Consider the following 55,415-nt stretch of genomic DNA (forward strand, 5'->3'; position numbering starts at 1 on the left):
GCGCAGCGCCATTAATAGTGAAGTGACGTCACTTTTAAACAACTGGGCACAGGAATATGGTATTTTCCTGAAGCGAATTTCGTCCGAACGATTTATGGCAGTTCTAAATGAAAGCATTTTAGCAGAGCTGGAAGCGTCGAAATTCTCTATTTTAGATGAGGTCCGTGAGAAAACAGGAGCGCATAGTGCGACGCTGACCTTGAGTATCGGGATCGGTGCATCCGTACCTTCTTTAAAAGAACTTGGGGCACTTGCTCAGTCGAGTCTTGATCTTGCCCTCGGACGAGGCGGGGATCAAGTAGCCATTAAGCAGCCGAATGGAAAAGTGAAATTCTACGGCGGGAAAACGAATCCAATGGAGAAACGGACACGTGTACGCGCACGAGTCATTTCTCATGCTTTAAAAGAAATTGTATCTGAAAGCGGCAATGTCATGATCATGGGGCATAAGTTCCCAGACATGGACTCTATCGGTGCATCCATTGGGATTTTAAAGGTCGCCCAGGCCAATGGGAAAGAAGGTTATATTGTCATTGATGCCAACCAAATTGGTGACAGTGTTCAACGCTTGATTAGTGAAATTAAGAATTATGAAGATCTATGGTCACGTTTTATCACCCCAGAGGAAGCCATGGAGCTTGCAAAGGATGACACGCTGCTTGTGGTCGTGGATACACATAAACCGTCTCTCGTCATGGAAGAACGACTACTCAATAAAATTGAACATGTCGTGGTCATTGACCATCATAGACGCGGCGAGGAGTTTATCCGTGATCCATTACTTGTCTATATGGAGCCGTATGCTTCATCCACAGCAGAGCTTGTGACAGAGCTTTTAGAGTATCAGCCGAAGAAATTGCGCATTAACATGATCGAAGCGACTGCGCTTCTCGCAGGGATCATCGTTGATACAAAGAGTTTCTCGCTGAGAACGGGATCAAGAACGTTTGATGCAGCCTCTTACCTTCGTGCGAAGGGGGCAGATCCTGTCCTTGTGCAAAAGTTCCTAAAAGAGACCGTGGATCATTACATCAAACGGGCAAAGCTCATTCAGCATACAGATTTGTATCAAAATCAGGTGGCGATTGCTTCATTACCGTCCGACAGCTCGGAGTATTATGATCAAATTACGATTGCCCAGACGGCTGATTCCCTGTTGTCAATGAGTGAGGTAGAAGCGTCATTTGCTGTCGCTAGGCGAGATGACAATACGGTGTGCATTAGTGCGAGATCATTAGGGGATATCAACGTTCAAATTATCATGGAAGCGTTAGATGGCGGCGGTCATTTGACTAACGCTGCAACCCAAATGTATGGTATAACCATTGAAGAAGCGGTAGAGCAGTTAAAAGCTGCCATTGATGAATATTTCGAAGGAGGGGTTCAAAGATGAAAGTCATCTTTCTAAAAGACGTAAAAGGCAAAGGGAAAAAAGGCGAAGTCAAGAATGTCGCTGACGGATACGCTCACAACTTTCTCATTAAACAAGGGTTAGCGGTTGAAGCAAACCCAACGAACCTAAGTGCATTGGAAGGGCAGAAGAACAAAGAGAAAAAGAATGCCGTCCAAGAGCTTGAACAAGCGAAACAACTAAAGGAAACACTTGAGGCGCTAACAGTGGAACTAACAGCAAAATCAGGTGAAGGCGGTCGTCTGTTTGGATCAATTACAAGCAAACAAATCGCTGATAAATTGCAAAAAGATCATCAAATCAAAGTCGATAAGCGCAAAATCGAGCTGAATGACGCCATCCGTGCATTAGGTTACACAAATGTACCGGTGAAGCTTCATCCAGAGGTACAAGCAACGTTAAAGGTACACGTGACAGAACAAGCATAAACAGAAAAGAACCCGTCTCACGAGGAACTGACCCCCGTTTTTGAGACAGGGATCAAAACACCTTTATAAAACAGCCAGTTGCCGAAACTCTTTTGGTGACTGGTTGTTTAATTTCAATTGAATTCGGATATTGTTATAATAATCAATATCTTAAAAAACTAGCAAACTGGACATGGAAAGTACCATGTCCAGCGTAAAACACATGATGTTTTTCAAAAAAAATGTGAAAACCCCACTTTTACTTGAAGTAAAGGTAGGGTTTGTCTACGGTCTGACCTCATGCAAATGCATGAGGTTTATTTTTTTGAAACCATTAAACGATCTCCCGTTCGGATGAGATGAGTGGTCAGCTCATTGATCTGTTTCAATTGCTCCACAGTCATCTCATGTGCCCTTGCAATCGACCAAAGGGTATCTCCCTGTTTAATGAGGTATGTATTGTTCTCTTGTCCGTTTACATGTAAAGCCGGCTCTTGGAAACGATCCATCGCAATGATTGTGAGCGGATCTACCGCATCTTCTTTGCTGACTGACCATTGACCCCTGTGCACCTCAAAATGCAAATGAGTGCCTCTAGACGCTCCTGTGTTACCGATAATGCCGATCGGCTGTCCTGCTTCTACATGGTCACCCTCTTTAACAAAACGCTCGTGTAAATGTGCATAGACGGTTTCATATCCATTTGGATGCTGGATAAACACAACCTCGCCATATGTAGCAGATACATACGAACGCGAGACCACCCCTTCACTTGCAGCAAAGATGGATTCTCCTTCTGGTGCAGCTATATCTAATCCCTTGTGCGAGCCATCTCTTGTCCCAAATAAATCTGTGACTTCTCCTTTTATTGGCTCCACCCATTCGCTTGTTTCCTGTGCATGAACAACAGGCGAAAAGATCATCAAAAAACAGCTGGCACATATGAAGCAATACCTTTTCATCAGTGACTCCCTTTCTTTGCGATTCTTTTTATGACAGCTTAGTATACAGCAAGGAAGCTATTTTCTATACATCAAAAAAGAACGCAATTTCTCGCGTCCTTTAACGGTCTTTTATGACAACTGGATTCGGCAAAGCCGGCACCTCTATCGGTTCTTCTAATTCATATGGACCAACTTGATCTGTTCCCGCCTGTTGAATGGTGACCTCTGTAAAACCAAAATCTTTCGCTGAGAGCAGCAGACCTTCAATGAGTAAAATATGATCATTTGAGTCCGATAATTTCGCTGATGCTCCAAACGTAATGGTCACATGTTTTCCTTTAGACGTCACTTCTTTAATCGGTTCATCTTTAATTAATGGATCAAGTCCTGCATCGCTTGTACGCTTCATCGCTTCTACCGCATCTTCATACGATGAATAATGCGTTTTTGAAGGCACCAAAAAGGTCCCGCTCTTATTCTCTAAAACATAATAAGCATGCTTTGTTTGTTTTTCAATTGATATTGTTCCAACGCTTCCATTTGCCCCTAATTGAAGGTGAGATCCTTTAGCTGTCTTGACTTGCACCTGCTTATATTTGCTCCATTTTAGCGTTTCTTTTACCATATCTTTAAACCGATTGGCTTCTTTTAACGTATCAAGGGACAAATCACTTTTTAATTGAAAAATAAGTGTATCTCCTTTTTCATGAAGCTCCACCATATCCATATAAGACTGAAGAGGTTTTGTCATTTCAGGCAGCCGCACCTGTTCATATGTGTTCACCATATTCTGCAAATGATCATACTCATCCTCTTTTTGAATGCTAATTGGTACCACTTGAGAGGTCGATTCATCTATGTATGCCATGGTCATATACTTTTGCTGCTGCTTAAGAGAAACAACATGTGAGGGCCCATCAGTCTGTTTGACCGCTTCTAATGTGGCGTTCACCTGACTTTTGTCAGCACTTGAATCCATTTTCATTTGCTGATGGTGATCTTGAGCAGCTGGCTGAAATAAATGAGGAGAAATTAAAAACGCCATAAATAAAACCACAACGGTTGCGACCGCTGGACCGATCCATTTGGCACTTTTCTTTTTCTGCCCACTTGCCATCAGCATCTGCTGATATATTTGCTTAGATGAACGGTTGTCCTCCACCTTTGGAAGCTGACTTAGTAACACCTTGATTCGTTCTTCGCTCCAATCGGACCTGTTCGTTTTCATTCACTAGCTCCTCCTTCAAAAGCTCCATATGTTTTCGGAGCACTTTCAGGCCTCGGTGCTGCGTTGTTTTGACTTTGCTTTCCGAGAACTTTAGCGCCTTTGCCGTCTCCATGATTGAGTAGCCCTGGATAAATCTTAAAATGATGACAGCTCGTTGATCAATCGTGCACTGATCAAGTGCGGCATAGATTTCTTTTACATTTTCATCCTGCACAGCCAGTTCGTCTGGGAGCAAGTCTGGATCCTTTACATCCTGCTTATCCCAATCAAACGTGCCGAGTACCCGTTGTCTAATGGTTTGCTGTTTGCGAAACCAATCAATTGCCACATGCCTCGCAATTGAAAACAGCCATGTTTTCTCGCTGCTTCTTCCTTCAAAAGTTTTATATGAGTGAAGTACCCGGATGTAAACCTCCTGAACGAGATCCTCTGCCTGATTTTTATCTTTAACCATATAAAATAAAAACTGGTACAAATCTTGATGGTACGAATCATATATTTTTTGAAAGGTTTCATGCATAGGAAACCCCTCCGTTCACTTATTTTTGTCGAGTGACTCTTACAAAACGTTACATTACAACTTTATGACAAATATATTACAAGTTCGACAATTTGGGAAGGGCTTTTTGTTTAACTTCTCCTTAAAAATATGAAAATAAAAAAACACTTCTTTTTCTTTCGAAAAGAAGTGCCAGATTGTTGACAAAGGGCTAAAATGATCTTTATTTTAGCCCTTTGTCTTCTTTTCAGCGTGATAGAAAACCTTTGCAGTATAGGAAGGACGAGTACTGGCGCGGAGCGAATTTGACATTCGTGAGCACCAGCACGCAGGACTGACAACGAATGCGAGGGTTTGTCTACACGCTGACACTTCTTTTTCTTTCAAAAAGAAGTGTTTCTCATGTAACAAGATTCTTCGTCAGGATTAGACGAGTTCCTGCTTTTTTCTCGGAATATAAAAGGTAAAATGTGTACCAGTACCCGCTTTGCTATGTGCATGAATGGAGCCTTGATGTGCTTCTACGATGTTCTTCACAATTGCAAGACCAAGTCCAGTTCCAGAACGCCCTCTTGTTCTGGCCTTATCCGCTTTATAGAAACGTTCGAAAATAAATGGCAGATCCTCTTCTGGGATTCCGCTTCCTGAATCTTTCACATCCATTTTCAAACCGCTTTCCACTGATTGAACCGAGAAGTGAACCTCTCCGCCCTCAGGTGTATGACGAATGGCGTTATCAATGAGATTCGTAAACACCTGCTCCATCTTATCCGGATCGAGTACAAAGTGCGGTTCATCCACTTGAATATCATATGTGAGATCAACTTGCTTTTCTTTTGCTATACCAAGAAACTTGCGGTAAATCTTCTCGGTCAGCTCTTCTGTATCCGTTGATTCGAGATTCAGTGTAATATGACCAGCTTCCATTCTCGCTAGGTCTAGAAGGTCATTCACAAGACGTCCCATTCGAAGCGATTCGTCGTAAATAATTTGCGCAATCTCTTTCTTTTCCTCTTCTGAGCCTGCGATATCATCTACAATCGCCTCACTATACCCTTGCAGCATAGCAATTGGAGTACGAAGTTCATGACTGACATTGGCAATAAAGTCTTTTCTCAGCTTATCAAGTCTTCGTTCCTCTGTCATATCACGAAGGACTGCAACTGCTCCTCTAACGTCCTGCTGATTATAAAGCGGAGACATAAGAAGAACCCAAGTACGCCCTTGCAGTGTGACTTCGATCATTTGCTCTTTTTCCGTGCTGACGGCTGTATGAAACAGTTCTCGTGCTTCTGGAGGCAGTTCATCTCCATCTTTGATCTTCATATTTTGCTCGTAATACCATGCCTGCAAGAATCGTTCTGCAGGAGGATTCGTCATGAGGATCGTTCCATCAATATTGATGGTGATGACCCCATCGGCCATACTGCTTAATATGTTGGATAAATGTTCTTTTTCTTGATTTAAGGCTGTGATATGAAATGTAAGCTGCTTGCCCATTTGATTAAAGGCGATGGCCAGTTCTCCAATTTCGTCTTGCGTTAATATCGGAATCTTTGTATCAAATTTCCCTTTCGCCAGATCCTGCGCTCCCTCTTTCATCTTTCTAAGAGGATAGGTGACACGCGTTGATAAGAAGAACGCGAATATAGTGGTTAAAACAATGGCAATACCGGCTGCTAGGAAGATATAACGCGTCGTATGCTTTGTTGTTTGCTCTACGGCGAGTAATGATTGAGAAAGAAAGACCATGCCTTTTTTGCCGTTTGCCTCAAATGGAACACCGACGACAATTCGTTCATCTTTATGATTGCCTGCATTTGGTTCAGCACGTTTACTAATTTTTTTACGATCTTTTAGTGCTTGATTCAGATCACTGTCCGCTTCAATTTGTTTCTTTGTAATCGCAGGTAGCTTCCCGTCTTTTTCAGACGAATACCACTCTAGTCCGTCCTCTTGGATAATCGCAATACTCGTCAATTTGTCAGCAAGCTCTGATGTAATCGACCTTGCGAGCGATTGATCGTCATGGCTTTCTAAAATGACTGCCACTTTATTTGCCATTTGCGTTAAATCTGACTTTGCTTCTTCTACATGGTAATTTTCAATGAACTCTAAAAGAAGCACGGTTAAAATAGATAAAACGATTAGGACAAGGAAGAGAATGGTTAACCATAGCTTTCCAACGACACTTTTCCACAGTTTCATTCAGCGCCGACCTCAAATTTGTACCCGACACCCCATACTGTCACGATTTTTTTCGCAGCTTCTGGTGACACTTTATTCAGTTTTTCGCGAAGTCGTTTGACGTGGGTATCGACTGTTCTCAAGTCTCCAAAGAATTCATACTGCCATACTTCTTTTAACAGCTTCTCTCTGTCATAAACCTTATCAGGTGTTTTCGCAAGGAAATATAAAAGCTCATATTCCTTCGGCGTGAGACTGACCTCTTTGCCATCGGCTGTTACTCTATGCGCATCGTGGTCAATTGAAAGATGAGAAAACACAAGTACATCTTTTGTTGTTGTCCCAGTATTGAGATAAGACGTTTGAGAAGATCTTCTGAGCAATGCCTTCACACGTAAAACAACTTCACGTGGGCTAAAAGGCTTCACGATGTAGTCATCCGTTCCTGCTTCAAACCCTTGCACGCGGTTGGCTTCTTCTCCTTTTGCCGTCAGCATAATGATTGGAGTCGCTTTTTTGTCTCGAATTTGATTACACACTTCAATCCCATCTGTGCCAGGCATCATTAAATCGAGCAAAATGAGGTCATAATCTGATTGGAGTCCTTTTTGAATGGCCTCATCTCCATTTTCCGCTTCATCGATTTCATAATTTTCACGTTCTAAATACATTTTTAAAAGGCGGCGAATTCTTGCCTCATCATCTACGACTAATATTTTCGTTTGAGTTGTGTGTTCCATTAGACAATCCTCCTGCTTTCTCCGTTGTTACATTCATTTTAACAAAAAGCCGAATCGATTCATAAAAAGTTGGCCTTTTTCATGTGATTACGCGTATGAATGAAGCCCTGCAATCACGAGATTGACAAAGATGAGATTAAACATAATGATGGCGAATCCGATGACAGCTAACCAAGCGGACTTTTCGCCATGCCAGCCCCTTGATAAGCGAAGATGAAGGTAGGCTGCATAAAAGAGAAACGTGATCAATGCCCATACTTCCTTCGGGTCCCAGCCCCAGAACCGAGTCCATGCAATTTGCGCCCAGATCATTGCAAAAATGAGCCCGCCTAACGCAAATACAGGGAAACCAATGGAAACGGCTCTATATCCAATTTCATCGACTAAATCTAGGTTCACCTGTTTCACGAGCGGTTGAAGCAGAGCACTCAGTCGTTTGCGAATGATCAAGCGAATCAGTCCATACAAGATCAGCCCCATGCCGAATGACCATAACACCGTATTGACCTTTCTACCTGAAAAAACAGGCGGCAAATCAACAAACGGTTCCAAACGATCTTGCGTCACAAGCTCTCCTTTATGAGGTCCAACTAGAGCTGGCAGCTCATAGACCATCACACTTTCCTCTTTATTTTTATCGACCCAATTAAATTTTGCTTCGTATCCTGTCATTCTAAAGATAGACGTGACAGCGATAAATGCCAGTGTCACAACAATCATAAACATGACGAGCTCTAAACCAAATGTCTTCTTCCCTGGCTTTGTTTGATCGACATGTTTTAATAAAAAGATGACGCCTGCCACAAAGCTAATCGCTAAAATAGCTTGCCCTAGTGCTGCTGTTGTCACGTGAATATAAAGCCAATTACTTTGTAATGAAGGAATTAGCGGTGATATATCAGATGGGAACATGCTTGCATAGGCAATAATCAATAAAGCAATTGGAAGTGTAAATAAACCAAGTACAGACACTTGATACACAAAATATAAAATAATGAATGCGAGCACAAGCATCATGCCAAAAGCCGTTGTGAATTCAAACAAATTGCTGACTGGTGCATGACCAGACGCCACCCACCTTGAAATAAAGTAGCCAAATTGACTTAAAAAGCCAATGATGGTGAGCGTAATGCCGATAAGTGCCGCCTTATTCCTACGCGGTCCATCAACTTTCTTTTTTCCTTTAATGGCACCGCCAAAAAAAGGAACTGCCGCTAAATACAATAGAAAAGCTGCAAATAACAGGTTTTCACTGACTGCTGCCATCTAATCCTTCCCCCTTGCTTTTGCTGATACTTGTTGTATCAGGCAGTTCTTTTTGATCAACTGGCTGTTTGATGCCACTGTCACTTAGGATCACGCCAAGATCAGACTTTAAGCCAAACCAGTTTTTGTTTGTATGTCCTGCCACGAATACTTTTCCATCCCTTGCAGACAGCCAAATTCTTCTATGCTGCCAATACATCCCCTGCACGACACCAATCATGAAGATGATTCCGCCTACGATGAGCACCCCAAGAGTTAAATCTTTTCTCACCGTCAATCCCGTGACGTTTTTCGTTTCCACTCGATCAAACTTCATTTTATATAGGTTATTATCAGAGCCCTCTACTGTCTCTTGAATCGCCACAAAGCTTTTTTCACCTTTAGGCTTTTCAGGAGAAACCATTTCAAACACGAAAGCAGGATTATTCGGATTCCTTGTCTTCGTACTCGGCGTTCCATCATCGTCAAAATAAAAATCAGGGAGATAGCTCATCACTTTAACTTTGTAACCGCTACCAAGATCATATTCTGACTTAGGCTCCAGCAGATTAATCTTCACTGTTCCGAAAGATTTTTCTGTATCTTTACGAATCAGCTGAAAGACCATTTGATCGAGTTCATTTTGTTTAAAATCCACTTGATATAATGAGAAATGATCAAACTTGAGCGGTTCGTTCACTTTGATATTGTGTTCTGATACCTGCTTCAGCTTGGGCTTTTCACCAAACACAACTTCCCCTTCACGTTTGTATAAAGTGGCATCGGTTTTATAACTTTTCACTACTTGACCGTCGCCAGCTCTTTCAATCGCATTCTCAAACACTTCTTTTTCATTTCCAGTTTCATAGCGGTCAATTGAAAACGCATTATTTTTCAAAAAATATTGACCATCTGTGCCTGGAATTGGGGCAGTTTCACCCTCTCTCACCCACAGCGTTTCATCCACATACATGCCTGGGACAAACCGGAGCATTGATCCAATGAGAAAGATGATTAATCCAATGTGATTGACGTAAGGGCCCCAGCGTGAGAAGCGGCCTTTTTCCGCTAAAATATGTCCGTTTTCTTCTCGTACCCGGTAACGCTTTTGCTTCATTGCTTTCTTGATGCCTTCATATGTATGCTCATCTAACATTTTGTCTGTCTCACTGAACAGACGCTGTCTTCTCATAAAGCCTTCTTTTTTGATAATCCCTTGATTTTTAAGTGCTCGATAAAGAGGGATAACCCGGTCGAGACTGCAAATGACAAGGGAGATTCCGATGGATGCAACTAAAGCTAAAAACCACCAAGAATTATAAAGATCATGGAATCCAAGTGTGTAGTACAGCTTACCAAACGATCCATATTGCTCTTCATAATAGGTGGAAGCAGATGCACCTGGTGGAATAAATCGCTCCTGCGGAAAAATTGTTCCTAATGAGGAAGCAAGTAGTGTAATGACAATCAGCCACACACCCACCTTAACGGAAGAAAAAAAGTTCCATACTTTATCAACAATCGTTTTGTTGTATGTTTGCGAGCGTCTCGCACTGCCGTCATATCTCATATCAAGCAGCTTTGAAGAGTTTTTCTCTTTAGCTGCAATGGGATTTCCGCAGGATTCACATAAAACAGTACCGATTGGATTAATATGTCCACACTCGCATTTTACCTCTTTCATTCTAAGACCCCTTTGGTTTAATCAAATTCATATATTCATAGACATTACGTTCTGTCATGGTTCCCTTTATGACTTTGATTACCTTGCCTTCAGGATTAATTAAAAATGTGGTTGGCAGCGGCGTTATATCATATGCCTCTGTCACTTGACGATCTTTGTCCATGGCAACAGGAAAATTCACGCCATAGGACTCCATAAAATTCTTCACGGCAATATTGGACTCTGCAACATTGACTGCAACAATTTCCACACCGCGATCCTTGAACACTTCATATTGATTTGCCATGTAAGGGAATTCTTGTTTACATGGACCACACCAGGTCCCCCAAAAATTAAGAAAGACGCCTTTGCCTTTTAAGTCCTTTAGTTCAATCCGTTCCCCATCTACAGATTGAAGGACAAAGTTTGGCGCAATAGATCCTTCTTTGACCCGCTCCTGTTTGGCAAATACAGAGTTATACATGGTATAACATAGTGCAGCAAGCATCACGAGGAGAATGCCCGTCCGTATGAAAAACCGTCTTTTTTTCATCTGAAGTACCCCTTCCCCATAGACATTCAGGTAAATTATAGCATTCTCCTTCTTTTGATGCTTCTTCATTTTTTGAAGTTTATGTGAAAATTAAAAAGCGCTTTTTCCGTGATCCGCAATCGCTCTCAGACGTTTCACTTCATGTGGAGACAATTCTCTGCGGTCTCCTGGTCTCATACCTTCAATATGAAGGAACGCATAGTGCTCTCTTTTTAGCTTTAACACATCATGACCGATCGCTTCAAACATGCGGCGCACTTGTCTGTTTCTGCCTTCATGAATGGTTAATTGAACAATACAAGTTTGCTTTCGTTTATCAATCGAAAGCATTTTGGTACGGGCAGGTGCCGTTTTTTTATGATCTAACATAATCCCTTTTTCTAGCTTTCTAAGCAATTCCTTTGATGGGATTCCTTTTAGCTTCGCTGCATATGTTTTATCAATTTCGTATTTTGGATGCATGAGCTTATGGGCAAATTCCCCGTCATTTGTAATTAAAATCAAACCGCTCGTATCATAATCTAAACGGCCGATTGGATAAAGACGCTGCGGAACATCATCAAAGAAATCTGTGACCACCTTACGTCCTTTATCATCTTCGGCAGCTGAAATGACGCCGCGCGGTTTATAAAGCATAAAGTAAACCGGTTCTTCTCTTTCAAGCTTTAATCCGTTGACTTCAATTTTATCTGAAGAGCCCACTTTTACTCCGAGCTCAGTCACTGTTTGACCATTAACGGTAACTCGTCCTTCTTTAATTAATTCTTCTGCCTTTCGCCTTGAAGCGACGCCGGCATGTGCAATTACTTTCTGTAAACGTTCCATTTTGTCTTTCACCTCATGTACTATCTTACTTGCTTGAATTAAAACAAACAAGCATTCGTGGAAAAATAAGCGATTCGTCTGTTTAATTTCAGCTAAATAGCCATTTCCCATCCATTGAAAGACAAAAAAGCGCCTCTTTAGGCGCCGCTAAATAACAAACTGACGATGATGACAGATGCAATGATGCCAATGAGGTCCGCTAACAGACCTACTTTCAGCGCATCTCCCATTTTTTTAATACCGACTGCCCCAAAATAGACCGTTAAAATGTAGAGAGTGGTGTCAGTTGACCCTTGCATGACAGCTGCGAGTTGTCCGATAAAAGAATCTGGTCCATATGTCGCAATGAGGTCTGATGTCATCCCGAGTGCAGCTGTGCCAGATATCGGACGAATAAACGCAAGTGGCACTACTTCTGCCGGGAAGCCGATTGCTGTAAACACGGGTTTTAACAGTCCCATGACAAAGTCAAGTGCACCAGACGCGCGGAATATCGTAATGGCCACGAGCATGCCGACTAAATAAGGAATGATTGAAAAGGCAATTTGAATACCCTCTTTCCCGCCCTCGACAAATGTTTCATAGGTCGGTACCTTCTTAATGGTTCCCGCAATTAAAATGCCTGCGATGATCAATGGGATCAAAGCAAGTGAAAGCCAGTTAATAAATGACACGAGATCACCCCCGCCTGCTTCTGCGATAGTGGAAATAGCGATCAATGAGAATGGCACCAATGCCTGAAATGAGTGTCGCCAAAATGGTTGGGCCCACAATGTCTGTTGGCTGATCTGCACCATAGGTCATTCTAATTGCAATGACAGTTGTTGGCACGAGTGTGATAGAGGATGTGTTGACCGCTAAAAATGTAATCATGGACCGGCTTGCTTCATTTTTCCCGCCGTTTAATGCTTTCATCTGCTCCATTGCCTTAATCCCAAGGGGTGTCGCGGCATTCCCGAGACCAAAGAAATTCGCCATGAGATTGGACAAAATATATCCCATCGCAGGATGATTAGGCGGAATATCCGGAAATAGCTTTGAAATAAAGGGACGGCACAATTTACTAAAGAAATTTAACAAACCTGCCTCTTCTGCAATCTTCATCAGCCCAAGCCAAAAAACAAGGACACTAATCAGACCAATTGAAATGGTCACCGCTTCCTTTGATCCTTTAAATACAGCTTCGTTTACTTCCTCCATCGTTCCGTTGAACATCGCATACACAAGACCGATGACAGTGAGGAATACCCAAATTAGATTGACCATGAAGATCCGCCTATCGATGTCTGAAAGACAGACTTAAACATTTCTTGGAAGCTTTTTTGTGGCATTCGATTTCGTTTATTTTCATAAAAGATCGGTACTTGCTCGATCACCTGACCATCTAATAAAAACGTCATTTTTCCTACAACATCTGGGATGGCTTCGGCGTTTTTTGCCCACTTCTTTTGAGGAGTAAGCATTTCGGTTTCAATTTCTACTAGCTTTTTCTCATCTTCATTTAAAAAATAGTCCACATCACGTTTGATAAATGCCTTTTTTTCGTAAAAGGTTCCTTTTAATGAAGCGAGTCTTCCTTTTTCAGCAAGTACGTACGTTTTATAGTGATCAAATGCATATTCAAACATAGAGATATGATCCTTCCAATCATCTGGCGCATTAATGGTCACAGCGATCAGCGCCGCATCACCTTTTGCAGCTGTAGAAACAAGTGTACGTTTTGCAAGTTTTGTATATCCCGTTTTCCCTCCAGTTGAATATTGATATAAACCAGTGAGGAGCTTGTTTTTATTTTTCCAATAGCCTTCCATCGTTTTTGCTTTATAGAAAGTCGTGCCCGCAATTTTTTGATATTGTTTATGCTCCATGGCGTACTTTGTTAAAATGGCCATGTCATAGGCTGATGAATAATGGTTCTTATGATCATCGAGTCCATGCGGATTTTGAAAATTCGTATTCTCCATTCCTAGTTCAGACGCTTTTTGATTCATCATAAAAATAAATCCTTCTAAGCTGCCGCCCACATGCTCTGCAATGGCAACAGCTGCATCATTTCCAGAACGCAGCATAAGCCCGTATGTCAAATCTTCTAGGCTTACCTTCTGCCCTTCTTTTAAATAAATCGATGAGCCCTCTGCTTGAATCGCGCGCTTTGATACTTTGACGTTGTCTTTCATTTTCCCTGATTCAATGGCTAATACCGCCGTCATAATTTTCGTAATACTGGCGATTCTTCTTTTTTCATGCTCGTCCTTTCCAAATAGGACTCTGCCTGACTGTCCATCTATTAAAATGGCGCTTCTTGCACTCACCGATAATGACATATCTGCTTTGGCATGTGAGGAAAAAGGCAGTAAGAGTGTAAATAGAAGAAGGACTGCTGTTCCAATTTTTAAATAGGGCATGTTCATTCACGTCCTTGTCCGTTTTGTACAAGTGTATGCGCGGCTGAAAAAGTTATGATGCCTCGTCCATAAAAAAAAGCGTCTCTATATGTAGAGACACTTTTCCTCTTGCTATACCATTTTCATTTGCTGATGAGATGTCGTATATTCTAGCTCTTCTCTCATCACTAAAAAATCTTTTTCTAATGAAGAAAATAATCGTTTGATCTCAGCGGATACTTCATGGTGGAAAACAATGCTACTCTTTCCTGTATAAGCGGAACGGCTGTCCTCATACCATGTATCCTTTTTCGGCGTGAAAAACTCTTCAATACATTGATGATAAATACGGTGAAGCGTCTGCTGTGCGGCTTGCTGCGGAAATGTCTGCTGCTGGCTGATTTTCCTGCAAACTGCCGCTGCATCCTCGCTGTACACTGCAAGCTTCCGTAATGTATTCAATATGTCACAATAATAGGCTTCCGCTTCAGGGTTTAATCGTTTCATACTTGATAAGGTAGCTTCGTTCAGAAAACCATTCATTTCAGTTGCAACCTTTGATAAAAAGACGCCTGCTTGATCAACTTGAGCCTTTACATTCATATGTGCCATTTGTTTTGTGTTTACCTTCCCCTCATGGCTTTATGACCATTTTATCTGACATCAATAGATGTTAGACCTAAAATCTTTTTTATATTTTATCATACATTTTTCATTCTTTTGAACTATTTTATCTCTTCAAATGTTTGATTGAAGTTTTCAAAAAAGAGATCAGCCTCTTCTTGTACACCATCTGCTTCCACATTCTCTGGAAGCGGCGGTAGTTCATCCAATGCCTTTAAGCCAAACTGCTCTAAAAATGTAGGTGTTGTCCCATAAAGAATTGCTCGCCCAGGGCCATCGGCACGTCCAACTTCACAGAGCAGCGCTTTGGCTACTAAACTATGAAGCACTCGCTCTGATTTGACTCCTCTAATTTCTTCTACCTCACTTCGTGTGATAGGCTGTTTATAAGAAACGATTGCGAGTACTTCAAGCGCTGCCTGAGACAAACCTTTGGATGGGGTCTCGACTAATTTTTTCAAATAAATGCTGTATTCCTTTTTTGTCAGCAGCATATAAGAATCTGCATATTCAATGAGCTCAATTCCTCGTTCTTGTTTTTGATATTCTTCCTTGACGGCAGACATCATGTCAAGTAACGCTACCTCTTCTACTTCAAGAACAGACATAAGCTGTTTTTTTGTTAAGCCTTCGTCACCTGCTGCATACAGCAGCGCTTCTATGATGGCTTTCCAATTCACGATATCAAGCGTCATGAATCGTTTCACTCCCTATTATATAAATGTCTTCAAAGTTTCCTTCCTGCTCTAACATGATTTGATGACTTTTCATCAATTCAAGAACAGCAAGAAACGTCACGACAAGATGCTCCTTTTGATCATGTTGAAATAGAGTCATGAAATTGGTCCGCTTTTTCGTTTTTCTTAAATGGTTCATAATCTCATTCATTTTGTCTTCAATCGGGATTTCTTGTCTTGTAATCCTAGATGGTGCTGGTTTCGTTATTTTTTTTCGGTTCAATACCTTTTGGAACGCACCTAACATATCATACACCGTGACATGTAAGTTTGTGTCCTTCGCTTCCGATTCTTTTGCAAATTCGCTTAAATCACTCGGAGGTTTTGTAAAGGCATTTTGCCTTTCTTCCTCGCGTTCCTTTAGTTCTTGTGCGGCATCTTTATACTTTCGGTATTCAATCAGTTTGCCAATCAGTTCTTCTCGAGGGTCCTCTTCCTCTTCAAGCAGATCTTCATCAAATAGCTCTTCCTCTTGTTTTGGAAGGAGCATTCTGCTTTTAATACTCAGGAGGGTTGCAGCCATCACCAAATATTCACTTGCCACATCAAGTTCAAGCTCCCTCATGGTATGGACATATAATAAATACTGCTCCGTAATTTTAGCAACGGGAATATCATAAATATCAATTTCCAACCGGTTGATTAAATGTAAAAGTAAGTCCAAAGGACCTTCAAACGAATCTATTTTCACCTGATATTCCAGCATTTTTTCTCACCATTTCTACTGTCTTCTGTCTTCTAAGTACCGTTTCACCGGCTAACCTTTAGTATAAGACAGGATAAAGCTCTCGTCCAATATAATTTCGACCATGATGTCCTAGGCAAAATAAGAAAAACAGTGGTTTCGCCCATACCACTCAGGGCATTTATACATAGAATACCATTGTAAACAGAAATGATGAAAAAGGAGGCCGTATCATTATGGGAGATGGCTATAACTTTGGCGGAGGTTTCGCGCTTATTGTCGTGCTTTTCATCTTGCTGATCATCGTTGGCGCGGCTTGGGTTTATTAAAGAAACAGAGCGTCCTTTCACGAAGGGCGCTCTTTCTTCTTTTCTTTTCAATATGTTAGACTGAGAGTGGAAAAGGAGATGACCACTGTGTATCCTGAAGCGTACGTGGCTTTTTTACATGAATTTCATACGACAAGAGATTATTTTGAGTGTCATGAAATTCTTGAGGAATATTGGAAAGAAGACCCGCCTGAGCAGCGCAAAGAATATTGGGTTGGCTTCATTCAGCTTGCCGTTGCTTTGTATCATCAAAGACGGGGAAATGGAAAAGGTGCAAAACGGCTCATGTCAAATAGCCTTCACTTACTAGAAGCAAACCGGTCCGTATTATCGAATCTCGGTCTGGATGATGAGGCGTTTCTCAAACTTCTGAGAATGCTAAAGAAGAAAATGGCTGAAGACATGCCATACGAAAGTGTGATGCTCCCGATTAAAGATGAAGCACTCTTGTCTCTCTGCCAAGAAATGGCTCAAAAAGAAGGACTGACCTTTGGCCAGGAGAGTAACTTATCCCACACATTTTTGATCGAAAAACATAGACTGCGTGACCGGACAGATGTATTGCTTGAACGAAAAAAGCAAATCGAACGTAAAAAAAGCAGAGGACTGTAGCCTCTGCTTTTACATGTGTGATATTTAGTTTGTTTCGCTGTGACACTTATGAAAGAAGCCTTGCGTTAATTCATTTGGAATGAGTGTTTTGGTTTTGAATACCTCTTCCACGGCTAAAACCATTTCCTTGCCGATTCCTTGATCTCGATGGGATGGATTCACACTAATATGCTCGATTTGTACTTGGTTGTCTGTTTTCAACACACCAATGGCACCTACGATATCCTCGCCATCTTTCCAAAGGAACAGCTGCCGACTTTCATCCATTTCATAAGACTTCATCGTCTGCTGAAGCTGTTTGACGTCTTTCTCACCCGGCATGAAGGAGAGTAGCCCCATGGCAATTTTTTCAAAAGACCTCTTATAACGAATTAACATATATACCCCTCAATATTCAAATTATCCTTATGTCCAGCAAATGTCTCACGAATCATTTGCTCATCACACATTATAAACATTTTTATATCGTTTTTAAACTCTTTTTCACTAAATTAACGAAAGGTACGATTGAGATTCGCCATTTCAATGGCAGCTGCAGCCGATTCGCTGCCTTTATTTCCAGCTTTTGTGCCGGCTCTTTCAATAGCTTGTTCAATGGATTCTGTTGTTAGTACACCGAAGATAATCGGTACCCCTGTTGACATAGCACTTTGAGCAATTCCTTTAGCAGCTTCATTACAAACATAATCGTAGTGAGTTGTTGCGCCTCGGATTACTGTTCCTAGTGTAATGACAGCATCATATTTCTCTGTTTCAGCTAGTTTTTTTGCCATATACGGAATTTCAAAAGCACCCGGTACCCACACGACATCAATATCGTCACCGTTTGCTCCGTGTCTGAGCAATGTATCTTCTGCTCCGTCAAGCAATTTACTTGTAATAAAGTCATTAAATCTCGCGACGACAATTGCAAATTTTAGTCCTTCTGCTACTACATGCCCTTGTATTGTATTCATATGTTGATCATCCTTTTTTTGTGATTTTTATTTTGTTTCGATCGTTGCTGTGTCTTTATGATGTAAATAGGTCTGCAATGCTTCTATTGTCAGCATCTTTAGCCCGTGCTGTTTTTGGATATCTTTTAATTCTGGAACACGCGCCATTGAGCCATCTACATTCATAATTTCACATATGACACCCGCCGGCTGTGAACCTGCCAGTTTCGCAAGATCTACCGCCGCCTCTGTATGACCTGGTCTTTCCAGTACGCCGCCTTCTTTTGCAATGAGCGGAAATACATGACCTGGGCGGGCAAATTCTTCTGGTGTCGCGTCTTTATTTAACATGGCAAGCATGGTCGTAGAGCGCTCAAAAGCACTAATACCAGTCGTCGTTGTCACATGATCGATGCTCACTGTAAAAGCTGTATGGTGTGCATCTGTATTTTGTTCTACCATTGGATGCAGGTTTAGGTGTTTGGCAATCGACGCATGGACCGGCGTACAAATGAGGCCTCTTCCATGTAAAGCCATAAAGTTAATCACTTCAGGCGTGGCATGCTCAGCAAGTGCCACAAAATCTCCTTCGTTTTCTCTGTCTTCATCATCTACTACGATAATGATTTCTCCTTCTTTCAAAGCTTTTACTGCTTCTTCTACTGATTGATACATACAATCGCCTCCTAGAATCCGTGCTCTTTTAAAAATGATGGGGTCAATCGGGATGGCTGCTTTTCGCCTTTTTCTTTTGTTAAGAAGCGATAAATATATTTACCGATCATGTCACACTCTATATTCACAATCTCCCCCATAGATTTAGTCGGGAAAATAGTTCCTTCAAGCGTATGAGGAATAATAGAGACTGTGACGTGTGAATCTCGCAAATCGAAAATAGTTAAGCTGACACCATCTATTGCGATCGAACCCTTTTGTGTGAGCATATCTGTGAGGGTCTTGTCCATCTCTAAATCATAGTAAATGGCATTACTTTTCTTTTCTATTCGGGTAATGACTGCCGTCCCGTCAACATGGCCTGAGACAAAATGACCGCCGAATCGCCCATTCGAGGACATAGCCCGCTCTAAATTCACTGGACTGCCTGATGTCAGCTGATCCAGTGATGTCGCTTTGACTGTCTCTGGCATCACATCTGCTGCGAACTGTGCTTTTGTAAAGCTTGTGACAGTAAGACATACACCATTAATCGCAATACTATCTCCAAGGTGAACATCTTCTAGCACATGGCTACACTGAATGACAATTTCCATGGCATCTGCTGACTTTTTACTTAATGATTGAACGGTGCCTACTTCTTCAATTATCCCCGTAAACATGTGATCCTCCCTTTCTTTTCATTTGTATTTCTCACTTTATAAAAAAGCGATGTTAGGGACATGTGATCGATTGAACACCTTCGTCGCTTTTTATGGTCCATACAAGGTAGATGAGGGATCACCTAATAAACACTGCATGCCAGTCTATTCACTACATGTACATACAGAAAGCCCCGGAAAAATTCCGGGGCTGTGGCTTTTTTGCATCAGAAATAAAACTATGATTAACAAATATTTTTCGTTCATAGCTTTCTTTATCCTTCTCCCATCCAGACTTTCACTGTCGGCTTCAGCTTTTCACTGAATCAACCGTTAATAAAATTAACGGGTCACGGGCTGTAAAGCATTTGCTTTATTACCGTCGGTCGGGATTTTCACCCTGCCCCGAAGGATACAATCGATATTTAGCTGTCCTTAGGGGTTATTATAGCGATCCTCGTTGTCAAATGCAACAATCAAGATTTCTCACAAAAAAGCCTCCTTATAGGAAAGGAGACTTGTTAATTAACGACTTTTACTACTTTTATAAGACCATCTATTCTTTTTTCATTACTAAAGTAGGCTTTAATACGATCACCTTTCTTCAAGTCAGCCACATCATCTTCAAATTTCTTCCCACTAAAAATGATTTTTGTGCCGTTTTTTGCTTGACCGTAATACTCATCACCGTCAATTTTCGTAATGGTATATTCATAGATGGTATAATCTTTATCATTATTTGTTAAGCTTTCACCAATGGCTGTTGGCACATCTTCAATTTTCATGCCATTCATGTATAAATATCCTGCGCCTAAACAAAGCAGTAAAACAAATAAGATGGCCATTTTTAATTTAATTTTCCCCATGTTTAGAACCTCCATCATCTGCACTTCGCCTATTTGTATGTTTTATTCCTTCTTTTGATGAAATAAAACCAAAAAAGCTGATTTCCATTAATGGTTACTTATATAACGATTGAGATGGACCTTTGGTTCCACCTTTTCATCATTACATATGATACGAATATGCGTTCTTTGTTAAGGGGGTCTCTTTTCTCTTTATCAGTTAGCAAGGCGTACATCATTGATGATCATCTTTTTTCGAGTGCGAATAAATCTTCCTCTAACAATTGCGATCTCTGAACAGCGATGTTCCGGCTATCACGAACCCCTTGATTATAATAATAGCTTCCAAGGTTTTTTGTGATAAATTCTAGTATATTGATGGCTGCTAATTCACCAATTTCTTCTTCTCGTTCTTCGGCAAAGAAACGCTGAATGGCAATCATCATTTGATTTTTTTCTTCTTTTGTTAAAGGTTTCAAATTATCTCCTGCTTTCTTTCAGCATGATCACGCTTTTTTGATTTGTACTGGCAATGTGGTGACACCCACAAATGCGAATGTTTGTTCTCTTATCATATCACAATATCGGGTTTTGTGCATCACTGTCCTAAAAGAAAAAGCGTATTTTGACATTGAGTTCAAAATACGCTATCGCTCTTATTGAAGGAGGATATCATAGTATGTTGGCCATTTTATTTTAATATGGAAAGTATCGTCGCTACAGAATGATCTACAAATGAACGCTCTGGACGAGATTTCATGAGGACGGTCAGTCCAATAAAAGAAACGACCAGTGTTTGTGCTAAAGCTTTCGCATTCAGGCTGCTTTTGAGCTCACCTAAATGAATACCTTGAACAATTCTTTCTTCAAATATGACGGAAAGATACATCTGATGCTCTCTTGTAAGAATTTCAAATTTCTCTTCGTGTGGCGCAAGTTCCACTATTGTATTGATACAAAAACATCCTTTACTCGGACCCTCTCTATATTCCTCTTCTACTAAATCTGCAAATAATGCATGAAATGCTTCTTTGACAGAAAGATTGTTTTGAAGTTTTGTTCGAATATGGGCAGCATGATGCTTTGTATATTTTCGTAATGCGGCCTCAAATAATTCCTCTTTATCTCCAAACGCTGAGTATAAACTTGGTCGCTGTATTCCCATTTTTTCAGTCAAATCGCTTAATGTAGTAGCCCTATACCCCTTTTCCCAAAAAAGCATCATTGCCTCATCCAACGCTTTTTCCTTGTCAAATTCCCGTTGTCGAACCATCAGTAATTCCTCATTTCAACAATAAAATTTTTCACAAAGTCAGCCATCTATATATTAATCTTTATTTTAATTACCAATCGGTACATTATCATTTTATTTTATCGAATTACTATTGTCAAATTGCCTTCCTCTTTCAAGATAAAAGTATTGACTTTAAAATGTTTTGATGGTTATTCTAAACAAGAATCATAATATACTGACCAGTATATTATACCTTTCAGTACAAAAGGAGACGATGAAATGCATGGCGAAAGAAAAAAACACTTCCATTGAACATCTTGAGCTGGAAACAGCTCATTTACAAAACAAACCGAAACAAGCAATGACTCGCTATATGGCTCTGCTGTTTGCGTCAGCCTGCGGAATGGCAGTTGCAAACATATACTTTGCACAACCATTATTAGACTCCCTCGCATCCGAGTTTGGTATCACCTATTCATCTATAGGCATGGTCATTACGATCACTCAGCTTTGTTATGCACTGGGACTGCTACTAATTGTACCACTTGGTGATTTGTTCAACCAAAGGCGGCTCATCATGGCTCAAATGCTTGTTTCCATATTATCTCTCATTCTAGTCGGCATCGCCCCTACTGCCACCGTCCTGTTCATAGGGCTAGCTGCCGTCGGTATGCTTGCTGTGGTCACTCAGGTACTCGTAGCGTTCGCCGCGACATGGGCTGCTCCTGAAGAACGAGGCCGTATCGTGGGTTTGGTTCAAAGTGGCATTGTGATTGGTATTCTCCTCGCACGAACGTTCGCTGGAGTATTAACCGATCTCGCCGGCTGGAGGTCAGTCTATCTCGTGTCTGCCGTTATGATGCTCATCATAACAGCCGTGTTATACCGTTATCTCCCGCGCACTGACAGCATGAGAGCGTCAATATCCTATATAAGGCTGCTCGCTTCAATGTTTACATTGTTCAGACAAGAACGAATTCTTCGTATCCGAGGTATACTGGGTTTTCTGATCTTTATCGTGTTTGGTACGTTGTGGACTTCGCTCGTGCTACCTCTCAGTAGCTCGCCATACAATCTTTCACATACGGCGATTGGTGCCTTTGGTCTTGCCGGCGTTGCAGGAGCATTAGGCGCTGCCCGGGCTGGAAGGCTTGCTGATCGTGGCTTAGGCCAATTAACAACTTGTATCGCCCTTGTCCTATTATTCGTTTCATGGTTTTTTATTTTTTTCACTGAATATTCACTTATTTTATTAATCATCGGTATTATCATTCTTGATCTATCTGTGCAAGCTGTTCATGTGACCAACCAAAGTATGATTTTCACAGTGCTGCCTGAGGCGAGAAGCCGGCTGACTGCTGCTTATATGATTTTTTACTCCATCGGCAGTGCGACTGGTTCCATTGCTTCCACTAGCATATATGCAAACACTGGCTGGAGCGGAGTATGTTTATTTGGCGCCTCTGTTAGCGCCATTGCCTTTTTATATTGGTTCATCACCTATCGCTTCACGAAACAAATAACCGTCAAATCAGATTGATAATAAAAAAACACCGCGTTTAAGCGGTGTTTTGCATTGAGCATTAAGCATCGAAAACTTCGACTTTTTCCATTCCTTGGCCTTGTTCCATATCTAGAACAGCCTCGATTCCAGATGTTACTTTGCCAAAAACAGTGTGAACACCGTTTAAGTGTGGCTGCGGGTCATGTACGATAAAGAATTGGCTACCGCCCGTGTCTTTACCAGCATGCGCCATTGATAATGAACCTCTTTCGTGTTGATGTGGATTTCCTTCTGTTTCACATTTAATTGTGTAACCAGGGCCACCAGTTCCATTACCGTTTGGATCGCCGCCTTGGCTTACGAAACCAGGGATTACGCGGTGAAATTTCAATCCATCGTAGAAGCCTTCATTCGCTAATTTTTCAAAGTTTGCTACTGTACCTGGAGCAGCCTCTGGGTATAGTTCAAACTCAAGTTTCTTACCATTCGTTAGTTGTATGTATCCTTTTTTCGCCATTTTCACATTCTCCTTTCAGGTTAAACAACGCTCATTATAGCACATTTTTGGTCATGTTAAACATCCCCTGCTCTTTGATTGTGATTTACCTCTTTTCTTAGGATTGATACAATGGAAGAGCTTAATTCTTTTTTCCTATTAAATTGGTGACAGAATAAGCAACATGTCATTATTTTTTGGAAAAGGAAAACATCTTAAAAAGAAAATTGAAACGTCGAATCGATTTGTTACGTCTATATGATGGAGTACATCACTTTACGTGTACTCAAAAGATGCGTTTCTCTTGAAAGAGGAACCCTTTCGACTTGAAGGAGGTCAACATGTTTAAAAAATCAATGCTTGGTATGATGGCAGCGCTCCTTTTCCTTATTGGTGCGCCAAAAGTCAGCTTAGCGGATGCAGCTGTCGGCGATGTCATCGTCACACTTGGGCAAGACTTAACTCCGGCTGATCGCCAGAAGGTGCTTGACGAGTTGAATCCACCTGAAAATGCGACAAAAATTGAAGTAACCAATAAAGAAGAGCATGAATATTTAGGAAAGTATATCCCTCGTTCTTCTATCGGGACGAGAGCGTTATCATCATCATCTATCACCATAGAAAAATCAGGTACTGGTCTGACTGTGGATACACATAACATCAAGACCATAACAGATGAGATGTATTTAAATGCTTTAATGACAGCCGGTGTCAAGGATGCCAAAGTTGTTGTGACTGCACCGTTTGAGGTTTCTGGTACAGCCGCACTGACGGGTTTATTAAAAGCCTATGAAGTGTCTAGCGACAAAGCTATCCCAGAAGATGTGAAGCAGGTAGCAAACGAAGAGCTGGTGACAACGTCTAAATTGGGTGACTCCATCGGGAAAGACAATGCGTCTGCCCTTATCGCAAAAATCAAGGATGACATTGCGAAAAACGGTGTCCCTAAAACAACAAAAGAAGTGGAAGAAAAAGTGGATCAAGCTGCTTCTGATTTAAACTTAAATCTAACGCAAGAACAAAAGGATCAGCTTATTTCTCTGTTCGATAAAATGAAGAACATCAATATCGATTGGAACCAAGTAGGATCTCAAATCGATAAAGCAAAAGACAAGATTACGAAATTCATAGAATCAGATGAAGGGAAAAACCTCCTTCAAAAGATTTGGGATTTCTTTGTCTCCATTTGGAACGCGATCGTCTCTGTATTTACTGGAGGAAAATAAATCAACATAAAAAGCTGCCTGTATAGGAACTGACCCCCGTTTTTGAGACAGGGATCAAAACACCTTTATAAAACAGCCAGTTGCCGAAACTCTTTTGGTGACTGGTTGTTTAATTTCAATTGAATTCGGATATTGTTATAATAATCAATAACTCTCCGAGGTATGCAGGATGCATATCACACATGCGTTGCTACACGATGTAGCGAACTTAGCATGTGATCATTTCCTGCCTCGTCAGCGTTTGACTGACTACCTATGAAACATCATAGGATTTTTTTATAAAAACTCGAATTAACAGGTACGTTTTGTCTTGTTTAGTTTTCAAAGATCATATTTCAAAAAATGGAGCGGGTGATGAGAATCGAACTCACGACATCAGCTTGGAAGGCTGAGGTTTTACCACTAAACTACACCCGCGTGGTTTGTATTGGCGCGCCCGAGAGGAGTCGAACCCCTAACCTTTTGATCCGTAGTCAAACGCTCTATCCAATTGAGCTACGGGCGCTTAATCAGGCGACTTAATTATCTTAACATATCGTTTTTATCAAGTCAACATCTTTTTAAAATTTGTTTGCCGCATGTGTTTGAATGTCTTTGTTTCAAATACGTCATCAGCGACGAATAAAAATATACCATGGATCATACAAAAGGGTCAATACATTTTTCTAAAAAAGTTTCATGTTTTTTAAGAAGTTGTTTTTTCTTAGATAAATAGAGATGCGATAGCCCTATTTTCTTCTCTTCCTTCATAATTCTAATGATTCTTAAATAAAATCTTTCTAAATCCAAAAGAGGACAAAACATGGTCACATAGAATTTTTATTTATTGGAAAATTCTTAAAATTTTCCAAGCATTTAAAGGGGGTAGGAGATGATGAAAAAGTTCGTCGCTTTTCAAATCATGATCGCTTTGGTGATAGGAGCTCTTATCGGACATTTCTTTCCTGACTTCGGGATGGCCCTCAGGCCAATCGGAGATGGGTTCATCCGATTGATTAAAATGATCGTTGTTCCTATCGTTTTCTCTACCATTGTCATTGGTGCAGCTGGCAGTGGTGGCATGAAGAAGATGGGCAGCCTTGGATTAAAGACGATCATTTGGTTTGAAGTCATCACAACCATCGTTCTAGGAATTGGGCTATTGCTGGCTAATGTTCTAAAGCCTGGCGTTGGCCTCGACTTCTCTAAATTAGCTAAGAAAGATATTGGTGAATTAGATGGCTATACGCAGAAAGTCGTGGACTTTAAACAAATGGTACTCGATATCATTCCAACGAATATTGTGGATGTCATGGCACAAAATGATTTACTTGCTGTCATTTTCTTCGCCATATTATTTGGTGTAGCCGCAAGCGGCATCGGTAAGGCATCCGCTCCTGTTCTCACCTTCTTTGAATCAGTGGCACAAATTATGTTTAAGCTAACGCAGATGGTCATGGTGACAGCACCTATTGGAGTGCTTGCATTAATGGCTGCTTCCGTTGGTCAATATGGCATTGTGTTATTAATCCCAATGATGAAGCTTGTAGGGACTGTATTTTTAGGATTATTCATCATTCTCTTTGCTTTGTTCCCTCTAGTCGCACTGATCTTCCGTTTTAACTACTTCGAAGTGTTAAAAATGATATGGGATTTGTTCTTGGTTGCCTTTTCTACTACAAGTACAGAAACTGTCCTTCCTCAGCTTATGTCACGAATGGAGAAATACGGCTGTCCGAAAAGAATTGTCTCCTTTGTCATTCCATCTGGTCTTTCTCTCAATTGTGATGGGTCCAGTTTATATTTATCGGTTTCCTGTGTGTTCCTTGCACAAGCGTTTGGTGTCGACATGAGTTTGTCACAGCAGCTTTTGATGATGCTTGTTCTTGTATTAACGAGTAAAGGGATTGCAGCGGTGCCATCCGGTTCACTCGTCGTTCTTTTGGCAACCGCACATGCAGTTGGTCTCCCAGCAGAAGGCGTTGCCATTATTGCCGGTGTCGATCGAATTATGGATATGGCACGAACAGGTGTGAATGTTCCAGGTCATGCCGTTGCGTGTATTGTCGTATCAAAATGGGAGAAAGTATTCCGCGAATCTGCTTGGGAAGTTCCAAAAGCAGGTGAGGAAACAAAAGGGATGTAATGTTATATGAAGGAAAGGGATTCCCCCTTTCCTTTCAGATTGTTGACAAAGGGCTAAAATGATCTTGATTTTAGCCCTTTGTCTTCTTTTCAGCGTGATAGAAAACCTTTGCAGTCTAGGAAGGACGAGCATCGGAGCGGAGCGAATTGAACATTCGTGAGCACCGAAGCGCAGATCTGACACCGAATGCGAGGGTTTGTCTACACGCTGGAAGGAAAGGGATTCCCCCTTTCCTTTTCTTATGATAAAAATGCTTGCTTTAAGACCGCTTTGCCATGAGATTGCAACTGTACTTCTGCATATGCGCCATTAATCAGTGTCATTTGCGGCGGGACATGCCCACAATCTATATCGTAAAAAATGGGGATTTGTAATTCCTTATGCAATTCTTCATATACATCCTGATACCGATAACCTTCCACAGGCACATCTACTGCACTTCGCCCAAACATAATACCTGAACAGTGATCAAACCACCCTGCTAGTTTTAATTGAACAAGCGATCTCTTCACGCTTGCAGCATTTAATGCGCAGTTTTCGAAATACCAGAGAATTGGTTCATCTTTTATGAATGTTTTCTGAAAAGTTTTGACGTCTCCAAAAGGTGTCCCTGCTAAGTGACGTATAATATCAATGCAGCCACCCATCAGTCTTCCCTTCACTGTCATTTCTTGTTGATCAACTGTATGCCATGCGGTAGGTTCTGTTAAATGAAAGACATGTTTACTCGGATTGTCATGCTGCCATTCCTTTTGATACATAGATGAAGAAAATTGGGTTATCTCCGTCTCATCTTTTGCGGAAAGTGTTCGCTCCCACATGGCAGTCGTTTGATCAAACTCTTCTCCTCTTAGATCTACTAAGTTCGGCCCATGCGCAGTAGCAATGCCTGTTTTTAATGTCAACGCGAGCAGGAGTGCACTCGTATCTGAATAACCAAGAATCCACTTTTTTTGCATTGATGAGAAATCAAGGTGCTCTAGCACTTCCATCAGAAGCTGCCCTCCCCAGGGCGGGATGATGTGATCAATCTCATCACATGTCATCATGTACTGAAGTTCCTTTGCTCGTTCTACGGCAGGGGCAGATTTCGCCTTTTCCTGCTTCCAGACCGTCTCTCCACATACGACATCATAGCCTCTTTTTTCCATTCGTTCGCATGAAAGCCGAAACATGTCATGCAAAGATGGCTGTACACCTGAGGACGGTGCTGTGACACCAATTGTTTGTCCTTTTTGTAATTGTGGAAATTGTATCATCCTATTTCCCTCCATTCTCTCTCAATCTCTCATTTATAAAGAAGATGCCCCTATTAAAAGGGACATCTTCTTTTCTTTTATTCCTTTTGACGCAGCACAGTATAGACACCTGCGAAGATACATAGAATGCCAATGAATGAGCGTAATCCCATTTCTTCTCCCAAAAGCAGCCAGCCAAGAATGGCACCTACGATCGGTTGAAAGAAAAAGAACAGCCCACCGCTTGAGGCATCCATTAATTGAAGCCCTCGATTCCATAAAAAGAATGCTAGAGCGGTTGAGATGATACCTAGATAAAGAATACCACCCCAAATCTCCGGCCTTGCCATCTGTTCCACATCTAGGTGAGGTAAACGAAATAATACTGGCGGTGTTAAAACAATAAATGCAATGATAATCGCATATGTGGTTGTCACCACCTGAGGGTACTTTCCTGGGACACGTTTAAGCAAAATAGACATCAGCGCCCATGTTAAAGCAGCGAAGACCAATGAAAGACCACCAACAAATTCATCTGTCTGTACTGCAACTGGACCAATCATGAGCCATACACCTGCTGTAGCAAGAAGGATGGATGCGCACTTTCGAACAGTCATGGCTTCTTTTAATAGAAAGAAAGCAAACAGCACCATAAACGCAGGAGTTGCAGATGTAATAACAGCCCCCATTTGTGCAGAGGTATACATCGTCCCAATTTCTTGAGTCACGATTGAAAGGAAATTTCCGATCAGCCCAATCAACACCATAAGCGGGATATCTTTTTTATCTAATTGAAAGGAATAGCCCAAGCGCCAAATGGTAAACACCAAAACGATTCCTGCTATAGCATATCTCATCCAGACGAGCTCAAGTGGCGGGACAACCGCTACTGTGACTTTGACAACAACATACATACCGCCCCAAATACTTGCTGCGATTGCTAGGTAAAGGGCGCCTATATATTTTTCATTCATCATTTTCCCTCCGTTATTGGATATTTTGAATACCATATCCACAAACGGAGATCACTCTCCGTTATGGACGGAGGGCATTTGGAACATCATGTTCAAACAAAGGTTTCCACAGCATTGTCGTCACTCCAATTATTTTTATTTTCTGATACTTTATAACAAATTCTGGTTGACTTCAATCCTTTTTGCACCTTTTTTCTTCATATAATAGAAGATAATCGGCTATTGACATGCTGAATTCGTTTTCATATAGTAATTAAAACTATAGGTCGTCATGCAGAAAAGGAGTAGAGGTCGTTGGATATTGAAGCTAGAAAACATATTCCCCGCACGGAACATGAACCATTTCTCGAGGGAATAAAAGATTGTGTGCCAACCCTACTTGGTTATATGAGTATCGGGTTTGCCTTTGGAATTGTTGGAATTAGTGCACAGTTGAGCTTATGGGACATTGCACTTCTAGCAATCTTTATTTATGCAGGTGCTTCACAGTTTATTATCTGTGCACTGCTTGTCACGGGAAGTCCCCTTTCCGCTATTATTCTCACTACATTTATTGTGAATCTGCGTCATTTATTACTCAGTCTGACGCTGGCCCCTCATTTTACACGCTACTCTTTAAAACAAAATATCGGATTCGGTCTATTGCTGACTGATGAATCCTTTGGCGTAGCCATGAATAAATTAGCTCAGCATGGAAAGCTAAATAACCGGTGGATGCACGGGCTGAACATAACAGCTTATTTGTGCTGGATTGCTGCCTGTGTACTTGGCGGCATTTTTGGACATTGGATTTCAAATCCTGAAGCACTGGGTCTTGATTTTGCCCTTTCCGCTATGTTTGCTGCACTGCTGGTTCTTTCTTTACAAACTGTGCCTAAAAGCAAGTTAACCCATCGTCTGTCACTTGTTTTGTATATGGTCGTTGCGATGTTTGTCCTGCTTCACTTTGTTCCCTCACACGTGGCTGTGCTGTTAGCCACCATGATTGTCGCAACCATTGGGGTGGTGACAGATAAATGATTAGTAGTTTTATGATGTGGCTCATTCTCGGCTGTATGATTGTCACCGTGATTCCAAGGGTCGTTCCCTTTATATTTGTTCGAAGTATCGAGCTGCCTGAAGTGGTGCTTAAGTGGTTATCGTTTATTCCCATTTGTATCTTTACGGCTTTGATTGCAGAGCATTTGTTCATTCATACCACAACAGGTGTCACCATTCACAGGATGTACCTTGCTGTCTTGGTTCCGACTGTCGTGATCGCCGTTTGGACAAAGAGCTTGTCACTTACTGTTCTTGTAGGCGTCATGCTGATGGGGACTGCCAGATGGTTTTTCTAAATGAAAAAGCTTAACCGCATGTGGTTAAGCTTTTTTTCATTTGACGATTCCGTATACAAATCCATCGTAACCCTTTTCACCAACAGTTTGAATCGCTGTAGCCTCTATTCTTGACTCTTGTTTGAGTAAATTGAAAAATTCACGAGTTCCTTGCACTCGTTCATCCTCATCAAAGTCATGAAGGACTGCTCCATTTCTGACGACATTGTCTGCAATAATGACTGTCCCCTTTTTAGAGAAATACAACGCCCACTTTAGATATTTCGGGTTGTTCGGTTTATCTGCATCAATGAAAATCAAATCGAATGGAAGCACATCCCTCTCTTTTAACTGAGGTAGCGTATCCAATGCCTTTCCTTGCAAAATGCTCACCCGTTCCGATAATCCCGCTCTGCTGATGTTTTGCTGCGCTATCTGTACATGGTGGCTGACAGCCTCTAAAGTGATGAGTTCTCCATCCTCTTCAAGAGCACGCGCCAACCAAATGGTACTATATCCACCGAGTGTCCCGATCTCTAAAATACGCTTTGCATTCTTAGTTTTTGCTAATAAATAAAGCATTTTCCCTTGAGCTGGTGACACATCAATTTCTGGCAGACCTGCTTGCTTATTATGAGTAAGAGCTTGCTCCAAAACATCATCTTTAGGAATCAACTTGTCTGTGATATACTCGTCAACTTTCTCCCACACTTGCTTCATCTCATCCATCTCCCTTGATCATGTCTTCTGTTATAAGTCTACATGATAATAGTGAGCGCGTATAATCAATTCTTTTCACACATCTATTCATTTTATTGATGAAAGACATGTCATGAGGGAGACATGAAGCAGTGTCCTGTATTCGAATTTACTCGTTCAGGTGATTTTTCAAATCTCCTTTTTTATCTTGAAGCTTTCCTTTGGCTTGATCCTTTTTCCCTTCTGATTTCAGTTTTTGATGATCTGTTGCTTCGCCAAGCTTCTCTTTCAATTGACCTTTGGCTTGATTTGTTTTTCCTTTTGCTTTATCCATATGTCCTTTTTCTTCACTCATTTGTTCCACCTCCACATTTGATACTATTCATTTAGCCTTTTTGACAAATACAAAACATCTGAGTGTGCGATCCCATGAAAACAGCAACAAGAAAATCCAGCCAAGGTCGGCTGGATTAAAAAATAATGATCTATAAGATAGACTTAAAAGCTTTAACCTGTTTTACTCTGATCGTACTCGACCAGATCACCTAGAATTTCATCAATTTGATTCATCAATTCAGCTTCAATTTTCACCTCAGATGCTAAAGCATTCTCCCTCACCTGTTCTGGACTAGAAGCACCGATAATGGCTGCAGAAACGTTCTGATTTTGCAGTACCCATGCTATCGCAAGCTGAGCGAGAGTAAGATCAACCTCTTGTGCGACAAGCTTAAGCTTTTGGATCGCCTCTAAGGTGTTATTATTCATCCAGCGTTGAGCAAGGTTTTTAAAAAAAGGTTTTCCAGCAGTTGAGTTAGCACGTGAATTAGTCGGAAGTGATTTTCCAGGGAGATACTTTCCAGTAAGGATTCCCTGGGCCAAAGGCGACCATACGACCTGCCCAAGTCCTTCACGCTGGCAGGTCGGTATTACATCACTTTCAATGATTCTCCATAACATGGAGTATTGAGGTTGGCTGGCGATTAGAGGAACATTTAGCTCTCGGGCAAGCACTGCCCCTCGAGTAATTTGTTCTGCTGTCCACTCACTTACACCAATATAGTTCACTTTTCCTTGTCTTACTAGATCAGCAAAAGCTAACATCGTTTCTTCCAGAGGCGTAGTTGGATCAAACCTGTGTGCATAGTAAATATCAATATAATCCGTTTGTAAACGTTGCAAAGAGGCATGACAGTTTTCCATGATATGCTTGCGTGATAATCCTCTATCGTTTTTCCCAGTACCGGTTGGATGACATACTTTTGTACAAAGTTCAATGCTTTCACGCCGGATCCCTTTTAAAGACCTGCCTAGTATCTCTTCAGCCTTGGTGTCTGAATAAACATCAGCAGTATCAAACGTCGTAATACCAACATCAAGAGCAGCTTTCACACAATCATGAGCAGTTTCTTCATTTATCTTACCACCATGATTAATCCAATTTCCGTATGCAAGTTTACTAATTGTTAATCCACTATTTCCAAGTTTACTATACTTCATAACAACGTCCCCCTTTTGAAAGAATACTTTCATTATAAAAAGAGGCCGTTAATATGTATAATATATATATTCGGATAGATATATATATATTTTATATAATTATATTTTACACAATAAGCAAGTATGAAATTTACTGGGGGGGCTTAAAGATGGATTTGAGACAAATACGGTATTTTATAATGGTTGCTGAAGAACTAAATTTTAGCCGAGCAGCTGAACGTCTTAAAATGGCACAGCCTCCATTAAGTCAAGAAATTCGCAAATTAGAAGAACAGTTAGGTGTTACGCTTTTTCATAGAACGAGAAGACAGGTTGAACTTTCAGATTCGGGGAGAGTATTTTTAGAAGAAGCCCGCCGTACGCTCCTTCAAGTAGATAGAACGATTAAAGCAACACAACTTGCAGATGACGGAAAAATAGGGCATTTAACGATCGGTTTCGTTGATTCTACTGATATGGTGATTGATATTATTAAAAGGTTTCGAGAAAGTTTCCCTAACATTCATCTTGTCTTATGTGAAATGGCTACAGAACAGCAGTTAAAAGCACTACATAAGAAAGAAATTCAAATAGGATTTATTCGTTCTAACCAAAATAATAAGATACTTACCTCAGAAATCTGTTGTGAGGAATCATTAAGCTTGGTTTTGCCAGAAAACCATCCTTTAGCTTCATTTCCCAAAGTTCCAATTCATTTATTAGCCAATGAACCATTTATCATGTTTCCGCGTCATCTAGGTGCTGCATTTTACGATTTAATTATCAGTTACTTTTGGGAAAATAACATAAGTTTAAACGTAGTTCAGGAAGCTGTTCAAATGCATACGATTGTGAATTTAGTTGCTGCAGGAATGGGAATCTCTGTCGTTCCATCCTCAGTAGAAAGCGTAAAACGCTCAGGGGTTGTTTATAGAAAAATCCAAGAAACGACACCAAGAGTAAATTTATATGTTTCATGGAGACATGATGAAACGTCAACCGTCGCTCAGCACTTTTTAACAGTTGTGAGAGAAGCTTATTTAAGTTCTCAGTCTAAATCATGAGAATCCAGCCAGAGCCTGCTGGATTAAATAATAATGTTTTATAAGACAGGCTTAAAAGCTTTCACCTGCTATGTACACGTTTCAGGTATGATAGACATAACGAAAAGAAGGGTTGGTGTTCTATGATTATCGCTGAAAACATATTCACCGTTCGTGACTTGACCTATCGGATTCGGTCTGCTGCAATTGGCGATGCCAAGCAGTTATCAGCGCTCAGGCTGAAAATCGATGGTGAAACAGAATATTTAGACCGTGAACCAGGCGAAGCCTTTCTTCATGAAAAAGATTTTGAGGTGTTGATTCAAGAGGATACCAAACAAAGCAGGCATTTATTTTTGGTCGCTGATATTGAAGGAGACATTGTTGGCTTCTCAAGATGTGAGGGACATTCACTCAAACGCTTTGCTCACAAAGTGACTTTTGGCGTCGCCATTCGAAAGGATGTTTGGGGCTATCACATTGGCAAAGAGCTTTTAGCCGCTTCTATTGACTGGGCAGATCAGCAAGGCATTCAGAAGATGTCACTTGAAGTGCTGGAAACGAACCAAAAAGCCATTCGCTTATATGAGCACCATGGCTTTCTGATTGAAGGGGTATTAAAAAATGATAAACGTCTGGCAGATGGACTTTATTACAATACTGTTGTGATGGGCAGGCAGCGGCCAAGATTCTGACACCTTACATGACATAGCCCCATACCATTGAAACCGCACTGTATATTAGAAGCAGCCCCATGACATACTGGAACGGTCTTTCGTAAGCAGTCAAAAAACGCTTATACAAAGAGCCAAATAGGCTCCAGCTGAATGTACCGAGAAAACCAATAAGTGCAAGAATCAGCGTCCATATGACATACTGCATATTAGATTGTCCATACGGCAAAACAAATGTTGAAATCACGGTCAATCCATACAAAATCGCTTTTGGGTTGATAAATTGCAGCATCATACCAGGGACAAAATGATTGTAACGATCAAGTGTTTCGTCATCCCCGCCTTTACTTTTCATGATTTTGACCGCTAAATAAATCATGTATGCAGCTCCAATGAACGCCATGACCCAGCCTATTTTCGGCATCACTTGATAGAGAATGATATTAAAAAAGCAACTCAAACACAAAATAACGAGAAATCCGATACCCACACCTAAACAAAAACGAAATGTTTGCTTAACCCCATATTTATTCGTAAACACCATGGCCATGATATTATTTGGCCCTGGGGTAAAGCTACTCACAAAAGCATAGATCAACATAGAAAGAATCAAAGTTGCCGCCTCCCTTGTACGTTATTAAGACTTTAATTACTTTATTACGTATGTTACGCTTTATTGTAACGTTTGGTCTTTATAAAGTAAATAGAGAAAGGAGTTTTTTTCATGGAAGATGTACAATCGATTATTTCTAAAAATGTGAGGCTTCTTAGAGACCAAAAGAAATTAAGCCTCGAAAAGATGGCAGAATTAACTGGTGTCAGCAAAACCATGATTGGACAAATTGAAAGAGGAGAATCAACCCCTACCATCACGACTTTGTGGAAAATCGCGAACGGATTAAAGGTATCTTTTAGTGAGCTCATCCATGCACCACAGCCTGAAATCAAAGTAGTACGCCATGAGGATGCACAGATTTTAACGGAAGATGACGGGAGATATCGCGTATATACGACTTTTCCTTTTGATGATCGAGGGAAATTTGAAGTGTACCGAGTAGAAATTGATCCTGGCGGGTCGCTACATGCAAATGAGCACATTGGCGGGACAGAGGAATTGATTACCGTTTTTGAGGGATCGCTTGATATATCCATTGGAGATGAACAGTATCGCTTAAAAACCGGCGACTCCATTCGTTTTAAAGCAGACCGTACTCATACATATAAACAATTTGGAGAACAAATGGTCAGGCTGCAAATGATCCTTTATTATCCGCAATAAAAAAGCTGACAGGCTTGTCCACCTGTCAGCTTTTCCTTTATTTAATTAAATCCCGGATCACGTACAACCGTTCCAGTAAATGTGACTCTATATTTGCCTAATCCTAATTCTTCAATAGACGATTGTTTTAAAATACCGACCCAGCCATCCTTTGCATATGTAATACTTGATGGGATGTTTGATGTCGTATACGTTCTTGTTTCTGAGACAATTCGACTTGCCTGAACCGTTATTTCACTTTTTGTTTGTTCCTTTGCTTCCACTGGAGCAGTTGTGACCCCAGCACCCGTTAAGACAATTGCTCCAACCAAAACAGAAGACATGACCTTTTTCATAAAAAAATCCCTCCCTTTTTTTGTTGAACATATTAACCATACCATAATTTAGTCCTTTTATAAGTTATTTTTTCATTTTTTTGAAAATTATGATATGATTGTCTTATGTTGGATAGAGAGTGTTCTATACTTCTATGCTTTTTTCCTCATCTCATTCCGTCAAACAATTGTGAACGGAGGTGATTTCATGAAAAAATGGCTCATCTGTTTTCAACTTGTTTTCCTCTTCACCTTGACGACCACACCACTTGCTTCTGCTGCTTCATGCCCTACAGTGAAACCATGTGTTATTGATCCTTAAGCATCAAAAAGGTCGATCAAGCCTATTCACTTGATCGACCTTTTTCGTTATGCTTGCTCTGCTTCCCACGGGCAACCTCTTCTCTTACTTTAGGAGCGACTTCTTTACCAAATAACTCAATGGCTTTTAATACTTGATCATGCGGCATTGAACCAACCGGTACATGAAGCATAAAACGAGTAATTCCCACATTTTTTCTAAGGTGAATCACTTTCTCTGCCACTGCATCTGGATCTCCTACATACAGCGCGCCTTCTAACGTTCTCGCTGCATCAAATGTAGAACGAGTATATGGGCCCCAGCCTCGCTCTCTTGCTAATGTGTTCATCACATGCTGTGTGGAAGGGAAGAATTGATCTGCTGCAAGATCAGTTTCTTCTGCAACAAATCCATGCGAATGTGATGCCACGGTTAATTTCTCAGGATCATGTCCAGCGTGCGCTGCCGCTTGCTTGTAAAGTTGTACAAGTGGCGCGAACTGTCTAGGACTTCCGCCGATGATGGCAAGTACTAAAGGCAGTCCCAATAATCCAGCGCGTACGACAGATTCACGGTTTCCTCCACTGCCGATCCAAATTGGAAGTGGATCTTGAACAGGTCTTGGATATACGCCGACATCTTGAATAGCTGGGCGATGCTTTCCACTCCATGTGACACGCTCGGACTGCTGTAATTTGAGCAGTAAATCAAGCTTTTCTTCAAATAATTCTTCATAATCATTTAGGTCATAGCCAAACAGCGGGAATGATTCAATAAATGAACCACGACCTGCCATGATCTCTGCACGCCCATTTGATAGTCCATCTAATGTGGCAAAATCCTGAAAGACACGAACAGGATCTGCTGATGAAAGGACTGTCACTGCACTTGTCAGACGGATATTCTTTGTCTGTGTTGCCGCAGCAGCTAAGACGACAGCGGGATTCGATGCAGCAAAATCTTGTCGATGATGCTCACCTACTCCAAATACATCAAGGCCGACTTGGTCTGCTAAAATAATTTCTTCGACTACTTCTCGAATACGCTGTGCGTGACTGACTGTTTTTCCTGTTTGAAAATCAGGTGTTGTTTCTACAAATGTACTAATTCCTAGTTCCATGAGTGGAACCCCCTATCTTATAAGTATGTTACGAATTCAGAGACTGGTTTTCTGTAGCCTCTCGCTTGTCTGCTCTCTACTTTTTCTTTTCCGAGTGTGATCATTAACACAGGAACCAAATCCGACTCGATGTTCAACACCTTTTTCATGACATCAGGGTCAAAACCGATCATTGGGCACGTATCCCAGCCCTTGTTTTTGGCGGCGAGCATAAATAGCATCGCAGATAATGATGCATTGCGAATTGCCTCTTCTTTCTGAAAATCCGCTCCTCGCTTTTCATAAAAGCTCATCGTCTCTCTGACCATTTCTTCGTATTGCTGCTTATTTAAAATGCCAAGCATCTTCAAACCTTCATAGATGTTCCCCGCTTGCTGATAAGCCTTTGGGTCTCCCAGTACAATAATTGCTGCTGAGGCGGAATGCACTTTATATTGTCCAAAAGCGGCTTCTCTTACTTGTTCTTTAAGACCCTCTGTTTGGACGACAACATATTGTGTGTGCTGTAAGTTAAAAGCAGATGGTGCCATTTTGACTTCTTCAAATATGCTGTTAAGCTCTTCTCTCGAAATCAAGATATTAGGCAAAAAATTTGATGCGGATCGTCTCTCACGTACCAATGTTTCAAAACTGAGTGTCATCTTGTTTCCCCTTTTCGTAAAGTTGTTTCGCACCTAACCCGACTTTTTTTAGTAATTCAATGAGCTGTTCTTTTTCTTCTTTTTCTATAAAGGATAGGTTTTGTGAAATGACATCTGTGTGTTTAGGAAAAATATCGTCAAACAATTGCTTCCCTTTTTCCGTCAACAATACATGAAATACACGTTTATCAGATGGCGCACATTGCCTTTTCACGAGCCCTTGTTTTTCTAGTTTGTTCACGACATAAGTCATGCTTCCACTTGGGATTGACAGGATGTCGCTGATTTTTTGGACGGGATGCGGCCCCTTACTATAGAGCAATTCAAGGATCTGAAAGTTTTCAAATCCGATATCATAACGTTCAATGTCTTTTTGGATATTTGTAAAAAGAGCTTGATAGGCTTTCATCCACACACGGAATAGCCTTAAGTCTAATTCATGTTCATGCTGCACCATGGCAACTACTCCTTTTTCAAGAAATTCTAAAACTAGGATAAATTTATCCTAACACTAGGGTATTTTATTGTCAACGAGTTTGTTTCATAAAAAAAAGACCACCTCTGGTCAGTGATCCTCCTGTTTTAAGATAAAATGCATTTCAGCTATTTGCTTATATTGTCGTACTTCTTTCAATGAAAACTTGGCTTCCATATCCACTGGAGAAAACAGAGGAATGCCTCTCCCAATCATGACAGGTACGATTTGAAGGTAAAGCTCATCCACCAATCCTGCTTTTATGAAAGATTGCAGCAGTTCCCCGCCGCCGACAATCCAGATATGCTGACCTGTTTCATTTTTAAGTTTTCTCACAAATGATAGGATATCTTCGCGAATGATATGAGTTCCTTTCAGACTGTCTTGTAAAGTACGTGACATGATATAACAAGTCTTTCCTTCATAAGGAAACTCATCTGGTGACAGCTGAAGAACCTGTTCATATGTATTGCGCCCCATGATCAGCGTATCAACTGACGCATAAAAGTCATCATAGTTCGTATCTTCTTCGCCCTCTGTCCCTATTAACCAATCAAGCCGGTGATCCTCTCTCGCTAAGTAACCATCGATACTCATTGCCCCATAAAAAAGCAGCTTCCTTTGCTGACTCAATCCCATCACTCCTCACCCCATATAAGAACATATATTCTCTCTTGATTGTAACAGAAAGGAAAGATAAAGGGTATATGGCTTTCCACCTTTTACGATTCATGCTCCACTTTGACGAGAAGCTCATATAATTTGTGCGCTAGCTTTCCGGCATCAATTGTCATGTCTTCATGAATCCATTCCTCAAGTACGCCAACAACACCAGACACGACAAAAGAAGCCTCAATTTGTTCTTTCTCTGTAATGTGCCGCTCTACAAGCCGCCACTCTTTCATGATTTTTTCTTTAAAAAATGCTTTGAATTGATTCGTCGTGGGACCATTTGGTTTTACAAATAACGTCAACATATATTGATTCTCTTTCAAGTACTCTGTGGTTTTATTTAAAAAGGAAAGCATGTCAAGAGGGTCCTGACTCGGAAAGGTTTCATCATATAACCCGCCAAGCTGATCGAATAGTTCTTTCTCCAGCTGTTCGTATAAATCAAACACATCTTGATAGTGCAAGTAAAAGGTTCCCCTGCCTAAATCTGCTTTCCTTGAGAGCTCTGATACCGTTATTTGTTGCACTTCTTTTTCTTTTAATAGCTCAAGAAAGCTTTCCCGAATGGCTCTTTTTGTTTTGATTGTTCGTCTATCCTGCATGAGGTCCCCTCCGTTTTTGAACAATCAGGCAGACGCTGTCTATTTATGAACAGGTTATGATTCATTGCCGATGTTCGTATGGTTTACTTCTTATTATAATCAACACATGTTCAATAATCTATATCTGTTCAAAAAAGGAGGGCCAGCACATGGTTCATTTCAGACTTGCTAGAGAGGACGAACTGCCACAAGTGGCAGATCTGTTAGAAGATTCGTTTCGAGATTATTCATTTTTTGATTTATTATGTGAAAAGGTATCAAAACGCTCTACTTTCGCTCGCGAGCTGCATTTGGTCAACACAAAGGTATATTTCCAGCATCAAATCTGTTTAGTCGGAGTTGAGAACGGTCATATTGTGTCTGCCGCCCTGTTAAAGCATCCGCGTTTTCCTGAGCCAGGTCTCATGGATTATGTGTTGTCAGGCGGGTTAAAGCTCCTTTTCACTGGCGGTATATCGGCCATTCAGCATGTGTTTCGTATGTTAAAAGAAGCTAAAAAAGCGTGTTCTTCCTTAAACAAGCCTTTTTGGTATTTAGAAGCACTTGCCGTCGCAAAAAATCAACAAGGAAAAAAACTTGGAAGCCGGATGTTAAAGCAATGTCTTTTTCCCTTTATTGCCCGGCAAGGCGGAGGCCTGTTCACGCTGATTACACACAATGAAGCGAACCGTCATTTCTATCGAAAAAATGGATGGGTAGAGTTTGATGAAAGGGTATTACGCGGAAAAGAAATGTCCTTACAAAGCTGGAGTTATAAAACCGTGATTCAATAAGGTATCCTCTTCAAGGAATGATATAATAAAATCAGTTCAATCAATGATCATACTTGGAGGAGAGACTGATGATACGACGACTTGATCATATCGTGTTGACTGTGCAACATATAGAGGACACCATTCGCTTTTATACAAACGTATTAGGAATGAAGGAAGAAACCTTTGGGGAAGGCCGTAAAGCGCTTCGTTTTGGTTTACAGAAAATCAACCTTCATGAAGCTGGTCATGAATATGAGCAGGCAGCGGCTCATCCACTTCCAGGCTCTAGTGATTTGTGCTTTATTACTGATTTAGATATGGACAGTTTGCTGCTGCATCTTCGCAAACAAGTGGTTCCTATTGAAGAGGGACCTGTTAAGCGCACAGGTACATTAGGTCCGGTTGAATCTGTTTATATCCGTGATCCTGATCTGAATTTAATTGAAATATCTCGATATATAGAGGAGGGTGATCCGTCATGACCCGCTTATTTCTGAGACCGATTGAAGAACAGGATTATCCGGGTATTCAAAGAGGATGCCAGCATGCAGAAACACTTTACATGACGGGAACACGAAAAACGTTCACACTAGAAGAAATTCGTTCAGCCTACACCCGATTTTCACAAGATGACAGCAGACGAGATTTCGCCATTTGTCTTTTAGACACGCAAGAAATGATTGGGGATGCGGCGATTGTGGATATTGATCCAATCAATCATACGGCAAGCTTCCGCATTGCGCTTCATGGGCCAGAACATTTCCAAAAAGGCTATGGCACTGAAGCTGTCCGAATGGTTCAAGCATTCGCCTTTGATACATTAGAACTCAACCGCCTTGAGCTCGAGGTCTTTTCCCACAATCCGAGAGCCTTCAGAAGCTATGAGAAAGCCGGATTTCAATATGAAGGAAAAAGGCGACAAGCACTCTATTTCAACGGTGCCTACTCAGATGTGATCATCATGGGCATCCTTCGTGAAGAATACAATCAGATAAATAGTGGAGATGCCCCTGATTAAGAAGGGACATCTTTTTTAAAAAATTGAATCGCTGCGACGATGATCAAACAAATCATGGAAGAGAGAACGATCGAGACGCTTGATATACTAAGCGCCATGCCTTCCCATCTGCCAATAAAGAAACTGGATATCAATAAAACCAATCCAAATAGGATGAAGCATACAGGGAGGATCAGCCCCGCATGACGGTTTCCACCTCTTTTCCCTGCCCACCATGAGAGACACAATACAACCATTGTAAAAATAGCAGTTTGAAGCCAAAACATGTTGTTTCAACTCACTTTCTCTTTTTATTTTATGACGATGGAGGTACTTTCAATGAACATTAGACCCATTGAACAAAAAGACAATCCGTATATCGCAGCGATTATCCGTCAGTCACTAGAATCAGCGAATCTGGCGATTGAAGGAACAGCCTACACTGATCCCCACCTTGACCAGCTACATGAATACTATCAAACATTGACTCATGCAGCCTATTGGGTTGCTGAAGAGAATGGTGACATCGTGGGCGGCGTAGGCATTGCTCCATTTTCGAACGGCATATGTGAATTACAAAAGCTGTATTTGAGCCCAAAAGCACAAGGAAAAGGTGCTGGCAAAAAACTGATGGATACAGCACTTCACTACGCCTCTACATACTATGAAGCATGCTATTTAGAAACCCGCCAAGAATTAACTGCCGCGACTGGCCTTTATCAGCGATATGGCTTTTCTCTTCTTTCAGAGCCGATTGAAGGCTCTGAGCATTCTGCAATGGATGCTTGGTATCTCAAAACCTTCTCATGAGCTGTAAAACAATCGATAGGTTTTTGTCCGCCGAAAGCCTAGCTTTTCTGCTAATTTGATTGAAGTTAGATATAGGACATCGCAATCCCAATGCGGTGTCCTTTTATTTTCAAGACAACTCCTGATCATATGCTGACCCGCCAGCTGTGCTAAGCCTTTTCGCCGCCAGGCTTCCTCTGTCCAAATATCGATTTCCACACGATCTTCACTTGAAAAAATGGAGACACATTCACTCACGACGTCCTCACCATCTAAGATGGCGACTCCAATTCCTTTTGATAGAAAGCGCGCCGCTCTCCCCCAATAGGCTTCGTAATAGCTAGGCGTGAAAGCCTTGCTTGCCTTGATCACCTGTTCATTTGTCCGCTCTACTCTGTAGCCTGAATGAGACGCAGGAACATAAGAATGGACCTCCGAAAAAATGTACGCATGCCTCTCCATCTCATTCAGATGTGATCCAAGATATTTTTTCATCATCACATCTGTTAATTGATTTGCTGAAAATACGGTAAACCGGCCGTTTTGTCTTTTCTGCCTTTCGTAAACATCTACAATGAACGCCGAGCAGTGTGACAGCTCTTCTTCCCTCTTGCCTGCAACATAATAAATGCCGCATGCTGTTTCGAGAAAATAAATACGAGGGTGCATGGTATCATCTACATAAAGATTCCCTTGTACGAAACCGTCCATGACCGCATCTACAAACACTGGATATGCCGGATCGATCTGACGAATCCCTTCTTTTATCGCTGCTGTCCTTTGCTTTTCCAAAAGATACATAGCGTCCCCTTTTCCAAACATCTTCTTTCCTTCCATTATATATAAAAAAATGCACGTATGCAGTGAATCTTTGCAACAAGAAGAATTCTTCTGCATCAAAACAAAATGTCTTCGCATTTGCTTCTATGAATTGCTATGCTCATTGTGAAAGGAGGTTTATGAATGAAACTTCGTTTTATCTGGAATCAAGAAAAGGATGTGACGGAAGTGGACGTCATTAGCCATCCACATAATCAAGAGCGTTTACAAAAAATCGAAGCGTTACTTGAAACGCCTCCTTCTTTGACGGTGAAAGATCCAAAAAACGATCGTCAATCACTTTTACCATTGGAACAAATTGAAGCGATCTCTGCACTAGGACATCTGTCAAAGGTTGTCACTGCCGATGGGAGAACGTATTTTTTAAACAAACGTTTGAAGGACTTGAAATGGTTAGAGCACGAACTTTTCTTCCGTATCAATAATGCGGTCATCCTCAATTTAGCTCAAGTTCACAGTTTTGCAGCTGGTACGTATGCTCGCTTAGAAGTCGAGACTCTCTCGCAAAACAGCTATACAGTCAGTCGACATTACGCAAAATATATAAAGGAGAGATTTCAATGATCAATGAAATGAAAAATCAATTTATGCAAACGTCTTTTGTCTCTATTGTATGGCTGACACTCATCTTGTCACTGACCAATCAATCAGTCACCATCCCTTTTGGATATGTATGGCACATTATCGCTATTGGCACTTTGGCAGGCTTTGTATTTGGTGTCATGTACCCTTTACTATGGAATTATCTTACCTTTCCTGCACCTGTCAATATTCTCATCTCCACCGTAGTCAATTTAGCCTTTCAATTAGGGGCTGTCGCTTTATATTCAACCGATTTACTGCAGTTGATTATGCCCTATTTCATCGCCATTGCTTTTCTGACACTAGCAGGCCATATCATTGCCTTTCTGTTTTACAAAAAGCATCAAAATCAAAAAATGGCACAGGCATTGAATCGTCTGAAGCCGCAGTCATAAAAAAAAGAGACCTCTATCAAGGTCTCTCAGGCTGTCGAGAAAATCTCGGCAGCTTTATTTTTTCCTTAAATTTTCCACCACTCCATTTTATAATAGAGAAAAGCATTCTAAAGGAAGGTGTTTTTCTCATGTTCCACACTAGAAATTCTTCTCCATCAGGTTTGGTGGCGATAGCGAAAAGGTCACACCCGTTCCCATACCGAACACGGAAGTTAAGCTCTTCAGCGCCGATGGTAGTTGGGGGTCTCCCCCTGTGAGAGTAGGACGCCGCCAAGCTTGTATAAGGATCAGTTCCATTCGGAACTGGTCTTTTTTGTTTTTTCTTCTAATAGCATCATGATATATGCTGGGAACTTCTCTTCAGCAATCTCCATGTAGCGTTCGATCATGACGTAATCATCACTAATGTATTGAGATAGCAGTTCGTACCACCATTCTGTTTCATAGCGGGCAATCATACTGAGGTTATACATCAATAAGTAATGGCTGATGATCTCAGGAATCTCCAAAAATGAATCCCGTGTTGACGGAATATACCATTGATTCGCTTCTAAATCATAATGAAGATGAGTAGCGAACGCTGGGTTTTCTTCTAGAGACACATCAAACGCCAGTTTTTTCGCTTCTCTCTGTTTAAGTTTCCAACTTGTGTGGAACTCAAAATATTCAATAAAACGTTCAGCAGACATGTTATAAAGCAATGGAATATGATCTTGAATCATCATTCCATTGTCTTTTTCTACTTTAACTAATGTCGAAGGCTGCTTTTGAAACTCCAGAATATGACCCATTTCAGGTATCTTTGACAGGAGGTGAATCATCGTAAATCGCTCATCTTCAAGTCCATTTAAATGAAATAGATGCTTTAACACATGCATGCATAGTCCATTTCGCTGAATTTTCACTTCATCTTCACTAAAACGGTAGTGCTGCTTCTTTCTCTTTCTCGATGTTACACCGTGTGCCAAAACAGAAGTTTGAGAAGGATAGTAAGGATCAACTGTCAGTAAACATGCCTTTAGCAACTGAGCCATTCCATAAAATAATAAAATGGGCTTCAGTTCGAGTGGAGCGATAGCTGCCTGTTCATAGAATGTATGACCATGCTTTAAAAAATAAATAAACCGTTCACAGTTTTTATAGGCTTGCTGGTTTGCATCTTGAATGCTCCGTTTCTCATATTGTTGATATAGAAACTTTTGGGAAGTTTCGAGTGAGTAAAAACGTTTTAAATCCTTCCATCCTGAACTTTTCATCTTCTTCCTCAACTCTCTTTATATTTTCTAAAAATTGCAACTGTTTGTTGCTTCCTTGACATGCTGTTTGCTAGTTGATAATCTACATATAATATTTTGCCGAAAAGAGGGGGATTTACTAATGTGGGAAAGTAAATTTTCAAAAGAAGGTTTGACGTTTGACGATGTTTTGCTTGTTCCAGCTAAGTCTGAAGTACTTCCGCGTGATGTCGATTTATCAGTTGAGTTAACAAGCACATTAAAACTAAACATTCCCGTGATCAGTGCAGGAATGGACACGGTGACAGAGTCACAAATGGCGATTGCAATGGCACGTCAAGGTGGTCTTGGTATCATTCATAAGAACATGTCTATCGAGCAACAAGCAGAGCAAGTGGATAAAGTAAAACGTTCAGAGCGCGGCGTTATTACAAATCCATTCTTCTTAACACCTGAGCATCAAGTATTTGATGCAGAGCACCTAATGGGTAAATACCGTATTTCAGGTGTACCGATTGTAAATAACATAGAAGATCAAAAGCTTGTTGGTATTATTACGAACCGTGACCTTCGTTTTATTTCGGATTATTCAATGAAGATCAGCGATGTGATGACAAAAGAGGAACTCGTGACAGCTTCGGTGGGTACAACGTTAGAAGAAGCTGAAAAAATTCTACAGCAATATAAAATTGAAAAATTACCTCTTTTAGATGACGAAGGAACGTTAAAAGGTCTCATCACCATCAAAGATATTGAAAAAGTGATCGAATTCCCTAACTCCTCTAAAGATGCACATGGCCGTTTAATTGTTGGTGCTGCTGTTGGTGTCACTGGCGATACAATGACTCGTGTGAGAAAATTAGTCGAAGCCAATGTGGATGTCGTTGTCATTGATACGGCACATGGTCATTCACAAGGTGTTCTAAACACTGTATCGAAAATCCGTGAAACGTATCCTTCTCTTAATATCATTGCTGGAAATGTTGCAACAGCTGAAGCAACTAAAGCATTGTTTGAAGCAGGAGCAGATATTGTGAAAGTTGGTATCGGACCAGGATCTATCTGTACAACACGTGTTGTAGCAGGTGTTGGTGTACCACAAATCACAGCGATCTATGACTGTGCAACAGAAGCAAGAAAACATGGTAAAGCTATTATTGCAGATGGTGGAATTAAATATTCAGGTGATATCGTAAAAGCTCTAGCATCTGGTGGACATGCTGTTATGCTTGGAAGCCTTCTAGCTGGTACATCTGAAAGCCCAGGAGACACAGAAATTTTCCAAGGTAGACGCTTCAAAGTTTATCGCGGTATGGGTTCAGTGGCTGCAATGGAAAAAGGAAGTAAAGATCGTTACTTCCAAGAAGATAATAAAAAATTCGTTCCAGAAGGTATTGAAGGCCGTACACCATACAAAGGACCAGTCGTTGATACAGTGTATCAACTAGTTGGCGGTATCCGTTCAGGTATGGGCTATTGTGGAACACAAGATTTACGCTCTCTTAGAGAAGAAGCACAGTTCATTCGAATGACTGGTGCAGGACTTCGTGAGAGTCATCCACATGATGTACAAATTACAAAAGAATCACCAAACTACACAATTTCTTGATAAATTGTGACAATCAAATTACATTTGACAGGGTCTATGACTCTGTCTATTTTTTTTGTCTTTATTGTGATAAAATTTATACTGTTGTGTTGAAATAAGCCCTTGTGGATTAAATATATATGAAATATGTCGAAAAAAGATGATAACGGAGGTATGACGATTGAACAGCAAGATATTGAAACAGCTTATGGTCTCTATCCTTGCACTGGCATTGATTGTGACAGCATTTACACCAATGTCCAAAGCAAAAGCAGCTGAAGATCCATTCAATGTGAATGCGAAAGCAGCGATCCTAATAGAAGCTTCTACAGGTAAGATTCTTTATAGTAAAAACGCAGAACAAAGACTGCCTATTGCAAGTATGGCAAAGATGATGACAGAGTATCTATTACTAGAGGCGATTGCTGAAGGCAAAGTGAAATGGGATCAAACGTATACGCCAGATGATTATGTATACGAAATTTCTCAGGACCGCAGTTTATCAAACGTTCCTTTGAGAAAAGATGGCTCGTATACAGTGAAAGAACTTTATCAAGCAACGGCTATTTATTCGGCAAATGCAGCAGCAATTGGCTTAGCAGAAGTGATTGCTGGATCAGAATCGAAGTTCGTTGAAAAAATGAACGCCAAAGCAAAAGAACTAGGTTTAACAAACTACAAATTCGTGAATGCAACTGGTTTAGAAAATAAAGACTTACATGGCAAACAGCCAAAAGGTACAGGTACTGATGAAGAAAGTGAAGTATCTGCGAAAGATATGGCATTGCTTGCACAGCATCTCATCAAAGACCATCCAGAAATCCTTGAAACATCAAGTATTGCGAAAACAAAGTTCAGAGAAGGCACAGACGATGAAATGGACATGCCTAACTGGAACTTCATGCTTAAAGGACTTGTGAAGGAATATGAAGGTGTAGACGGTCTAAAAACAGGTTCTACAGATTCAGCTGGTTCTAGCTTCACAGGTACGGCTAAACAAGGTGACATGCGTGTTATCGCAGTGATCTTGAATGCGAAAGGTAATCTTCATACAGCACGTTTCGACGTGGCGAAAAAACTGTTCGACTATGCGTTTAAAAACTTCACGATGAAAGAAATGTACAAAAAAGGTCAACAGATCAAAGGACATGAAAACATCGAAGTCGACAAAGGCAAAGACAAAGAAGTACCCGTCGTTACGAAAGAAGCATTCTCTGTGCCAGTCAAAAATGGCGACGAAAAGAGCTTTAAAGCAAAAGTAAATATCGAGAAAACGAAACTCGAAGCTCCTATTAAAAAAGGAACGAAGGTTGGCATGCTGACGACTTCTTACTCAGGTGATGAGAAGGACTACGGCTATTTGAATAAAGATCAATCAGGTGTTGAGCTTATAACGAAAACAGGCGATGAAAAAGCAAACTGGTTCATCCTTGCAATGCGTGGCATAGGTGGATTCTTCGCTGGCATTTGGGGCGGAATCGTTGACACAGTAAAGGGTTGGTTCTAATAAAAAACTGCTCTCTATACATGAGAGCAGTTTTTTATCGTTAAAAGAAAAGAGATTGTTTGTGATTTTGAGGAGTGGACAAGGCTTGCTGAAAAATACCACATAATTTTTCCACGCCCTCTATCAGCGCCTTTTCATTCACATAAGAAAAGCTAAGGCGGATATAGTTTTGCTTCGGCTCTCCAGGATAGCACACAGAGCCAGGCAGAAAGGTGATTTGCTGTTTGCGTGCCTCATGCAGAAGTGCACGTGTATCGACCCAGGAAGGAAAGCTAAGCCATAAATTGAGTCCACCCTGAGGAATTTGCCACGTCACATCTTTTGGTGCATGCTTCGATAATACATCTATCATTAAATCACGCCTCACCATTAAGGCGGTTCTCAGCTTTTTCGTATGATCAATCATTTTCTTTGAAGTCAGAAATGGCAAAATGGCTTTTTGTGTGAGAAGAGGGCTGCCTAAATCATTATTGGCCTTTGCAGCTAATAAACGATTAAATATCGAGCCTGAAGCAGTGATAATCCCAATTCTGCATCCTGGAGCAAGTGTTTTACTTAAACCTCGTAAATAAATGACGTGTCCATCATGATCCAGACTTTTAATAGGTGCTGGCGGCTTCTTTTCGAAATATAGCTCACGATAAGGATCATCCTCTACAATGAGACAATCAATACTTTGAGCCAGTGAGAGAAGTTGTTTTCTGCGTTTCATTGACATACTGGCGCCTGTCGGACTGTGGAAAGTAGGAATCGTGTAGATGAGCTTTGGTTTATATTTATCACAAATGCTTTGAAGCTGCTTCATGTTCATTCCTTCATGATCAACAGGGACTGTAATAATTCTTGCCCCTCTGCCCATAAAGACATCAATGGCGCCTGGATAGGTTGGTGCCTCCATGACAACTACATCATCAGGACCGATAAACGCACGTGCAACCAAATCAAGCCCTTGCTGAGAACCACTAGTTACAAGAATATTTTCAGGAGTAGAAGGCACATCCAATTTTTCTAAAAAAGACTGAATGACTTGCCGAAGCTGAAGATCCCCTTGAATTTCTCCGTACTTTGACATGATTTGAGGATGTCTGGCTAGGACATGCTGCATTTCTTTTTCTAAATACCGGTTTGGCAAAAGCCCTGGATCGATCATAGAGGAAGAAAGGTTGATCGCTTCTTCGACATAGTGATACTGAGCAAATTGAGACCGTGGTAAATAATCCGGGATAGATAACTGCCAATCAAAAGAGGTAGATGACGGAACTGGAATTTCTGACTGCTTTTGCAGCTCATCCACAAACGTCCCTTTTCCTTGCACAGTCGTTAAATATCCGTCGTCCTTCAGCCGAGTGTATGCCTTTGCTGCCGTGACAAGACTCACATTCAACTGCTTTGCTAAATCACGTACAGTTGGCAGCTTATCTCCCTGTTGAAGCAAACCCGATTGGATATGATCAATGATTGAAAAGTAAATCTGATTCGAAAGTGATGTATCAGAATGTCGATGGATATCAATATGCATGAGAAACCTCCATTGCGTGCAAAATTGTTATACATGAATTTGAATTGTTATAGTTGCATTATAGCATGTAAATGATACTTCAAAGAAAGAATGACATATTTTTAGCAAGTAATCGTTTATATACAAGGGGTTAAGCCTTTTTGTTGGCTGATTGAATTGTTATACTATTCTCTTTATTGTTATACTGTCTCGCATGTATGATAAAGGGGTAAATCAATCGAATTGACAAATGGGAGGAAACTATTGTGAGCAATAAGGGAACTGAACGAGTGAAACGTGGAATGGCAGAAATGCAAAAGGGTGGCGTCATTATGGATGTCGTCAACGCTGAACAGGCAAAGATCGCAGAAGAAGCAGGTGCGGTGGCAGTTATGGCACTAGAACGAGTTCCAGCTGATATTCGTGCAGCCGGCGGTGTTGCCCGTATGGCAGACCCAAGAATCGTAGAAGAAGTACAAAATGCAGTAACGATTCCAGTCATGGCAAAAGCACGTATCGGCCATATCGTCGAGGCTCGTGTCCTTGAAGCACTTGGTGTTGATTATATCGATGAGAGTGAAGTGCTGACGCCCGCAGATGAGGAATTCCATTTAAATAAAAATGAATACACAGTACCTTTTGTCTGTGGTTGCCGTGATTTAGGTGAAGCAACCCGTCGTATTGCAGAAGGAGCTTCTATGCTTCGTACAAAAGGAGAGCCTGGAACAGGCAACATTGTAGAAGCTGTCCGTCATATGAGAAAGGTCAATGCTCAGATTCGTAAAGTGGCAGCAATGAGTGAAGATGAACTGATGACAGAAGCGAAGAACCTAGGAGCACCGTATGAATTATTGCTTCAAATCAAAAAAGACGGCAAACTCCCAGTTGTGAACTTTGCAGCGGGAGGCGTTGCGACACCAGCAGATGCTGCGTTAATGATGCAGCTTGGAGCAGACGGTGTATTTGTTGGATCTGGTATCTTTAAATCAGACAATCCAGCGAAATTTGCAAAAGCAATTGTTGAAGCAACGACTCACTTCACAGATTACGGTCTCATTGCAGAGCTATCAAAAGAGCTTGGAACAGCCATGAAAGGAATTGAAATCTCAAATCTACTGCCAGAAGAGCGTATGCAAGAGCGTGGCTGGTAATTAAGGGAGCGCAAACGAACATGCTAACAATTGGTGTACTAGGGCTTCAAGGAGCTGTGAGAGAGCATATTCAATCGATTGAAGCCTGTGGCGCAGAAGGGAAGATCATCAAACGAGCAGAAGAGCTAGTATCTGTTGACGGTCTTATTATCCCTGGTGGAGAAAGCACGACGATGAGAAGACTCATGGATACGTATCAATTCATTGAACCGATCAAAGCGTTCGCTGCAAAAGGGAAACCGATTTTCGGGACTTGTGCCGGTTTGATTATGCTGGCAAAGCATATAGAAGATCGAGATAATGCTCATCTTGGACTGTTAAATGTATCTGTTGCACGGAATTCATTTGGCAGACAGGTAGACAGCTTTGAAGCAGATTTAGAAGTAAAAGGACTGGATGCCCCGTTTACAGGAGTGTTCATCCGTGCGCCTCATATCATCAGTGCAGATGAGAGCGTAGAGGTCATGGCTGAATATGATGGTAGGATTGTGATGGCGAAAGAAAACAATATCTTAGGCTGTTCTTTTCATCCAGAGCTGACAGACGACCACCGATTAACACAACTGTTTGTTGAAATGGTGAAGACCTATAAAACGAAGCTCGCTGTATAAAACGGTTGAAAAGAGATAAAACTTATAGTACATTAAAATCACAATCAAAGATCGAAAAAGCGTTGACGGGAAATAGTAAGAAGCCCCTCTTTCTCAGAGAGCCGATGGTTGGTGCGAATCGGTGAAAGATGCAGTCTGAATCCATCCTTGAGCGAAATGCTGAAACACGAGAAGTAAGCATTTACGGTGATACCGTTACAGAGGAAAGAGGAAAGCATGCTTCTGCATGTTTTCAATCAGGGTGGCAACGCGAGAGCTCTCGTCCCTTTCATGGGATGAGGGCTCTTTTTATTTTTCGATAAAAAAAGGAGTGTTACACATGCTGGATATTAAACAACTGCGCACGGACTTTGATCAAATCAAAGAAAAACTAGCACACCGTGGCGAAGATTTAGCGGATTTTGATAAGTTTGGTGAGCTGGATCAAAAAAGAAGAGAACTAATCGGAAAAACAGAAGTATTAAAGAGCCGAAGAAATGAAGTATCACAGCAAGTGGCTGTTCTAAAAAGAGAAAAGAAAGACGCCGATCACATTATTCAAGAAATGCGTGAGGTAGGAGATGAGATTAAGAAGCTGGATGATGAGCTAAGAACAGTAGAAGAAAGCTTGCAGCACATCTTATTCTCTATTCCGAATATCCCGCATGATACGGTACCAGTTGGGGAAACAGAAGATGACAACGTGGAAGTGCGAAAATGGGGCGAACAGCCGGCATTCTCTTTTGAGCCAAAGCCACATTGGGACGTAGCGGATGAGCTAAACATTCTCGATTTTGAACGCGCAGGCAAAGTTACAGGAAGCCGTTTTGTTTTTTATAAAGGGCTTGGCGCACGCTTAGAGCGCGCACTATATAACTTTATGCTCGATTTACACGTAGATGAGTTTGGTTTTACTGAAGTGCTCCCACCTTACATGGTCAATAGAGCAAGTATGACAGGGACTGGGCAGCTTCCAAAATTCGAAGAGGATGCCTTTAAAATCCGTGAAGAAGATTATTTCCTCATTCCAACAGCCGAAGTACCTATTACCAACATGCACCGTGATGAAATAATTGAAGGGGAACAACTGCCAATCAATTATGCAGCATTCAGTGCTTGCTTTAGATCAGAAGCTGGATCTGCCGGCAGAGATACACGTGGACTCATCCGTCAGCATCAATTTAATAAAGTAGAGCTTGTGAAATTTGTTAGACCTGAAGATTCTTATGAAGAATTAGAGAAACTAACAAATCAAGCAGAAAAAGTCCTACAACTACTAAACCTACCATACCGTGTCATGAGCATGTGTACCGGAGATTTAGGTTTCACAGCTGCGAAAAAATACGACATCGAAGTATGGATTCCGAGCCAAGATACGTATCGTGAAATTTCTTCTTGCAGTAACTTCGAAGCGTTCCAAGCAAGACGCGCAAACATTCGATTCCGTCCAGAGCCTAAAGCCAAGCCAGAGCATGTGCACACATTAAATGGATCTGGTTTAGCAGTAGGAAGAACCGTAGCGGCTATTTTAGAAAACTATCAACAAGAGGACGGCACTGTGATCATTCCTGAAGTACTGCGTCCTTATATGGGAAATAAAGAAGTAATGAAATAAGATGCCGCTATGGCATCTTATTTATTTTTACCAAAAGTCCTACAGTTTTCCTAAATTTAGCCGATAGAAATACTAAAAGCTTCTAGGAAAGAAGGAATAACCTTGAATAGGCTTGACTATTATGTTGAAATGGCTCAATTAGTTAGAAAAGTTCTAGATGAAAGTATTCTTTTCGGCATCACTGATACAGAAAAGGTGCTTTGCTACTATCCGTCTAACACAATAGATTTTGGCATGAAGGTTGGGGACCCATTGAACCCAGAAGACCAAAACGTGGCGACGACATTAAGAGGACAAGAATATGACGGTCATTTACCAGAGTCTTTATATGGTTATGAAATTGCAGTAAAAGGTTACCCGATTTTCGATGAAAATAGAAAAGTAATTGGCTCTTTTTTAGTGGCATTTTCACATCATCGTGAAAAGAAATTAAGCGGTTATATGGAGCATATCAATGGTGTAGCAAAAGAACTCCAAAGTGGAATTGAGCAAATTGCTGCGCATTCACAAGAGCTAGCTGCCACAAGTTTAGAAATAAGTGAACAGGCAGGAAGAGCGGAAGAGAAATCAGCAAACATTGAAGAAGTCGTCAAAACCATTGGCGGTATTGCTAGACAAACCAACTTGCTAGGCCTAAATGCTGCAATTGAAGCAGCAAGGGCAGGAGAGAATGGAAAAGGGTTTGCTGTCGTGGCTGATGAAGTTCGTAAATTATCAGATGGCTCAAAGGAAGCGGCGGAAACCATTAATACCTTCTTAAAAGAGATCCAAGACAGCATTGGTACATTGTCTGAAAATATCTCACAAATCAGCAGCTCAACAAATGAACAAGCCAAACAAGTGACAGATTTTACGAAAATTATCGAATCATTAAATGAGTTTAAAGAAGAGATGAATCATTTTATTGAAGAGATTAGACAGGATACAAAATAGATCAAGAGCAGCCGTCGATGGCTGCTTTTTTATGGGTAGATTTCATGGCAAAATAACTTATTGAATTTTTTTTCGAAAAGATGTTGACTTGAAATAAAACGATATGGTATATTAATTCTTGTCGATACGGAGGAATACCCAAGTCCGGCTGAAGGGATCGGTCTTGAAAACCGACAGGGGTGTCAAAGCCCGCGGGGGTTCGAATCCCTCTTCCTCCGCCATATTGATTTTTTACCTTAGTTGAATTGAAACGCAAGCATAAAAATTGGAATTGTCAAACCGCTGCATTCGCGAATGCAGCGGTTTTTTTTATTTTGTTTTAGAGCGATTTTTTTGAATGACAGAAGCTATTTCATGAAGAATGGGATCAAGTGAGCTTTCATCATGAAGTAAGTCGTAATCTTCAATGTTAATTTTAATCACTGGACATAAATCGAATTGTTCGATCCATTCTGTGTATCGAGTGTACATTTCTTCCCAATAGGCTCGGTCCGTTTGAGTTTCCATCTCTCTGCCGCGTTCCTCGATACGATGTAAAATATGATTTAAATCCCCGTGTAAATAGATGAGAACATCAGGGTGAGGGAAGTAAGGTGTCATCACCATTGCCTCGAATAGACTTGTATACGTTTCATAATCTACTTCAGACATCGTACCTTTGTCCGCATGCATTTTTGCGAATATGCCCGTGTCCTCATAAATTGAACGATCTTGCACATATCCTCCACCAGATTCAAAAATCCGCTTTTGTTCCTTAAAACGCTCCGCAAGGAAATAGACTTGTAAATGGAAGCTCCATCTTTGAAAATCAGAATAAAAGGGCTCTAAGTATGGGTTATCATCTACTTTTTCAAGAGAGGTTTGAAAGCCTAGCTTGTCCGCTATCGTTTTAGTCATAGTTGATTTTCCGACACCAACAGTCCCGGCAATTGTGATCACTGCATCTTTTGGTATTTCGATATTGTTCATAGCACTTGCTCCTTTATGTTCTGTACAATTTGCTGGTAATCTTGCTGTGAGGAAACGAAGTCTGTATGATCTCCTTCAATTGTAATGATAGGAAGCCCTGGGTCAGTCTGTTTTAAATGTTCAATGGCCAGCTCATAATCTTCAATGAGTGTTTTTAAATAAGCTGGGTCAATGTCTTCTTCAAAAGAGCGTCCTCTCATCTGTATTCTTTCAAGTAAGGTAGGAAGGCTGGCTTTTATATAGATGATGGCATTGGGTTTAGGAAGATCATCTGTTAGCAAGTGATAGATCTTTCTGTATTTGTCCATGTGCTTTTTCGATAATGTTCTTTCTGCAAATATCATATTTTTATATACATGATAATCAGTGACAATCGGCTGCTGATGATTCACA

Annotated in this window: 63 protein-coding genes, 3 tRNA genes, 1 rRNA gene, 2 pseudogenes, 1 riboswitch and 1 other annotated feature (2 of these 71 cut by a window edge); of the genes and pseudogenes, 26 read left to right on the plus strand and 43 right to left on the minus strand. The window is 41.0% G+C overall.

Going from position 1 to position 55,415, the window contains the following annotated elements; all coding sequences use genetic code 11:
• Both GPS65_RS18275 and rplI read left to right on the plus strand, forming a co-directional pair.
• Positions 1–1,393 carry the 3' portion of a DHH family phosphoesterase gene (locus GPS65_RS18275; RefSeq protein WP_041816092.1) on the plus strand. Its footprint begins 587 nt before the window's first position, so 1,393 of the gene's 1,980 nt are visible here — the last part of the coding sequence; its start codon lies off the left edge, out of view; the stop codon is at positions 1,391–1,393.
• Positions 1,390–1,839 carry a 50S ribosomal protein L9 gene (gene rplI / locus GPS65_RS18280; RefSeq protein ID WP_012011896.1) on the plus strand — a complete coding sequence of 150 codons (450 nt, stop codon included), beginning with the start codon at positions 1,390–1,392 and terminating at the stop codon, positions 1,837–1,839. The genes GPS65_RS18275 and rplI overlap by 4 nt, the downstream gene beginning before the upstream one ends.
• A 296-nt stretch (positions 1,840–2,135) precedes the next feature.
• Here the strand turns inward: rplI and GPS65_RS18285 are convergent, their stop codons facing one another.
• The 15 genes from GPS65_RS18285 to GPS65_RS18355 form a co-directional block, all read right to left on the minus strand.
• Positions 2,136–2,780, minus strand: coding sequence for a M23 family metallopeptidase (locus GPS65_RS18285; RefSeq protein WP_088000960.1), 645 nt, complete (start codon positions 2,778–2,780; stop codon positions 2,136–2,138).
• A gap of 100 nt (positions 2,781–2,880) precedes the next feature.
• Positions 2,881–3,990, minus strand: a complete 1,110-nt coding sequence (locus GPS65_RS18290; RefSeq protein WP_041815674.1) for a hypothetical protein — start codon at positions 3,988–3,990, stop codon at positions 2,881–2,883.
• A complete protein-coding gene (gene sigX, locus GPS65_RS18295) occupies positions 3,902–4,510 on the minus strand; it encodes an RNA polymerase sigma factor SigX (RefSeq protein ID WP_003215976.1) in 609 nt (202 codons plus the stop codon). The genes GPS65_RS18290 and sigX overlap by 89 nt, the downstream gene beginning before the upstream one ends.
• Positions 4,511–4,915: 405 nt before the next feature.
• On the minus strand, positions 4,916–6,697 hold the full coding sequence (locus GPS65_RS18300; protein WP_088000956.1) for an ATP-binding protein: 1,782 nt from the start codon (positions 6,695–6,697) through the stop codon (positions 4,916–4,918).
• Positions 6,694–7,416, minus strand: a complete 723-nt coding sequence (locus GPS65_RS18305) for a response regulator transcription factor (RefSeq protein ID WP_012010420.1) — start codon at positions 7,414–7,416, stop codon at positions 6,694–6,696. The genes GPS65_RS18300 and GPS65_RS18305 overlap by 4 nt, the downstream gene beginning before the upstream one ends.
• An 87-nt stretch (positions 7,417–7,503) precedes the next feature.
• Complete coding sequence (ccsB, locus tag GPS65_RS18310) at positions 7,504–8,682, minus strand: c-type cytochrome biogenesis protein CcsB (protein ID WP_012010421.1); 1,179 nt, start codon at positions 8,680–8,682, stop codon at positions 7,504–7,506.
• Entirely contained in the window at positions 8,666–10,345 is a 1,680-nt protein-coding gene (resB, locus tag GPS65_RS18315) for a cytochrome c biogenesis protein ResB (protein WP_012010422.1), read from the minus strand. The genes ccsB and resB overlap by 17 nt, the downstream gene beginning before the upstream one ends.
• Position 10,346: 1 nt before the next feature.
• Positions 10,347–10,877, minus strand: a complete 531-nt coding sequence (gene resA / locus GPS65_RS18320; protein ID WP_012010423.1) for a thiol-disulfide oxidoreductase ResA — start codon at positions 10,875–10,877, stop codon at positions 10,347–10,349.
• Positions 10,878–10,967: 90 nt separating this feature from the next.
• The gene (gene rluB, locus GPS65_RS18325) at positions 10,968–11,702 is read right to left on the minus strand and encodes a 23S rRNA pseudouridine(2605) synthase RluB (protein ID WP_119125705.1); all 735 of its coding nucleotides are present in this window, start codon (positions 11,700–11,702) and stop codon (positions 10,968–10,970) included.
• A gap of 137 nt (positions 11,703–11,839) precedes the next feature.
• Positions 11,840–12,376, minus strand: coding sequence for a spore maturation protein (locus tag GPS65_RS18330; protein WP_003216139.1), 537 nt, complete (start codon positions 12,374–12,376; stop codon positions 11,840–11,842).
• A 4-nt stretch (positions 12,377–12,380) separates the two neighbouring features.
• Positions 12,381–12,968, minus strand: a complete 588-nt coding sequence (locus GPS65_RS18335) for a nucleoside recognition domain-containing protein (RefSeq protein WP_012010425.1) — start codon at positions 12,966–12,968, stop codon at positions 12,381–12,383.
• Entirely contained in the window at positions 12,956–14,107 is a 1,152-nt protein-coding gene (locus GPS65_RS18340) for a D-alanyl-D-alanine carboxypeptidase family protein (RefSeq protein WP_119125062.1), read from the minus strand. Before GPS65_RS18340 ends, GPS65_RS18335 begins: the two co-directional genes overlap by 13 nt.
• 111 nt (positions 14,108–14,218) lie before the next feature.
• Complete coding sequence (locus GPS65_RS18345) at positions 14,219–14,698, minus strand: YpuI family protein (protein WP_119125063.1); 480 nt, start codon at positions 14,696–14,698, stop codon at positions 14,219–14,221.
• A gap of 113 nt (positions 14,699–14,811) precedes the next feature.
• A complete protein-coding gene (gene scpB / locus GPS65_RS18350; RefSeq protein WP_012010428.1) occupies positions 14,812–15,405 on the minus strand; it encodes an SMC-Scp complex subunit ScpB in 594 nt (197 codons plus the stop codon).
• Positions 15,395–16,153, minus strand: coding sequence for a segregation/condensation protein A (locus GPS65_RS18355; RefSeq protein ID WP_012010429.1), 759 nt, complete (start codon positions 16,151–16,153; stop codon positions 15,395–15,397). Before GPS65_RS18355 ends, scpB begins: the two co-directional genes overlap by 11 nt.
• A 215-nt stretch (positions 16,154–16,368) precedes the next feature.
• Here GPS65_RS18355 and GPS65_RS18360 point away from each other — a divergent pair, with 215 nt between their 5' ends.
• A complete protein-coding gene (locus GPS65_RS18360) occupies positions 16,369–16,461 on the plus strand; it encodes a YjcZ family sporulation protein (protein ID WP_012010430.1) in 93 nt (30 codons plus the stop codon).
• An 87-nt stretch (positions 16,462–16,548) separates the two neighbouring features.
• Entirely contained in the window at positions 16,549–17,073 is a 525-nt protein-coding gene (locus GPS65_RS18365; protein WP_012010431.1) for a DUF309 domain-containing protein, read from the plus strand.
• A 24-nt stretch (positions 17,074–17,097) separates the two neighbouring features.
• Here GPS65_RS18365 and GPS65_RS18370 read toward each other — a convergent pair whose 3' ends face one another.
• The 7 genes and pseudogenes from GPS65_RS18370 to GPS65_RS18400 form a co-directional block, all read right to left on the minus strand.
• Positions 17,098–17,451 carry a GNAT family N-acetyltransferase gene (locus GPS65_RS18370; RefSeq protein ID WP_012010432.1) on the minus strand — a complete coding sequence of 118 codons (354 nt, stop codon included), beginning with the start codon at positions 17,449–17,451 and terminating at the stop codon, positions 17,098–17,100.
• A 113-nt stretch (positions 17,452–17,564) separates the two neighbouring features.
• Positions 17,565–18,029 carry a 6,7-dimethyl-8-ribityllumazine synthase gene (ribH, locus tag GPS65_RS18375; RefSeq protein WP_012010433.1) on the minus strand — a complete coding sequence of 155 codons (465 nt, stop codon included), beginning with the start codon at positions 18,027–18,029 and terminating at the stop codon, positions 17,565–17,567.
• Positions 18,030–18,077: 48 nt separating this feature from the next.
• Positions 18,078–18,683 (minus strand): annotated as a pseudogene (ribB, locus tag GPS65_RS18380) (3,4-dihydroxy-2-butanone-4-phosphate synthase); the annotation flags it as partial.
• A gap of 11 nt (positions 18,684–18,694) precedes the next feature.
• On the minus strand, positions 18,695–19,345 hold the full coding sequence (gene ribE / locus GPS65_RS18385) for a riboflavin synthase (protein WP_119125064.1): 651 nt from the start codon (positions 19,343–19,345) through the stop codon (positions 18,695–18,697).
• 253 nt (positions 19,346–19,598) lie between these two features.
• Positions 19,599–19,741: riboswitch (FMN riboswitch) on the minus strand.
• Positions 19,742–19,845: 104 nt separating this feature from the next.
• Positions 19,846–20,190 carry a hypothetical protein gene (locus GPS65_RS18390; RefSeq protein WP_003215701.1) on the minus strand — a complete coding sequence of 115 codons (345 nt, stop codon included), beginning with the start codon at positions 20,188–20,190 and terminating at the stop codon, positions 19,846–19,848.
• 224 nt (positions 20,191–20,414) lie between these two features.
• The gene (locus GPS65_RS18395; RefSeq protein WP_012010436.1) at positions 20,415–20,648 is read right to left on the minus strand and encodes a DUF2164 domain-containing protein; all 234 of its coding nucleotides are present in this window, start codon (positions 20,646–20,648) and stop codon (positions 20,415–20,417) included.
• Between the two features lie 212 nt (positions 20,649–20,860).
• Positions 20,861–21,442: a TetR/AcrR family transcriptional regulator gene (locus GPS65_RS18400; protein ID WP_012010437.1), complete on the minus strand. Its 582-nt coding sequence runs from the start codon at positions 21,440–21,442 to the stop codon at positions 20,861–20,863.
• A gap of 244 nt (positions 21,443–21,686) precedes the next feature.
• Between GPS65_RS18400 and GPS65_RS18405 the strand changes: the two genes are divergently transcribed.
• Positions 21,687–22,943 carry an MFS transporter gene (locus tag GPS65_RS18405; RefSeq protein ID WP_144468604.1) on the plus strand — a complete coding sequence of 419 codons (1,257 nt, stop codon included), beginning with the start codon at positions 21,687–21,689 and terminating at the stop codon, positions 22,941–22,943.
• Positions 22,944–22,986: 43 nt separating this feature from the next.
• Here GPS65_RS18405 and GPS65_RS18410 read toward each other — a convergent pair whose 3' ends face one another.
• Positions 22,987–23,424: a peptidylprolyl isomerase gene (locus GPS65_RS18410; protein WP_003215505.1), complete on the minus strand. Its 438-nt coding sequence runs from the start codon at positions 23,422–23,424 to the stop codon at positions 22,987–22,989.
• A gap of 320 nt (positions 23,425–23,744) precedes the next feature.
• Here GPS65_RS18410 and GPS65_RS18415 point away from each other — a divergent pair, with 320 nt between their 5' ends.
• On the plus strand, positions 23,745–24,629 hold the full coding sequence (locus tag GPS65_RS18415) for a DUF1002 domain-containing protein (protein WP_041815682.1): 885 nt from the start codon (positions 23,745–23,747) through the stop codon (positions 24,627–24,629).
• Positions 24,630–24,972: 343 nt separating this feature from the next.
• Here the strand turns inward: GPS65_RS18415 and GPS65_RS18420 are convergent.
• Both GPS65_RS18420 and GPS65_RS18425 read right to left on the minus strand, forming a co-directional pair.
• Positions 24,973–25,046, minus strand: a tRNA-Gly gene (locus tag GPS65_RS18420).
• Between the two features lie 11 nt (positions 25,047–25,057).
• Positions 25,058–25,134, minus strand: a tRNA-Arg gene (locus GPS65_RS18425).
• A 369-nt stretch (positions 25,135–25,503) separates the two neighbouring features.
• Here GPS65_RS18425 and gltP point away from each other — a divergent pair.
• Positions 25,504–26,754: a glutamate-aspartate/proton symporter GltP gene (gene gltP, locus GPS65_RS18430; protein WP_034666069.1), complete on the plus strand. Its 1,251-nt coding sequence runs from the start codon at positions 25,504–25,506 to the stop codon at positions 26,752–26,754.
• 239 nt (positions 26,755–26,993) lie between these two features.
• Here the strand turns inward: gltP and GPS65_RS18435 are convergent, their stop codons facing one another.
• Together GPS65_RS18435 and GPS65_RS18440 are read right to left on the minus strand one after the other, a co-directional pair.
• Complete coding sequence (locus GPS65_RS18435) at positions 26,994–28,013, minus strand: S66 family peptidase (protein WP_119124480.1); 1,020 nt, start codon at positions 28,011–28,013, stop codon at positions 26,994–26,996.
• Positions 28,014–28,090: 77 nt separating this feature from the next.
• On the minus strand, positions 28,091–28,966 hold the full coding sequence (locus tag GPS65_RS18440; RefSeq protein WP_119124479.1) for a DMT family transporter: 876 nt from the start codon (positions 28,964–28,966) through the stop codon (positions 28,091–28,093).
• Between the two features lie 294 nt (positions 28,967–29,260).
• Here GPS65_RS18440 and GPS65_RS18445 point away from each other — a divergent pair, with 294 nt between their 5' ends.
• Both GPS65_RS18445 and GPS65_RS18450 read left to right on the plus strand, forming a co-directional pair.
• The gene (locus GPS65_RS18445; protein ID WP_012009050.1) at positions 29,261–29,986 is read left to right on the plus strand and encodes an AzlC family ABC transporter permease; all 726 of its coding nucleotides are present in this window, start codon (positions 29,261–29,263) and stop codon (positions 29,984–29,986) included.
• Positions 29,983–30,303, plus strand: a complete 321-nt coding sequence (locus GPS65_RS18450) for an AzlD domain-containing protein (protein ID WP_144474344.1) — start codon at positions 29,983–29,985, stop codon at positions 30,301–30,303. Before GPS65_RS18445 ends, GPS65_RS18450 begins: the two co-directional genes overlap by 4 nt.
• A 36-nt stretch (positions 30,304–30,339) precedes the next feature.
• On the opposite strand, the gene GPS65_RS18455 is transcribed toward GPS65_RS18450, so the two are convergent.
• The 3 genes from GPS65_RS18455 to GPS65_RS18465 form a co-directional block, all read right to left on the minus strand.
• On the minus strand, positions 30,340–31,002 hold the full coding sequence (locus tag GPS65_RS18455) for an O-methyltransferase (RefSeq protein ID WP_012009049.1): 663 nt from the start codon (positions 31,000–31,002) through the stop codon (positions 30,340–30,342).
• Between the two features lie 148 nt (positions 31,003–31,150).
• On the minus strand, positions 31,151–31,336 hold the full coding sequence (locus tag GPS65_RS18460; RefSeq protein ID WP_012009048.1) for a CsbD family protein: 186 nt from the start codon (positions 31,334–31,336) through the stop codon (positions 31,151–31,153).
• A 152-nt stretch (positions 31,337–31,488) separates the two neighbouring features.
• Positions 31,489–32,478, minus strand: a complete 990-nt coding sequence (locus tag GPS65_RS18465; protein WP_144456922.1) for an aldo/keto reductase family protein — start codon at positions 32,476–32,478, stop codon at positions 31,489–31,491.
• A gap of 149 nt (positions 32,479–32,627) precedes the next feature.
• Between GPS65_RS18465 and GPS65_RS18470 the strand changes: the two genes are divergently transcribed.
• A complete protein-coding gene (locus tag GPS65_RS18470; protein WP_041815214.1) occupies positions 32,628–33,521 on the plus strand; it encodes a LysR substrate-binding domain-containing protein in 894 nt (297 codons plus the stop codon).
• 122 nt (positions 33,522–33,643) lie between these two features.
• Positions 33,644–34,195: a GNAT family N-acetyltransferase gene (locus GPS65_RS18475; RefSeq protein ID WP_012009045.1), complete on the plus strand. Its 552-nt coding sequence runs from the start codon at positions 33,644–33,646 to the stop codon at positions 34,193–34,195.
• Between the two features lie 4 nt (positions 34,196–34,199).
• On the opposite strand, the gene GPS65_RS18480 is transcribed toward GPS65_RS18475, so the two are convergent.
• Positions 34,200–34,787, minus strand: a complete 588-nt coding sequence (locus tag GPS65_RS18480; protein WP_012009044.1) for a LysE family transporter — start codon at positions 34,785–34,787, stop codon at positions 34,200–34,202.
• A 111-nt stretch (positions 34,788–34,898) separates the two neighbouring features.
• Between GPS65_RS18480 and GPS65_RS18485 the strand changes: the two genes are divergently transcribed.
• The gene (locus GPS65_RS18485; RefSeq protein ID WP_012009043.1) at positions 34,899–35,453 is read left to right on the plus strand and encodes a helix-turn-helix domain-containing protein; all 555 of its coding nucleotides are present in this window, start codon (positions 34,899–34,901) and stop codon (positions 35,451–35,453) included.
• A 41-nt stretch (positions 35,454–35,494) separates the two neighbouring features.
• On the opposite strand, the gene GPS65_RS18490 is transcribed toward GPS65_RS18485, so the two are convergent.
• The 6 genes from GPS65_RS18490 to GPS65_RS18515 all read right to left on the minus strand — a co-directional run bounded on the left by GPS65_RS18490 (position 35,495) and on the right by GPS65_RS18515 (position 39,578).
• Positions 35,495–35,788 carry a hypothetical protein gene (locus GPS65_RS18490; protein WP_041815211.1) on the minus strand — a complete coding sequence of 98 codons (294 nt, stop codon included), beginning with the start codon at positions 35,786–35,788 and terminating at the stop codon, positions 35,495–35,497.
• A 323-nt stretch (positions 35,789–36,111) separates the two neighbouring features.
• Positions 36,112–37,188 carry an LLM class flavin-dependent oxidoreductase gene (locus tag GPS65_RS18495; RefSeq protein WP_144474346.1) on the minus strand — a complete coding sequence of 359 codons (1,077 nt, stop codon included), beginning with the start codon at positions 37,186–37,188 and terminating at the stop codon, positions 36,112–36,114.
• Positions 37,189–37,205: 17 nt separating this feature from the next.
• A complete protein-coding gene (locus GPS65_RS18500; protein WP_144482382.1) occupies positions 37,206–37,829 on the minus strand; it encodes a nitroreductase family protein in 624 nt (207 codons plus the stop codon).
• Entirely contained in the window at positions 37,813–38,286 is a 474-nt protein-coding gene (locus GPS65_RS18505; protein WP_012009038.1) for a MarR family winged helix-turn-helix transcriptional regulator, read from the minus strand. The genes GPS65_RS18500 and GPS65_RS18505 overlap by 17 nt, the downstream gene beginning before the upstream one ends.
• 108 nt (positions 38,287–38,394) lie before the next feature.
• Complete coding sequence (locus GPS65_RS18510) at positions 38,395–38,937, minus strand: dihydrofolate reductase family protein (protein WP_012009037.1); 543 nt, start codon at positions 38,935–38,937, stop codon at positions 38,395–38,397.
• Positions 38,938–39,026: 89 nt separating this feature from the next.
• The gene (locus GPS65_RS18515) at positions 39,027–39,578 is read right to left on the minus strand and encodes a TetR/AcrR family transcriptional regulator (protein WP_012009036.1); all 552 of its coding nucleotides are present in this window, start codon (positions 39,576–39,578) and stop codon (positions 39,027–39,029) included.
• A 149-nt stretch (positions 39,579–39,727) separates the two neighbouring features.
• Between GPS65_RS18515 and GPS65_RS18520 the strand changes: the two genes are divergently transcribed.
• The 3 genes from GPS65_RS18520 to GPS65_RS18530 all read left to right on the plus strand — a co-directional run bounded on the left by GPS65_RS18520 (position 39,728) and on the right by GPS65_RS18530 (position 41,351).
• Positions 39,728–40,351, plus strand: coding sequence for a GNAT family N-acetyltransferase (locus GPS65_RS18520; RefSeq protein ID WP_012009035.1), 624 nt, complete (start codon positions 39,728–39,730; stop codon positions 40,349–40,351).
• A 68-nt stretch (positions 40,352–40,419) separates the two neighbouring features.
• The gene (locus GPS65_RS18525) at positions 40,420–40,815 is read left to right on the plus strand and encodes a VOC family protein (RefSeq protein ID WP_012009034.1); all 396 of its coding nucleotides are present in this window, start codon (positions 40,420–40,422) and stop codon (positions 40,813–40,815) included.
• Complete coding sequence (locus GPS65_RS18530; RefSeq protein WP_144482381.1) at positions 40,812–41,351, plus strand: GNAT family N-acetyltransferase; 540 nt, start codon at positions 40,812–40,814, stop codon at positions 41,349–41,351. Before GPS65_RS18525 ends, GPS65_RS18530 begins: the two co-directional genes overlap by 4 nt.
• On the opposite strand, the gene GPS65_RS18535 is transcribed toward GPS65_RS18530, so the two are convergent.
• On the minus strand, positions 41,348–41,617 hold the full coding sequence (locus GPS65_RS18535; protein ID WP_012009032.1) for a YesK-like family protein: 270 nt from the start codon (positions 41,615–41,617) through the stop codon (positions 41,348–41,350). The two genes, GPS65_RS18530 and GPS65_RS18535, sit on opposite strands and share 4 nt — an antisense overlap.
• Positions 41,618–41,669: 52 nt before the next feature.
• Between GPS65_RS18535 and GPS65_RS18540 the strand changes: the two genes are divergently transcribed.
• Positions 41,670–42,140, plus strand: a complete 471-nt coding sequence (locus GPS65_RS18540; protein WP_144482380.1) for a GNAT family N-acetyltransferase — start codon at positions 41,670–41,672, stop codon at positions 42,138–42,140.
• Here the strand turns inward: GPS65_RS18540 and GPS65_RS18545 are convergent.
• Complete coding sequence (locus tag GPS65_RS18545) at positions 42,135–42,920, minus strand: GNAT family N-acetyltransferase (RefSeq protein ID WP_144482379.1); 786 nt, start codon at positions 42,918–42,920, stop codon at positions 42,135–42,137. The two genes, GPS65_RS18540 and GPS65_RS18545, sit on opposite strands and share 6 nt — an antisense overlap.
• Positions 42,921–43,082: 162 nt before the next feature.
• Between GPS65_RS18545 and GPS65_RS18550 the strand changes: the two genes are divergently transcribed.
• The 3 genes from GPS65_RS18550 (at position 43,083) to rrf (ending at position 44,212) form a co-directional block, all read left to right on the plus strand.
• The gene (locus GPS65_RS18550; protein WP_012009029.1) at positions 43,083–43,523 is read left to right on the plus strand and encodes a LytTR family DNA-binding domain-containing protein; all 441 of its coding nucleotides are present in this window, start codon (positions 43,083–43,085) and stop codon (positions 43,521–43,523) included.
• A complete protein-coding gene (locus GPS65_RS18555; protein ID WP_088000215.1) occupies positions 43,520–43,936 on the plus strand; it encodes a hypothetical protein in 417 nt (138 codons plus the stop codon). Before GPS65_RS18550 ends, GPS65_RS18555 begins: the two co-directional genes overlap by 4 nt.
• A gap of 160 nt (positions 43,937–44,096) precedes the next feature.
• Positions 44,097–44,212 (plus strand): 5S ribosomal RNA (rrf, locus tag GPS65_RS18560).
• A gap of 11 nt (positions 44,213–44,223) precedes the next feature.
• Here rrf and GPS65_RS18565 read toward each other — a convergent pair.
• On the minus strand, positions 44,224–45,192 hold the full coding sequence (locus tag GPS65_RS18565; protein ID WP_119124310.1) for a YaaC family protein: 969 nt from the start codon (positions 45,190–45,192) through the stop codon (positions 44,224–44,226).
• Between the two features lie 121 nt (positions 45,193–45,313).
• Here GPS65_RS18565 and guaB point away from each other — a divergent pair, with 121 nt between their 5' ends.
• Positions 45,314–46,780 (plus strand): IMP dehydrogenase, encoded by a 1,467-nt coding sequence (gene guaB / locus GPS65_RS18570; RefSeq protein WP_012009055.1) that lies wholly within the window; start codon positions 45,314–45,316, stop codon positions 46,778–46,780.
• Positions 46,781–46,940: 160 nt separating this feature from the next.
• Entirely contained in the window at positions 46,941–48,266 is a 1,326-nt protein-coding gene (locus GPS65_RS18575) for a D-alanyl-D-alanine carboxypeptidase family protein (protein ID WP_012009056.1), read from the plus strand.
• Between the two features lie 40 nt (positions 48,267–48,306).
• On the opposite strand, the gene pdxR is transcribed toward GPS65_RS18575, so the two are convergent.
• Positions 48,307–49,785, minus strand: coding sequence for a MocR-like pyridoxine biosynthesis transcription factor PdxR (gene pdxR / locus GPS65_RS18580; RefSeq protein ID WP_012009057.1), 1,479 nt, complete (start codon positions 49,783–49,785; stop codon positions 48,307–48,309).
• A gap of 245 nt (positions 49,786–50,030) precedes the next feature.
• Here pdxR and pdxS point away from each other — a divergent pair, with 245 nt between their 5' ends.
• The 5 genes and pseudogenes from pdxS to GPS65_RS18605 all read left to right on the plus strand — a co-directional run bounded on the left by pdxS (position 50,031) and on the right by GPS65_RS18605 (position 54,274).
• On the plus strand, positions 50,031–50,915 hold the full coding sequence (pdxS, locus tag GPS65_RS18585; RefSeq protein ID WP_012009058.1) for a pyridoxal 5'-phosphate synthase lyase subunit PdxS: 885 nt from the start codon (positions 50,031–50,033) through the stop codon (positions 50,913–50,915).
• Positions 50,916–50,935: 20 nt separating this feature from the next.
• Complete coding sequence (gene pdxT, locus GPS65_RS18590; protein WP_012009059.1) at positions 50,936–51,526, plus strand: pyridoxal 5'-phosphate synthase glutaminase subunit PdxT; 591 nt, start codon at positions 50,936–50,938, stop codon at positions 51,524–51,526.
• 53 nt (positions 51,527–51,579) lie between these two features.
• Positions 51,580–51,796 (plus strand) — a binding site (T-box leader).
• Positions 51,797–51,845: 49 nt separating this feature from the next.
• The gene (gene serS / locus GPS65_RS18595) at positions 51,846–53,120 is read left to right on the plus strand and encodes a serine--tRNA ligase (RefSeq protein ID WP_012009060.1); all 1,275 of its coding nucleotides are present in this window, start codon (positions 51,846–51,848) and stop codon (positions 53,118–53,120) included.
• A 597-nt stretch (positions 53,121–53,717) separates the two neighbouring features.
• Positions 53,718–54,053, plus strand: a pseudogene (locus GPS65_RS19915) (methyl-accepting chemotaxis protein); the annotation flags it as partial.
• A gap of 128 nt (positions 54,054–54,181) precedes the next feature.
• Positions 54,182–54,274 (plus strand) — tRNA-Ser (locus tag GPS65_RS18605).
• Between the two features lie 88 nt (positions 54,275–54,362).
• Here the strand turns inward: GPS65_RS18605 and GPS65_RS18610 are convergent.
• Together GPS65_RS18610 and GPS65_RS18615 are read right to left on the minus strand one after the other, a co-directional pair.
• Positions 54,363–55,022, minus strand: coding sequence for a deoxynucleoside kinase (locus GPS65_RS18610; protein ID WP_012009062.1), 660 nt, complete (start codon positions 55,020–55,022; stop codon positions 54,363–54,365).
• A protein-coding gene (locus GPS65_RS18615) for a deoxynucleoside kinase (protein ID WP_012009063.1) crosses the window boundary here: on the minus strand, positions 55,019–55,415 show its 3' portion. The gene runs 227 nt beyond the window's last position; 397 of the gene's 624 nt are visible here — the last part of the coding sequence; the start codon falls outside the window, past its right edge; its stop codon occupies positions 55,019–55,021. Before GPS65_RS18615 ends, GPS65_RS18610 begins: the two co-directional genes overlap by 4 nt.

Origin of the sequence: Bacillus pumilus (assembly GCF_009937765.1) — a bacterium.
Taxonomy (GTDB): domain Bacteria; phylum Bacillota; class Bacilli; order Bacillales; family Bacillaceae; genus Bacillus; species Bacillus pumilus_O.

Excerpts from the sequence above, each read along its gene's own strand:
- pdxR (WP_012009057.1), bottom strand. The coding sequence starts at position 49,785 with ATGCATATTGATATCCATCGACATTCTGATACATCACTTTCGAATCAG.
- GPS65_RS18490 (WP_041815211.1), bottom strand. The coding sequence starts at position 35,788 with ATGAAAAAGGTCATGTCTTCTGTTTTGGTTGGAGCAATTGTCTTAACG.
- GPS65_RS18505 (WP_012009038.1), bottom strand. The coding sequence starts at position 38,286 with ATGGTGCAGCATGAACATGAATTAGACTTAAGGCTATTCCGTGTGTGG.
- GPS65_RS18370 (WP_012010432.1), bottom strand. The coding sequence starts at position 17,451 with ATGTTAATTCGTTATAAGAGGTCTTTTGAAAAAATTGCCATGGGGCTA.
- GPS65_RS18360 (WP_012010430.1), top strand. The coding sequence starts at position 16,369 with ATGGGAGATGGCTATAACTTTGGCGGAGGTTTCGCGCTTATTGTCGTG.
- GPS65_RS18465 (WP_144456922.1), bottom strand. The coding sequence starts at position 32,478 with ATGAAGTATAGTAAACTTGGAAATAGTGGATTAACAATTAGTAAACTT.
- GPS65_RS18285 (WP_088000960.1), bottom strand. The coding sequence starts at position 2,780 with ATGAAAAGGTATTGCTTCATATGTGCCAGCTGTTTTTTGATGATCTTT.
- GPS65_RS18550 (WP_012009029.1), top strand. The coding sequence starts at position 43,083 with ATGAAACTTCGTTTTATCTGGAATCAAGAAAAGGATGTGACGGAAGTG.
- GPS65_RS18475 (WP_012009045.1), top strand. The coding sequence starts at position 33,644 with ATGATTATCGCTGAAAACATATTCACCGTTCGTGACTTGACCTATCGG.
- guaB (WP_012009055.1), top strand. The coding sequence starts at position 45,314 with ATGTGGGAAAGTAAATTTTCAAAAGAAGGTTTGACGTTTGACGATGTT.
- GPS65_RS18440 (WP_119124479.1), bottom strand. The coding sequence starts at position 28,966 with ATGAATGAAAAATATATAGGCGCCCTTTACCTAGCAATCGCAGCAAGT.
- GPS65_RS18515 (WP_012009036.1), bottom strand. The coding sequence starts at position 39,578 with ATGCAGGATAGACGAACAATCAAAACAAAAAGAGCCATTCGGGAAAGC.
- resA (WP_012010423.1), bottom strand. The coding sequence starts at position 10,877 with ATGAAAAAAAGACGGTTTTTCATACGGACGGGCATTCTCCTCGTGATG.
- GPS65_RS18525 (WP_012009034.1), top strand. The coding sequence starts at position 40,420 with ATGATACGACGACTTGATCATATCGTGTTGACTGTGCAACATATAGAG.
- ribE (WP_119125064.1), bottom strand. The coding sequence starts at position 19,345 with ATGTTTACGGGGATAATTGAAGAAGTAGGCACCGTTCAATCATTAAGT.
- GPS65_RS18405 (WP_144468604.1), top strand. The coding sequence starts at position 21,687 with ATGGCGAAAGAAAAAAACACTTCCATTGAACATCTTGAGCTGGAAACA.
- GPS65_RS18520 (WP_012009035.1), top strand. The coding sequence starts at position 39,728 with ATGGTTCATTTCAGACTTGCTAGAGAGGACGAACTGCCACAAGTGGCA.
- GPS65_RS18555 (WP_088000215.1), top strand. The coding sequence starts at position 43,520 with ATGATCAATGAAATGAAAAATCAATTTATGCAAACGTCTTTTGTCTCT.
- scpB (WP_012010428.1), bottom strand. The coding sequence starts at position 15,405 with ATGACGCTTGATATCGTGAATTGGAAAGCCATCATAGAAGCGCTGCTG.
- GPS65_RS18390 (WP_003215701.1), bottom strand. The coding sequence starts at position 20,190 with ATGGGGAAAATTAAATTAAAAATGGCCATCTTATTTGTTTTACTGCTT.
- GPS65_RS18535 (WP_012009032.1), bottom strand. The coding sequence starts at position 41,617 with ATGTTTTGGCTTCAAACTGCTATTTTTACAATGGTTGTATTGTGTCTC.
- GPS65_RS18400 (WP_012010437.1), bottom strand. The coding sequence starts at position 21,442 with ATGGTTCGACAACGGGAATTTGACAAGGAAAAAGCGTTGGATGAGGCA.
- ccsB (WP_012010421.1), bottom strand. The coding sequence starts at position 8,682 with ATGGCAGCAGTCAGTGAAAACCTGTTATTTGCAGCTTTTCTATTGTAT.
- GPS65_RS18460 (WP_012009048.1), bottom strand. The coding sequence starts at position 31,336 with ATGAGTGAAGAAAAAGGACATATGGATAAAGCAAAAGGAAAAACAAAT.
- GPS65_RS18305 (WP_012010420.1), bottom strand. The coding sequence starts at position 7,416 with ATGGAACACACAACTCAAACGAAAATATTAGTCGTAGATGATGAGGCA.
- GPS65_RS18435 (WP_119124480.1), bottom strand. The coding sequence starts at position 28,013 with ATGATACAATTTCCACAATTACAAAAAGGACAAACAATTGGTGTCACA.
- GPS65_RS18545 (WP_144482379.1), bottom strand. The coding sequence starts at position 42,920 with ATGTATCTTTTGGAAAAGCAAAGGACAGCAGCGATAAAAGAAGGGATT.
- rplI (WP_012011896.1), top strand. The coding sequence starts at position 1,390 with ATGAAAGTCATCTTTCTAAAAGACGTAAAAGGCAAAGGGAAAAAAGGC.
- resB (WP_012010422.1), bottom strand. The coding sequence starts at position 10,345 with ATGAAAGAGGTAAAATGCGAGTGTGGACATATTAATCCAATCGGTACT.
- GPS65_RS18470 (WP_041815214.1), top strand. The coding sequence starts at position 32,628 with ATGGATTTGAGACAAATACGGTATTTTATAATGGTTGCTGAAGAACTA.
- GPS65_RS18565 (WP_119124310.1), bottom strand. The coding sequence starts at position 45,192 with ATGAAAAGTTCAGGATGGAAGGATTTAAAACGTTTTTACTCACTCGAA.
- serS (WP_012009060.1), top strand. The coding sequence starts at position 51,846 with ATGCTGGATATTAAACAACTGCGCACGGACTTTGATCAAATCAAAGAA.
- GPS65_RS18340 (WP_119125062.1), bottom strand. The coding sequence starts at position 14,107 with ATGCCCTATTTAAAAATTGGAACAGCAGTCCTTCTTCTATTTACACTC.
- GPS65_RS18335 (WP_012010425.1), bottom strand. The coding sequence starts at position 12,968 with ATGGTCAATCTAATTTGGGTATTCCTCACTGTCATCGGTCTTGTGTAT.
- GPS65_RS18530 (WP_144482381.1), top strand. The coding sequence starts at position 40,812 with ATGACCCGCTTATTTCTGAGACCGATTGAAGAACAGGATTATCCGGGT.
- pdxT (WP_012009059.1), top strand. The coding sequence starts at position 50,936 with ATGCTAACAATTGGTGTACTAGGGCTTCAAGGAGCTGTGAGAGAGCAT.
- GPS65_RS18495 (WP_144474346.1), bottom strand. The coding sequence starts at position 37,188 with ATGGAACTAGGAATTAGTACATTTGTAGAAACAACACCTGATTTTCAA.
- GPS65_RS18300 (WP_088000956.1), bottom strand. The coding sequence starts at position 6,697 with ATGAAACTGTGGAAAAGTGTCGTTGGAAAGCTATGGTTAACCATTCTC.
- sigX (WP_003215976.1), bottom strand. The coding sequence starts at position 4,510 with ATGCATGAAACCTTTCAAAAAATATATGATTCGTACCATCAAGATTTG.
- GPS65_RS18485 (WP_012009043.1), top strand. The coding sequence starts at position 34,899 with ATGGAAGATGTACAATCGATTATTTCTAAAAATGTGAGGCTTCTTAGA.
- GPS65_RS18410 (WP_003215505.1), bottom strand. The coding sequence starts at position 23,424 with ATGGCGAAAAAAGGATACATACAACTAACGAATGGTAAGAAACTTGAG.
- GPS65_RS18455 (WP_012009049.1), bottom strand. The coding sequence starts at position 31,002 with ATGAAGCAAGTGTGGGAGAAAGTTGACGAGTATATCACAGACAAGTTG.
- GPS65_RS18610 (WP_012009062.1), bottom strand. The coding sequence starts at position 55,022 with ATGAACAATATCGAAATACCAAAAGATGCAGTGATCACAATTGCCGGG.
- ribH (WP_012010433.1), bottom strand. The coding sequence starts at position 18,029 with ATGAATACAATACAAGGGCATGTAGTAGCAGAAGGACTAAAATTTGCA.
- GPS65_RS18345 (WP_119125063.1), bottom strand. The coding sequence starts at position 14,698 with ATGGCACATATGAATGTAAAGGCTCAAGTTGATCAAGCAGGCGTCTTT.
- GPS65_RS18500 (WP_144482382.1), bottom strand. The coding sequence starts at position 37,829 with ATGACACTCAGTTTTGAAACATTGGTACGTGAGAGACGATCCGCATCA.
- GPS65_RS18290 (WP_041815674.1), bottom strand. The coding sequence starts at position 3,990 with ATGAAAACGAACAGGTCCGATTGGAGCGAAGAACGAATCAAGGTGTTA.
- rluB (WP_119125705.1), bottom strand. The coding sequence starts at position 11,702 with ATGGAACGTTTACAGAAAGTAATTGCACATGCCGGCGTCGCTTCAAGG.
- GPS65_RS18415 (WP_041815682.1), top strand. The coding sequence starts at position 23,745 with ATGTTTAAAAAATCAATGCTTGGTATGATGGCAGCGCTCCTTTTCCTT.
- GPS65_RS18355 (WP_012010429.1), bottom strand. The coding sequence starts at position 16,153 with ATGCTGGAATATCAGGTGAAAATAGATTCGTTTGAAGGTCCTTTGGAC.
- GPS65_RS18450 (WP_144474344.1), top strand. The coding sequence starts at position 29,983 with ATGATTAGTAGTTTTATGATGTGGCTCATTCTCGGCTGTATGATTGTC.
- GPS65_RS18540 (WP_144482380.1), top strand. The coding sequence starts at position 41,670 with ATGAACATTAGACCCATTGAACAAAAAGACAATCCGTATATCGCAGCG.
- gltP (WP_034666069.1), top strand. The coding sequence starts at position 25,504 with ATGAAAAAGTTCGTCGCTTTTCAAATCATGATCGCTTTGGTGATAGGA.